The organism is Amycolatopsis sp. NPDC051045, from assembly GCF_040682955.1.
In the GTDB taxonomy this organism is placed as follows: domain Bacteria; phylum Actinomycetota; class Actinomycetes; order Mycobacteriales; family Pseudonocardiaceae; genus Amycolatopsis.
Window position 1 is genome coordinate 1 of the sequence record NZ_JBFBCC010000022.1, and the last position, 57,136, is coordinate 57,136.

Genomic DNA, 57,136 nt, shown 5'->3' on the forward strand with positions numbered 1-57,136 from the left:
CACTCGCCCGCACCGGGGGTCTACGACTTCACCGGCGTCCGCGACATGGACCGCGTGCTCGACCTCGCCGCCGAGGCGGGGCTGTACGTCATCGCGCGGCCCGGGCCGTACATCAACGCCGAGGTCACCGGCGGCGGCTTCCCGGCGTGGCTGAACACGCAGGCCGGGCGGGCCCGCAGCGACGCGCCGGACTACCTGGCCGCGGCCGACGAGTGGCTGACCGCGATCGACCGGATCATCGCCCGCCACCAGTACACCGACGGCCGCGGCTCCGTGGTCCTCTACCAGATCGAGAACGAACTGGCCGCCACCGGCGTGGCCCAGCAGAACTACATCGCCCACCTCTACGACAAGGTACGGGCCGACGGCATCGCCGTCCCGATCTTCCACAACGACAAGGGCCGCAACGGCATCTGGGTGCCACCGGGCTCCGGCGTGCCCGGCACCGTGCCGGGCAAGGTCGACCTCTACGCCTTCGACGGCTACCCGGGCGGCACCTGCCGGACCGACGCGACGCCGGGCAGCCCGAACGCCGCGCCGGACTGGGGCCTCTACGGGCCGGGCGGGGCGAAGGGCGGCGCGAGCGCGTCGCCGGACACACCCGGGTTCGTCGCCGAGTTCGGTGGCGGGTGGTTCGACTACTGGGGCAGCAACGGCACCTACCCGTGCACCGCGGTCCGGCAGGGACCGGGCTACGAGCGGGTGTTCTACGGCACCAACCTGGCGAACGGCCTGACCATCCAGAACTTCTACATGACCTTCGGCGGCACCTCCTGGGGCCGGCTCCCGGCACCGGTGGTCTACAGCTCCTACGACTACGGCGCGGCGATCGACGAAGGACGTCAGCTGCGGCCGAAGGCCCTGACGATGAAGGAGCTGGGCTCGTTCCTGGCCACCGTCCCGGACCTGGCCAAGATGGACCGCGGGGCGCCCGTGACGCCGTCGTCGGCCGCGGTGAAGGTCTACCACAACGTCAACCCGGACACCGGGGTGCACTTCTACCTGCCGGTGCATTCGCCGTCCAGCGCGACGACGGACGACGCCTTCACCTTCCCCCTGTCCACAGCGGACGGTGACTACACGGTGCCGGTCCGGCTGACCGGTCAGGACGCCAAGTACCTGGTGGCGAACTTCGACGTCGCCGGTCAGCACCTGGTGTACTCGACGTCGGAGCTGATGGCCCAGGCCGCCGGTACCGTGCTGCTGCACGGCCGGCCGGGGGAGGACGGCGAGACGGTGCTGCGGTACGCGACGCGGCCGCGCGTCGACGTCCTCTCCGGGGACGTCACGACGACCTGGACCGGGAACGACCTGCGCCTGGGTTACCGCCACGACGGGCTCGCGCGGGTCCGGATCAGCGGCGGCGGCCGCCCGGCCGTCACGCTGCTGCTCGCCGACGACGCCACCGCCGACACGTTCTGGCCGGTCTCCGGCCTGCTCGTGCGCGGGCCGGATCTGGTGCGCACGGCCGAAGGCGGCCGGTGGACCGCGCTCACCGGGGACACGAAGGCGCCGCGGGACCTCGAGGTGTGGGGCGCCCGCGGCCCGGTGGTCCTCTGGAACGGGATCCCGGTGCCGATGCGGCCCACCGCGTCGGGCAGCCTGCTCGCCTTCCGGCCGCTGCCCGGACCCGCCGACCCGCGGCTGCCCGAACTCACCGGCTGGCGCGCGGCCCCCGGCTCCCCGGAGGCGGAACCCGGGTACGACGACTCGGCCTGGCCGGCCGCGGACCGGACCACGACGCACAGCACCACCCCGCCGCCGGCGGGGCAGCCGGTGCTGACGGCCGACGACTACGGTTTCGGCACCGGCGACGTCTGGTACCGCGGGCGGTTCACCGGAACGCCGGGGGAGCAGCTCAGTCTCCGCTACGGCGGCGGGGGCGCCGGGCTGCTCCAGGCGTGGCTGGACGGGCAGTACCTCGGCCAGCACGTCCTGCCGTCCGCGCTGGCCGCGCCGCCGACGACCGGCACCGCGGCGTTCACGGTGCCCGAAGGGCTGCGCGGCGACGGCCCGCACGTGCTGTCGGTGATGGTGCGGAACAACGGCCACAACCAAGACGGCGGCGTCAACGACGCGCACAAGGAGGGGCGCGGGTTGATCTCCTCGTCGCTGACCGGCGTGGCGTGGAAGATCCAGGGCGGGACGGCGGACCCGGTGCGCGGTCCGCTGAACAGCGGCGGTCTCGCCGGCGAACGTGCGGGCTGGCACCTGCCGGGCTTCCCGGACCGCACCTGGGCTCCGGCGGAAGTCCCCGCGGCGACCGCTTCGCCGGGCACGACGTGGTACCGCACGACGTTCTCGCTGCGGGTCCCCCGGGGACAGGACACGTCGGTGGGCCTGACGATCGGGGACCCGGCCCGGCCCCGGTCCGGCGGCCACTACCGGGTGCTGGTCTTCCTCAACGGCTGGAACGTCGGCCAGTACATCGGGGATGTCGGCCCGCAGCACACGTTCGTCCTGCCGGACGGGCTTCTCGACCCGCACGGCCGCAACACCCTCGCACTGGCGGTGACCAGCGAAGGCGGGCCGGGCAACGGCCTGGAACGGGTCGCGCTCACCGACCTCGGGTCGGCCCGGGGCGGCGTCCCGGTCCGGCCGGTCTCCTCACCGGCCTGGCACCCCCGCCCGTAACTCCGGTGCCGTGCGCAAGGCCTTGGTGCGGGCGCGGGCTTTTCAGCCGTCCGTGGCGGACGGAAGAGGCCCGCGTTTGGTTCCGGCGGAGCGGGGGTAGGAAGTGATCACCTGCAGCCGACACCGCGTGGAAGGAGCCCTCCATGAGTGCCCACGACCTGTCCTCCCTGCTGCTGACCGCGACGACCGCGGAGCCCCGGCCGGGGACGCTGCGGGTCACGGTCACCGGTGAGATCGACATGGCCACGCGGCCGCGCTTCGACGAGGAACTCGACCGGGCCGTGGCCGCCTTGCCGCAGCGGCTGGTCGTCGACCTGCTGGGGGTCGGCTTCTGCGGCGTGACGGGCGTGGCCTCGCTGGGCCGGCTGCGGGCCCGCTGCGCCGACGCCGGCATCGACCTGGTGCTGAAGCCGTCCGGGGTCGTGCGGCGCGCACTGGAGCTCGCCGCGGTCGCCCCGCTGTTCCGGCTGGAGGGCCGGCAGGAGCAGCTCATCGCCCGGTGACCGGCGGTCCGGTGAACGTCCGGGCCTCCTCCTCGGCCGCGGCCAGCTCACGGTCCGCGGCCGCGGCGTCGCCCGGTCCACCGCGGCGGAGCAGGGCTTCGGCGTGGCGGCGGCGGGAGAAGACCACCGCCGGCCAGTGGGCCAGGGCGAGGTTGTGCCGGACGGCGGCTCGCAGGTGCGTCACGGCCCGGTCCGGGTCGCCGGCCGTCAGGGCCGTCGTGCCCAGCGGGTGGTGGACGGAGCCGAAGCAGGCGACGGCCAGGCTCGCCATCACGGGCAGGTGCGCGAACGGCTCCAGCAGCTCGTGGATCCGCGCCGCCGTGGCGCGGTCGTCCAGCAGGTACGCGGTTTCCGCGGCGCCGGACAGGGAAGTCAGCCACGTGCTCGACCGCGGCAGCGCCCCCGGGTCGTCGCCGCACAGCCGCGCCAATGCCCCCGCCGCCGTGCGCCGGTCCCCGGCCGACGCGGCGGCCACCGCCAGCGCCGCGTAGTACGAGTTGTCGATCGGGCTCAGCGTCGGCGAGTGCATCAGCCCGTCCAGCACCGGCACGAGTTCGCCGAGCCGGCCCTGGAACCAGCGGATCGCCACCAGCTGGGCGCCGTACCAGCCGAGCGCGTCGGCATCGCCCGCGGCCTGCCCGAGCTCGGCGCAGGCCTGCGCACCGGTTTCGGCCTCGCGGAACCGGCCGGCACGGATGGCCAGCATCACCCGGAGCGCGTCGGCCACGAACCCCGCCGCCAGGTGCTTCCGCGCGGCCAGCAGGTCTTCGAGCTCGCCGAGCCGCCGTTCGGCGTGCGGGTCCGCGGCCAGGAAGAGGTCGACGGTGTCCCACAGCACGCCCATCACCAGGTCGGTGCGCCGCCCCGAACGGCCGCTCACGCCGACGAGTTCCGTCGCGAGCTCGCGCCGCACCCGGGTGTGGTCCGGGCCGAGCAGGCAGTGGTGGGCCAGGCTCAGCGCTTCGGCGTGCGAGACCGGATCGCCGGCTGCCCGCGTCCGGTCGGCCGCGGCCAGGATCCGGTCGTGCGTGCCCTGTTCGTAGTCCAGTTCGGCCGCGAGCCGGGCCTGGAGCCGGTGGCCGAGCGTCGAGGCGGGATCCACCCGCTCCAGCGCGTACCGCAGCCGCGTCAGCAGCGACGCCGACGCGGCGGCCGTCCGGTGCTCGTGCACCCACAGCCCGCCCAGGCCGAGGGCCGCGCGGGCGAGCGCGTCGGCGTCCCCGGCCCGCTCCGCCCGGAGGTAGGCGGTTTCGAAGTGTTCCCGGCCGGTCCGCAGGTCGCCGTCCTCGAGCAGGGCGTGCTCGCCCGCGGCGAGCGCGTCGTCCGGGGCGGTCGCCACGGCCGCGGCCCGGGCCGCGAGCAACGCCGGGTCGTGGGCGAGCACCCGGCGGTGCACCTGCGCCAGCACCGGTGAGGGCTCCACCCCGGCTGCGGTGATCAGGCCGTGCCGGGCCCGGCGGAACGCTTCGAGCGCGTCGCCTTGGCGTCCGGCCCGGTAGAGCGCCGTCATCAGCTGCGCCCACAGCCGTTCGTGCCCGGGGTACGCGGCGGTCAGCGCCTCCAGCTCGGCGATCAGCCCGGTGTCTTCGCCGGTCGCGAGGTCGGCGTCGATCCGGTCCTGGACGGCGTTGTGGCGGAGCCGGTCGAGCCGCATCCCTTCCGCGGCCAGGCTTTCGACGGCGCCGAACTCCTCGTAGGCGTGGCCACGCCACAGGGCCAGCGCGGCAGCCAGGTGCTCCCGCGCGGCCGCCGGCCGGCCGGCGGCCAGTTCCCGCTGTCCCTCGGCGGCGAGCTGTTCGAACCGCGCGGCGTCGAGGGCCTGCGGTGCCAGGTGCAGGGCGTACCCCGGCGGCCGGGTCAGGATCAGCCCGGGATCCACCGCGCCGCGCAGCCGCGAGAGGTACGTCCGCACGGTGCGGTCGGCGTGCGCGGGCGCCCGCTCGCCCCACAGCGCCCGGCTCAGCGCGGGGACGCTGACCACGCGGCCCGCTTCCGCCGCCAGTACCGCCAGCAGGATCCGCAGCCGCGGGCCCCCGACGTCCCGCGGCTCGCCGTCCAGCCGCACTTCGAACGGTCCCAGCACCTCGAAGTACACCCCGTCCACCCCGCCCATGCCCGCCCCTCCGCGACGCGGTATCCCGCGCGCTCCGGCGTACAGGAGCGCGCCGGGCGCCCCGGGATACGTCCTACGCCCGGTTGAACGTCCGTCGACGAATTGTCGACGGATTGTCGCCGGGCGCTGCCAGGCTCGGCAGCCGCGGACCGGAGAGGTCCGCAGCCACCGGTTCTTCGGGAGGAAGTCCATGAAACGCACGATTCGAGGTCTCGCACCGGTTCTCGCCGCCGCGGCGACGGGGACGGCGGTGCTGATGGCGGCTCCGGCGGCCCAGGCCGCGCCGGCGCACGGCGCGGCGGTGCTCGAGGTGAAGAGCGCGACCTGGGGTCAGCTGCACGTCGGCGACTGCCAGCAGGACAACGGGACCATGGTGATCCGGTCGGACGGCACGGGCGACTGGAGCGCGACCACGCTGACCTACCAGACCCACTCCGGCGACGTCTGGCACTCCGGCTTCGACTTCAAGACCACGGCCGGGACGAAGCTGTTCTCGGCGGGCACGTTCGACAGCCCGCGGATGAACGACGGCAACCCGCCGCCGCGCTACTTCTGGAGCAAGCACTTCACCTACGACGCGGCGCTGTTCGGCGCGGTCGACATCTTCAAGACCATCCAGCACTCGAACTGCTGACCGGGGGGAGAGAACCGCCCTGGGCCCCGGTGCGCGGGGCCCAGGGCGGTGCCGGCTTTCAGCTGATCGGCACCGTCGCGGTGCAGGACGCCGCGCCGTTGTCGAACGTCGTCGATGCCGTGCCCATGGAGGTGACCGGCACGGTGGTGGCCGCCGGCATCGTGAAGGTGGTACTCCCGGTCGTCGCCGACGACTGGGAGTACACCGTGTGCGTCGTCGATCCGCTGCGGTAGGAAATCCGCAGGGACACCGTGCCCGCGACGTCGCCGATGTACGGCCCCGACGTGGTGTACCCGCCGAGCATGCGGTGGTCGCCGCCGACGGTCTCGTACCGGAGGGTGAACGTGCCGCTGAACCCGCCCGCGTGGCAGAGGGCCGTCCGCTGGACGATCGTGGCCGCTTGCGCCGGGCTCACCAGCACCGTCGCGCCGGCCAGCACGGCCACCAGCGCGGCCTTCACCGCAGTCTTCATCTTCTTCCTCCCACTCGCGTCGCCCGTCATCCTGCCCGGTCCCGCTTCCGTTCCGCTTCCCTTCACGCGGTGGTGCGCACCAGGTGGACCGGGCAGGCGGCGTGGTGCAGGAGGGCCTGCCCCGTGGAGCCGAGCAGCAGGCCCGGGAACCCGCCGCGGCCGCGGTCGCCGAGGACGACCAGCTGAGCGGTGCCGCTGCGCTCGAGGAGTTCCTTCCGCGGGTGGGCGTGGACCACGATCTGCTCGACCACGACGTCACCGGTGTCGTGGGCCTGGACCCGCTCGTCGAGCAGCCGGCGCCCGGCCTCGGTGACGCACCGCGGGTCCCGGTGCGGTGGCGGGCTGTCGGCCCAGGCGTGCAGGACGAGCAGCGGTGCGCGGCGGGCGCGGGCTTCGGCGAGGGCGGTCGCCAGCACCCGCGCGCCGGCTTCGCTGCCGTCGATGCCGGTGACGATCGGCCGCGCGGCCGCGCCGGGCTCGTCCCAGGTGTCTCCGCGGACGACGACGGTGTCGCAGCGGGCGTGGGTGCCCACGGCGGCGGCGACCGACCCCGCGAGCAGGCTGGTGAGCCTGCCGTGCCCGGCCGACCCGACGACGAGCAGCGCGGCCGAGCGCGAGGCCCCGATCAGCGCCTGGGCGGCGCGGTCGGGATCGAGCCGGGTGACCGCGTCCGGTACGCCCTGCGCGGCGGCGAGCTCCTGCGCGGTCCGCAGCGCGCGCCGCCCCCGGGCACGCAAGGCGTCCACCATCTCCTCCGGCGGTGGCACGACCCCGCCCGCGAGCAGGGCCGGGACGTCGAGGGCGTGCACGATCTCCAGCGGCGCCGCCCGCAGGCGGGCGGTCCGCGCGGCCCAGCGGACGGCGTCGAGCGACTCGGCCGACCCGTCCACCCCGGCAACGATCGGCGATCCGGCGGCGGCGGTCATCCTCAAGACTGTAGGCGCGCGCGGTCGCGGGCGGGGCCGTTGTGAATGTCCGAGGCGGCGTGCGCCGCTGAGCAGGCCGTTCGTCGCGTCGGGTAGACCGGGGCCGCTGGTGGTCGAGGACTCGGGCCCGGCCCCCGGCGGTCGCCGCCCCACCGCCGCCCCCGCGGTCAGCACGGCGCGACCACCACATCGTCTTCGGTGGCTCGCGTGCACGCGCCGGGGATCTTCCGAAGAGGTCCGCCAAGGCCGGCTCGACGCCGCGCTGGTCGGCCTGCCCGAGGCCGACCTCGCCGGGCTGGCCGTGCTGCGGGTCGAGACGCGGCCGTTCGTCGCCCTGCTGCCGTCGGCTCACCGGCTGGCGGCGCGGCGCGCGGTCCGGCTCGCCGACCTCGACGGCGAATCCTTCATCGACCTGCCACGAGGGTTCGGCAACCGCGTCGTCCTGGACCGGGCTTTCGACGCCCTCGGTGCGCCGCGGCGGGTCACGGTCGAGGTCGCCGACCGGCGTACGGTGGCCGGCTACGTCCGGGCCGGGCTCGGTGTCGCGGTCGTCCCCGACACGCCCGCGCCGGACGAGCCGGACGTCACCGTGCTGCCGCTGGCCGGTGCCGGGCTGGACTGGCCGCTCAACCTCATCACCGCGAGTGCCAAGCCGCCGAGCCGCGCGCTGCGGACGCTGCTCGACCTCATCGCGGGGACCGACGATATTTGAACGTGTTCAACTCTTCCGGTATGGTGGGTGCGGGGCGGAGCCGAAGGGGGATCCATGAAGGTCGTGATACCGGGTGGCACGGGCCACCTGGGGCGGGTGCTGAGCCGCGCGCTGGCCGGAGACGGGCACGAGGTCGTCGTGCTGACCCGGCGGGAGACCGGGCCCGAGCCGGGGGTGCGGTACATCCGGTGGGACGGGCGCAGCGCCGGGCCGTGGACCCGGGAGATCGACGGCAGCGACGTCGTGGTCAACCTGGCCGGCCGGTCGGTGAACTGCCGGTACACCCGGGCGAACCTGCGGGAGATGATGAACTCGCGCGTCGACTCAGCGCGCGTCGTCGGCGGCGCGATCGCCCGCGCCGCGCGGCCGCCGCGGGTCTGGCTGCAGATGAGCACGGCGACGATCTACGCCCACACCCACGACGTCCCGAACGACGAAACCACCGGCGTCCTCGGGGGTGACGAGCCGGACGTGCCCGCGTACTGGGCCTACAGCGTCGACATCGCCAAGGCGTGGGAGCGCGAGCAACAGCTGGCCGCCACCCCGCACACCCGCAAGGTCGCGCTGCGGACGGCGATGGTGATGAGCCCGGAACCCGGCGGCGCGTTCGAAATGCTGCTGCGCCTGGCCCGGCTGGGGCTGGGCGGCCCGGTCGCGGGCGGCGCGCAGTACCTGTCGTGGATCCACGAGGACGACCTGCTCCGGGCGATCGACTTCCTCGTCGCGCGCGACGACCTGAGCGGGCCGGTGAACCTGGCGGCTCCGGAACCGCTGCCCTACCGCGACTTCCTGCGCGCGTTGCGGGCGGCCGCGGGGGTGCCGTTCGGCCTGCCGGCGACGAGGTGGCTGGCGGAGATCGGAGCGTTCCTGCTCCGCAGTGACACGGAGTTGCTGCTGAAGAGCCGCCGCGTGGTGCCGGGACGGCTGCTCGCAGCGGGGTTCGCGTTCGACCACCCGGACTGGCCCGCGGCCGCCGAGGACCTGGTGCACCGGACGAAGGGTCCACTGAGGACGGTCCACTGAGGACGGTCAGCTGAGGACGGTCCACTGAGGACGGGCAGCTGAGGACGGTCAGCTGAGCCCGGTGTCGTTGTCCCGCAGCCGGCGCAGCATGAGGGCGAGGTGCAGCCGGAACCGGCCGGCGGGGGAGTCGACGTCGAAGCCGAGGACGGCTTCGGCGCGGGCGAGCCGGGCGGGCATCGTGCTGTGGTGGCGGTGCAGCACCGCCGCGGCCTTGCGTGCCGACCCCGTCGCGCACAGCGCGTCGAGCGCCGCCAGGGTGTCCTCGCCGTGGGGCTCGCCGGCCAGCCGGTCGAGCGCGCGGACGTCGGCCAGCTCGGCGAGGTCCGCCTGGCCGAGCTGGCCGTCGAGCGCGGCCAGGCCGCCGAGCCGCTCCCACCACACCACCGGCTCGGCGGCCGAGGTGAACCGCAGTGCGGTCCGGGCGGCCGCCCAGGAGCGGGCCACGTCGATGGCCGGCAGTTCCGGGCCGATCCCCGCCCGGCTGCCGTCCGGGAGCGGGCCGGGCCCCTCGCCGGTGGCCAGCACCGCCCGCACGCGGCCCAGCAGTGCCGACCGCCCGGCGAGCGCGTCGAGGCCGGTGCCCGCCAGCACGCGCAGCCGGGTCGCCGGGCCGACGCCGAGCAGATGCAGGGCCCGCGACCGCTCGGCCGTGCCGACGTCCTCGGACAGCACCAGCTCGACCAGGGCCGGGTCCCCGAGCTCGGGCCGCGGCACGCCGGAATGCTCCAGCAGGACCGCGGTGGCGATCGCGAACCGCTCCAGCAGCATGTCGTCGAGCGGGAGCGGCGGGCCGGCCCGGGCCACCCACACCACCACCCCGCCTTCGAGCTCGCGCGTGGCGGCTCCCGCGGGCGCCGGTCCGGGCGTCACGACGTCCGCTCCGGCGGCCGCGCGCAGGGACAGGCCCTGGCCGGGCGCGTGTACGCCGACCGGGCAGCCGGCGAGCTCGGCCGTGCTGCGCACCAGGGCGTCCAAGCCGGCGCGGCCGGTGATCAGGCGGTCGAAGAACCCGATCACGCGCACGGCGTTCTCGGCATCGGCGTCGAGCCCGGACAGCCGCAGCAGCAGGCCTTTCATGCCGTCACGATAGGCGCGCCCGCCGCCGGATGGCGAGCTCCGGCCCGGCAACGCCCGCCGCGTGGCGGTGGCCGGGGTCACGGCCGGCGGCCCATCATCGAACCATGACCTACGCGATCGATCCCGAGCTGGTGCCCTGGCTGGACATGCTGCCGGCGGTGACCCTGACCGACCACGAGTCCCTGCTGGCCGCGCGGTCCTCGCTGGCGGAACTGGGGAACATCCTCCCGGCCTACGAGCCGGTGAACCCCGTCGACGTCCGGGACACGGCCGTCCCCGGCCCGTCCGACGCGCCCGAGGTGCCGGTGCGCGTCTACTCGCCGGGCGACCGCACGGATGCCGTGCCCGGCCTGCTCTACATCCACGGCGGCGGGTTCGTCATGGGCGACCTGGACATGTTCGACGCGCAGCTGGTCCGGCTGGTCGACGAGCTGGGGATCGTCATCGTCTCGGTGGACTACCGCCTGGCGCCCGAGCACCCGTTCCCGGCGCCGGTCGAGGACTGCTACGCGGCCCTGATCTGGGTCGAGGCCAAGGCCGCCGAGCTCGGCATCGACCCGGCCCGCATCGGCGTGGCCGGCGAGAGCGCCGGCGGCGGCCTGTCGGCCGCGGTGGCGCTGCTGGCCCGCGACCGCGGTGGCCCCACGCTGTGCTTCCAGTACCTCGGCATCCCCGAGCTGGACGACCGGCTGGACACGCCGTCGATGCAGGCCTACACCGACACCCCGGTCTGGAACCGGCCCAACGCGGTCTTCAGCTGGACCAGCTACCTCGGCACGACGCCGGGTGGCGCCGACGTCTCGCCCTACGCCGCCCCGGCCCGCGCGACCGACCTGGCCGGGCTGCCGCCCGCGTTCGTGACGACCTGCCAGTTCGACCCGCTGCGCGACGAGGGAATCCAGTACGCGCAACGGCTCGCGCACGCCGGCGTGCAGACCGAGCTCCGCCACTACCCGGGTACGTTCCACGGATCGGGGATGGTGGAGACCGCGGCGATCTCCCGCCGGATGTTCGCCGACGAGGCCGACGCGCTGCGCCGCGGCCTCCGGGTGAGCACCGGCTGAGTCAGGGCTTCGGCAGTTTCCCGGCCACGGCCCGGCCGAACGCCACCGCCGCGTCGCAGGCGCCGCCGCCGGTCTTCGTCGCGAGGATCCGGACGTGCTCCGCCTGCGTCGCGTCGAACCGGCGGTGGTTCCACGTCAGCGTGCAGCTGTCGCCGGCTTCGCGGCGGGTGCCGGTGACCCCGCCGAGGTCGGCCGGGGTGCCGGTCTCCGGAGCCACCGTCAGCTTCTCGAAAGTCAGCTTCAGCGACGTCGCGGCCGTCCACTCGCACTCGCGGAGCCGGGTGAGCACGACTTGGCGGACCGGGCCGAGGAGCTGCGCCGCGGCGGTCTTGTCGAGCACCGCGCACGGGTCCACCGCGAGCAGCGTGCCGGGCGGCAGGTCGTACGCGGCGCCGCCGCGGACGCGTTCGAGCACCTTGCCGAGCGTGGCCTTCGCCAGGCCGCACGTCTTGGCCAGCGCCGTCACGCCGAGCTCGGGCTGGGCGGGGAGCTGGATGCTCGCGTCGCACGTGCTGCCGCTGATCTCGGTGAACAGCACCGGCCTGCCGTCGAGGTCCTCGGCCGGCCGGCCGCCTTCGACGTAGATGCGGTCGCCCAGCTTGACGGAGATCGTCGCGCCCGACCGCGTCCGGTAGTCGCAGCGGTCGAAGTAGAGGGAGCCCCGGTCCGCGCGGAGCTTTCCCGCGTCGGGCACCGTCACGTCGTCCAGCACCTTGCAGGGGTCCGTGCGCCGCAGCGTCTCCAGGCTCGTCGGGTCGAGGTTCGCGCCCGGGGAGGCGGCGTCCGCGTCGGCGCCGGACACCTTCAGCGCGATCAGGCTGCCCGCCGCGAGCGCGGCGACGGCCGACAGCACCGCCACGACCGGCACCCAGCGGCGCCGCCGCGGCGGCGCGGGCACGGGCTGGGCCACCGGCCACGCCAGCGCGGTGCGGACGGCGGTGTCCTGCGACTCGATCAGCCGGTGCACGGCGTCCGGCCAGGGCCGGATCCCGGGCGCCACCGGGCCGAGGAAGTCGAGGATCCGCTGCGGCGCCGGCCGCCGGGCCGGGTCCTTGGCCAGGCACGGCTCGACGAGCGCGCGGATCTCCGGCGGCACCCCGGTCAGCTCGGGGACCGCGTGCACGACGTTGTAGAGCATCTGCGCCGTCGTCGAGCCGGTGAACGGGCCGTGCCCGGTCGCCGCCATCACCAGCAGGCCACCGAGGGAGAAGACGTCGCTCGCCGGGGTCAGCGGTCGGCTTTCGGCCTGTTCGGGGGACATGAACGCGGGCGAGCCGACGATGCCGCCGGTGCCGGTGAGCTCGGCGCCGCCCTCGGTGGCGCGGGCGATGCCGAAGTCGATCACCCGGGGCCCGTCGCCGGTCAGAAGCACGTTGCCGGGCTTGAGGTCCCGGTGGATCAGGCCGGTCCGGTGGATCTCGATCAGCGCGGTCGCCAGCCCGACGGCGAGCCGGCGGACCGCCTCGACCGGCAGCGGCCCGGTCGCTTCGACGGCTTCCTTGAGTGACGGTCCCGTGACGAACACCGAAGCGAGCCAAGGGGTTTCGGCGTCGGGATCGGCGTCCATGACCGCGGCGGTGAACGCGCCGGAAACCCGTTGCGACGCCTGCACTTCCTGCCGGAACCGGGCGCGGAAGCGGGGGTCGCGCGCGAACTCCGCGTGCACCTGCTTGAGCGCGACCAGCCTGCCGTCGGGGGCCACGCCGAGCAGGACGCGGCCCATGCCGCCCTCGCCGAGTTCGGCGACCAGGCGGTATTTCCCGGCGTGCCGGGCCTCGCCCGGCTCCAGCGGCTTCACGGCTTCGGCAGCCCGGAGCGGACCGCCTTGGCGAAGTCCTGCACCTGGCGGCAGGTCTGCTCGATGGTGAGCGTGCTGGCGGAAGTGGTGTAGCGGACGATGACGTTCTCCGAGGCTTCTTCGTCGACCGGCCGGTGCGGCCAGGTCAGGGTGCAGTCGACCTTCGCGGGGTTGATCTGGTCCGCGGTGAAGTACGCGGCGACGCCGCCGAGGTCGACGGTGCCGGCCGCGTCGTAGGAGTTCTCCTTCGCCGGGACGGGCGGGCGTCCGCGTTCGAGCGCCACGGAGATGTCGCCGCCCGCCGTCCAGCGGCATTCGTGCAGGCCGCGGGGTTCCACCTTGGTGATCGGCCCGGCGATCCGCTGCGCGGTCGCGGTGGCGACCAGGCCGCAGGGGTCGACCGGCGCGAGGCTCCCCGCCGGGAAGCCGGCGCTGCCGGCGCGGAGCCGGCCGACCGCTTCGGTGAGCGCGGTCTGTGCCGCGTCGCACGGTTTGGCGAACGTGCCCACCCCGACGTTGCCGGCTTCGACACCGATGGTGGCGGCCGGGCGGTCCACGATCGGCACCGAGGCCGTGCAGCCGCCGCTCTTCTCGTCGAGGCTCAGCGGCAGGCCGCCGAGCTCCCCGGCGGGCGTGCCGCCGGCGGCCACCGGGCCCCCGATCGTCAGCTCCATCCACTGGCGCTGCGGGGTCTCGAAGGTGCAGGAGAAGAGCTGGACGTCGACCTTCGGGGTGAGCTTCCCGATCCCGGGCACCGACGGCAGCACCTGGCACGCGTCGACGCCGCGCAGCTTGTCCGGGCCGAGCGGGTCGGGGTTCGGCGCGGACGTCGCCGGCACCGGGGGCGCGGCCGGGCTGCTCGCCGGAGCCGCGGTCGCGCCGCCGTCGCCGTTCAGCAGGGTCACGGCGGTGATCGCGCCGCCGACGACGACCACGGCCGCCGTCGCGGCGAGCGCGGCTCGCAGGCCGCGCCGCCGCGGCTTCGGCGGCTTGGCCACGACGGCCGCCACCTCGGCCTCCCGGCGCGCGATCAGGGCGTGCACGGCGGGCGGCCACGGGCGCTGGACCGGCGGCAGGGGCCCGAGGAACTCGAGCAGCTGCGCGGGCGTCGGCCGCCGGGCCGGGTCCTTGGCGAGGCACGGTTCGGCGAGGGCGCGGATCTCGGGCGGGAGAGCACGCAGGTCCGGGTGCGTGTGGACGACGTTGTACAGCGACTGCGGTGCCGACGCCCCGGCGAAGGGACTGCGCCCGGTGGCCGCGAGGACCAGCAGCGCGCCGAGGGAGAACACGTCGCTCGCCGGGGTCAGCGGCCGGCCGTCCGCCTGCTCCGGCGACATGAACGCGGGCGAGCCGAGGATGACGCCGGTGTGGGTCAGGTCGGTGCTGCCCTCGGCGGCGCGGGCGATGCCGAAGTCGATGACGCGCGGACCGTCGCCGGCGAGCAGGACGTTGCCCGGCTTGAGGTCCCGGTGCACCAGCCCGGCCCGGTGGATGCCGGTCAGCGCCGACGCCAGCCCGGCGGCCAGGTGCCGCACCGCGGTCGGCGGCAGTGGCCCGGTCGCGTCGACGGCCTCCTGCAGGGACGGCCCGGCGACGAACACCGAGGCGAGCCACGGCGTCGGCGCGTGCGCGTCGGCGTCCATCACCGCCGCCGTGTAGGCGCCCGACACCAGCCGCGAGACCTCGACCTCGCGGCGGAACCGTTCGCGGAACCCGGGATCGTGCGCGAACCGGCGGTGGACCTGCTTGACGGCGGCCAGCCTGCCGTCGGGGGCGACCCCGAGCAGCACCCGGCCCATCCCGCCCTCGCCGACCGCGGCGAGCAGCCGGTACCGCCCGGCCTGCGCCGGCTCACCCGCACCCAACGGCTCCACACCCACCTCCGCGGGCGATCGTAGAGCGTGGTGCCGCGCCGGTGGGCGGGAACGTCCCGGTCCGCCGCGGTTCGGGCCGGCGCGACGGAACCGGCCGGCCCGGACCGTCAGCCGGCCGGGGTGACGTCGATCAGCACCTTGCCGGTGACGCCCTCTTCCGAGGCGATGTGGGCCTTCGCCGTGTCGGAAAGCGGGAACCGGTGGACCGGCACACCGCGGTCTTCACCGAGCCGCAGCGCGCCGTCGGCCAGCGCCGCGGTGACGTCTTCGGCGCCGGCTCGCAGCTTGTCCGCGCCCACCGTGTAGAGCACCAGGAACTGGTACCGCGCGTTGAGCATCAAGTTCGGCCCGAAGTCCAGGGCCACGGTCCCGGTGCCCCGGTCGTCGCCGTAGACGGCGACCGTGCCGCGGGGACGCAGCACCTGGGGGTGCAGTCCCGCGTTGACCCCGGCCGCGACCTCCACGACGAGGTCGACGCCGTCGGGCGCGATCTCGCGGATCCGGGCGGCGAGCTCCGGGTCGGGGTAGCGGACCACGTGGTGGGCGCCGGCCGCCCGGGCGAGTGCGGCTTTCCCGTCGCTGCTGACGGTCGCGATCACGGTCGCCCCGGCCCAGCGGCCGAGCTGGATCGTGGCGTTGCCGACCGCCCCGGCACCGCCGCTGACCAGCACCGTGCGGCCGTCCAGCGCGCCGGGGCCGAGCCGGGTGGGCCCGTCCTCGGCGACGGTGAGCGCCCGGTGGGCGGTCAGCCCCGGGACGCCGAACCCGGCGCCTTCGTCGAAGCCGGCCCCGTCGGGCAGCCGGACCAGCTTCTCGGCGGGGAGCACCGTGTACTCCTGCGCGGTGCCGGACGACGGCCCGTGCGCGGCCGCGAGCAGCAGCCACACGCGGTCGCCGGGGGCGAAGCCGGTCACGTCCGGGCCGACCGCGTCGACCACGCCGGCGCCGTCCTGGTTGGGCACCGTTTCGGGGATTTCGGCGCCGGGTTCGGCGCGCAGGCCGCTGCGTGCCTTCCAGTCGGTCGGGTTGACCGCGGACACCACGATCCGGACGCGGACCTCGCCGGGCCCTGGGTCCGCCGCGGCCCGGTCCGACAGCGACAGCACCTCGGGTCCGCCGTGACGGCGGTAGACGACTGCTTTCATGCCGGGTGCAATCCGCGGCGGGCCCGCGATATTCCCGGGACCCGCGGAAATGCGCGACGGGAAATCGTTTTTCGGCCGCGGAAAGGGAGAAATCCGCGCGGTGCGGGGTGATCCCCCGGCCGGGCGATTTTCGGAGTTGGCGGAGCGGAATCGGCGGCCGTCGCAGAAACTGGGCGCGTGGGAGAGGAAAAGCGCACCCCGGGGGAAGAGGAGCCGGGGCTCGACGACGGTGAGCCGACGCCGATCTTCGACGCCGTGTTCACCGCGACGCGCGCGCAGGCGAATGCGCCGGATCCGGCGCTCGAGCCGGGGAAAACCGGCCCGTGAGCGGACGCCGGAACGGCGGTCGGCGCGCCGACGTGCAGCAGGTTATTCGACATTCGCGACGAACATGTAGCATCTCGGGTGCTCGAACACCCGTGACCGAGGAGTGGTAGGTGGCTGGCGTCGTCAACAGCTTGATCGCTGCCGAACACGCGGCGGGAGCGTCGATCTCGGAGCTCGCCGAGCGCTGGGGGATCGACCCGCGCCAGGTGGTCGAGCGGATCTCGGCGGCCACCGGCTCCTGAACCGGCTCAGATCGCGCGTTCCCCCTTGCCCAGCACGACGATGCCGCCCTCGCTGACGTGGTAGTGCCCGCGGTCGCGGGCCAGGTCGACGCCGATGTGCGCCCCGGGCGGGACCACGACGTTCTTGTCCAGGATCGCCCGCCGCACCACCGCGCCGCGGCCGACGCGGGCGCCGTCGAGCAGGACCGAGCCCTGCACCACCGCGCCCTGTTCGACGATGACGTCGGGGGAGAGCACCGAGTCGACGACCTGTGCGCCGGAGATGATGCAGCCGTTGCTGACGATCGACTGGTTCGCCGTGCCGCCCTCGACGAACTTCGCCGCCGCGCGCTGGCCGGGGTGGGCGAGGATCGGCCACTTCCGGTTGTAGAGGTTGAAGATCGGGTGCGTCGAAATCAGGTCGGTGTGCGCGTCGTAGTAGCTGTCGATGGTCCCGACGTCACGCCAGTAGCCGTGGTCGCGTTCGGTTTCGCCGGGCACGACGTTGGTGTTGAAGTCGTAGACGGCGGCCTCGCCCGATTTGACCAGCGCCGGGATGATGTCGCGGCCCATGTCGTGGTGCGAGGCGGCGTTTTCGGCGTCGGCGTACAGGGCCTCCAGCATCACCTTCGTGGTGAAGATGTAGTTCCCCATGGACACGTACGCTTCTTCGGGGGAGTCCGGCAGGCCCGGCGGCTCCGCGGGCTTCTCCATGAACGCGTCGATCAGCAGCCCGTCGGTGGTCCGGATGACCCCGAACGAGCTCGCCTCCTTCCGCGGGACGCGGAGCCCGGCGACCGTGACGCCCGCGCCGGACGCGATGTGCGCGTCCAGCATCTGCTTCGGGTCCATGCGGTAGATGTTGTCCGCGCCGAACACCGCGATGTACTCGGGGTTTTCGTCGTGGACCAGGTTGAGGCTCTGGTGGATGGCGTCCGCGCTGCCCTGGTACCAGCGCGGACCCAGCCGCTGCTGCGCCGGCACCGGCGTGACGTACTCGCCGGTCAGCGCGGACAGCCGCCAGGTCGTCGAGATGTGCCGGTCGAGCGAGTGCGACTTGTACTGCGTCAGCACGCACAGCCGCCGGATCCCGCCGTTCACCAGGTTGGAGAGCACGAAGTCGATCAACCGGTGCGTGCCGCCGAACGGCACCGCCGGTTTCGCCCGGTCCGCCGTCAGCGGCATCAGCCGCTTGCCCTCCCCGCCCGCCAGCACGATGCCCAGAACATGGCATTCGCCGATCACAGCGACCTCCCGCACGCTTCGTAGAGGGCGACCGTCCGCTCGGCGATCGCCTTCCAGCCGAACTCGCCGACCGCGCGCTCGCGGCCGGCGGTGCCCATCGCGGCGGCCCGATCCGGGGAGCCCACCACTTCGTTCAGCGCGGCGGCCAGGCCCGCCTCGAACCCCTTCGGATCCTGTTCGTCGTAGTGCACCAGCAGTCCGGTGCGGCCGTCGTCGACGACCTCCGGGATGCCGCCGACGTCGCTGGCGACCACCGGCGTGCCGCACGCCATCGCCTCGAGGTTCACGATGCCGAGCGGCTCGTAGACCGACGGGCAGGCGAACACCGCGGCGTGGGTCAGCAGCTGCACGACCTCGGCGCGCGGCAGCATCTCCGGGATCCAGCGCACGCCGGTGCGGGTCTTCTCCAGCTCGGCGACCAAGCCGCGGAACTCCGCGTCGAGCTCGGGGGTGTCGGCGCCGCCCGCGCACAGCACCAGCTGGGTGCCCGGGTCGAGCTGCGCGCCCGCGCGGACGAGGTGGGGGACGCCCTTCTGCCGCGTGATCCGGCCGACGAACAGCACGTACGGCCGGTCCGGGTCGATGCCGTGCTTGGCCAGCGCTTCGGTGCCCGGGTCGGGGCGGTAGAGCGTGGTGTCGATGCCGTTGTGGATCACGTGCACGCGCTCGGGCGGCACTGCCGGGTAGGCGGCGAGCACGTCCCGGCGCATCCCGCCGCTGACCGCGACGATCGCGTCCGCGGCTTCGTAGGCCTCGCGCTCGATCCACGACGAGACGCGGTAGCCGCCGCCGAGCTGCTCGGCCTTCCACGGCCGCAGCGGCTCCAGCGAGTGCGCGGTGACCACGTGCGGGATCCCGTGCGTCATCTTCGCCAGGTGCCCGGCCAGGTTCGCGTACCAGGTGTGGCTGTGCGCGAGGTCGTGGCCTTCGAGGGCGTTCGCCATGGACACGGCGATGTCCATGGTCGTGAACGCGGGCTGGCGGTAACCGTGGGGATCGGTGTGCCCGGTGGCGTCCGCGCGGTCCGGGCCCCAGCAGTGCACGTCGAGATCGACCAGCGGTCGCAACTCCCGGGCGAGGAACTCCACGTGGACCCCGGCGCCGCCGTAGACCTCCGGCGGGTATTCGCGGGTGAGCAGGCCGACCTTCATGGTCCAAACCCTATGGCCTTTCCCGGCCGCGGTGCAGTCTGGCGTCCAGGCGAATCTTGCGAGTTTTCCGTCACTGCCTCCGCGGGCGGGGTGATCACGGCGCGCGGGTGAGGGTGAAGTGACCGTCGCCCTTCGCCGCGGACCGGACCGGCCAGCTGTCCGGTCCGGTCGCCGGGCCACCGGCGTAGCGCAGCCGGTAGTCCGGCCGGCGCGGCGCGATCGAGGTGTCCAGCCAGTGGTAGTTGACCCGCAGCGCCAGGCTCATCAGCGGGTTCGCCGTCGCGATCCGCTTCTCGATCAGCTGGACCGCCTGCCCGCGGTCGGAGAACTCGTCGAGGATCGGGCACTCGCAGTAGTAGGCGAGGGTGCCGATCTCCCCGGGACTGGCGACGCTCGCCCCCTGCAGCCGCGTGCCGAGTTCGGTCCCGACCCGCGCGTAGTCCCGGGCGCTCGCCCAGTTCCCGAAGACCACCGGCGACGGCCACGGCAGCCCCTGGGCGGCGTCGACCGCGGCGGCGCTCAGCACCAGCACGCCGGTGAGGCCGAGCGCCAGCACGGGCGGGCCGGTCCGCCAGGCCGTCCGCTCGCGCGCCTGGGCGTACCAGGCGCCGAACGCGACGACGGCGAACGAGCTCGTCGCGGTCACCGGAGCCACGTAGTACCAGTGGAACGGGCCGACGCCGAGGAACGAATAGGCGACGTAGTAGAGGATCCCGCCGCCGGCGAGCGCGGCCACCGGGCCGAGCGCGGGGAACTCCGGCCACCGCACGGCGAACCGCGCCGCGGCCCAGCCGGCCAGTGCGACCACGCCGGCCAGGGCGGGCAGGAACGACACCAGCACGGTGACCGGCCAGCCGAGGTAGTACATCATCGGTCCGGTGCTGTAGCTCCACGGCGCGAACAGCCCCGCCTGGAGCTGCTTGATGACGAGCGTGTCGGGCACGAACGACCCGAAGGCGAGCCAGCTCACGAGGAACCACGGCGCGGCCGTCAGCGCGGTGAAGCCGGCGGCGGGCCGCCACCGGCGCCGGATCGCGGGCGTGCTCACCGCGATCACCACCACGAACACGAGGAGGTCGAGGCGGGTGAGGACGGCGAGCCCGCCCACGACGCCGAACCAGGCCGGCCGGCCTTCGAGCGCGCAGACCGCGAGCGCCAGCAGCACGGCCGGGATCAGCAGCACCTCCAGCCCGATGGCCGACAGCACGAACGGGTTGAGCAGGACCAGGGCGATCCCGAGCGGGCCGGCGGCGGCCGGCAGCGCCAGCACCCGGCCGATGCGCTGCCAGGCCCAGCCGAGCGCGGCCCCGCACAGGACGGTCTGGACACCGAGCGCCACGACCGGGTGCGGGTCGCCGGCCACCCGCGTCACCAGGGTCAGCGCGGCGAGGACCAGGACGTTCAGCGGGGACGTCGCGGAGTTGGCGGGCGAGCCGGGGACGATGCCCCACTCGCCGTGCACGGCGAGGTTCCTCGCGTACGCCAGGGTGATGTAGCCGTCGTCGGTGAGACTGCCGCGCACCAGGAGGAAAACCGCGGCGGCCAGCACCGCCCCGAAGGCGGTGGGCAGCCACCGGTCCCGCGCGCTCGTCCGTTCCGGGTTCGTTACAGCCAGCAAACTGCCTACCTCGTGATGCGGAGTTCGCCCGATCGTGTCACGGCCGGTGCGGGTTCGCAGCACCGGTGCATTGTGATCCCGGACTCGGGCCCGCGACCGTCGCGTGCCGGCCGGCGGGCGGCCACAGTGGACGGACCCTCGGACGCGGCCGGTCAGTTCAGTACGGCGCTCGGCCCCGGGGCGTCACCGTTCGCGACCGGTTTCCGGGCGACGGCCGCCCGAGCGGCGGCCGGCCCGGGGTACAGCGGCAGCAGCCGGTCCAAGCCGAGAAACTGCAGCGGCCGGGCGACCGCGGCCTCGCCGGCGGCGATGGCGTAGGGGACGCCCCGCGCGCCGGCGTCGCGGTGGGCCTCGAGCAGCACGCTGAAGACGGCCGAGTCGCAGAAGGTCGTCCCGGTGAGGTCCACGACGACCCCGCGGGCGCCGGCGCGGATGGGGCCCAGCAGCGCGTTTCGCAGGCCGGGCGTGCTGTCGAGGTCGAGCTCGCCGGTGCAGCGGACGGTCACGACGCCGGCGTCGGTCGTGGTGGCGAGGTCGGGCGCGGTGCGGTGGTCGGTCATCGGGTTCCCCTCTTCCTCGAGCGCCTTGGCGGTGGTACCCACGGCGGCCCGAGATCACTCGGCCGGACGCGGCGGAACCACTGCGACATCCGAGGGAAGCCGATGCGCAAGCGTTGCGCGGCGGTATAGCTTGGACCTGGAGGATCGAATCCCCGGCACCTCACCGGCCGCGGCGGATGCCACACCGCCCGGCCGGCCGGATCCGGCCGACGCGGGCCGGATCACCGGCGCCGAGCGGCGCCGAGGGGGACGCGGCCGGCCATCGCCCGCCGCCGCGTCCCCCGCCGCCCGCTCCTGGTCCGGGTTTTGCGCCGGCCATCGCCCCGCCGCCGCGTCCCCTGCTGCCCGCCCTCGGGCCGGGTGTCGGGTTGGCACGGCCGCAGCCGCGGCGCGTCCGGTGTCGCGGAGCCGGTCACCGCGTTCTGTGCGGCCGGTCGCTCGCCTGGCCGGGCTGTCCGGCTGTCCGGCTGTCCGCTTGGCCGCGCCCTGCCGCCGGTCCGGTCGTCGCGTTGCCGCCGCGTCCTCCGCTGCCGCTGGGGTTGCCGCGTCGCCCTGCCGCGTCTTGTGCTGCCGTTTCCGGGCGCCGCATCGCCGCCGCCTGCGCCCGCTGTGCCCGCCGTGAGGCTGCCGTTGCGGCCCGTCTCTTCGTCGTGTCGCCGCCGGTCAGCTGCCCGCATCGCTAAACTTCGGCCGTTCGCCGTCCGCGAGGCGAAGGGACACGGTGGAATCCGAGAACGTCGACGCGCCGCCCGGCGCAGGAGCCTGGGCGCCCGGCAAGGTGGCCGAGCTGCTCGGCGTGTCGCCGGTGACCCTGCGCAGCTGGAGCGCGCGGTACGGGATCGGCCCGCCCGCCGGCACCGGACGGCACCGCCGCTACTCCGACGCCGACGTCCGCCGCCTGCAGCACATGCAGCGGCTCGTCGCGCGGGGGATGCCCGTGCGGGAAGCGGCCGCGGCGGCGTTCGGGAGCTCGCCTGCCGAACTCGAGGTGCCGCCCTCCCGCCGCGCGCGTGAACTCGCGGACGCCGCGGAACAGCTGCAGTACGCCTCGGTCGCCGGGCTGCTGGACGAAACGCTGGGCACCCTGGGCCCGGCCGCCGCCTGGACCGACGTCTTGGCGCCGGTGCTGCGCGGCCTCGGCGACCGATGGCAGCGCGGCGACGTGTGCTTCGCGACCGAATGGGCGCTGACGTCGGAGATCTCGCTGGCGTTCGAGCGGTTCAGCCGCCGGTTCCCGGCGGCGGTGCCGGGCCGCCCGGTGCTGCTGGCCTGCTGCCCCGCCGAGCGGCACTCCCTCCCGATGGAGGCGCTGCGGGCGACGCTGGCCGAGGCCGCGGTCCCGGTGGCGTACCTCGGTCAGCTCGTGCCGGCGGAGACGGTGGCGGACCTGGCCGCCCGCCTCGACCCGGTCCTGGTGGTGCTGTGGTCCATGGCGCCCCCGACGGCCGACGACCTCCTGGCCGCGCGCATCGGAGACCTCGGGTGCCCGGTGGCCACGGCCGGCCCGGGCTGGGCGCACCTGGGCGACCGCGGCTTCCGGTGGGTCGACGACCTGGCGTCGGCGGTGGAGCTGGCGCTCGGGCACGCGGAGGCGTAGCCGGCCGGGAACCGCTACCGGTGCGTTGCGATGCCAATCTGCGTCGTTCTGGCCGGCGGGACGCCCGACCGGCGACGGCAAGACGCTGTCAGGCTCCACTGTGGACACCCGCGGTCGGCTCCCGGGTGGTGGAAGCGGACGAAATCCGGGACCGATTTCGTCCGCGGCGACGAACTAGGCTGACAGCGTCGCGCCTAGCGTCGGGAGGTGCTCGTTTCGGTGAACCTGCGCCCGCAAGCCAGCCTCGGCCGCGTCCTCGACGACCTGGGCGGCACTCTCCTGGACCTGCTGCTCGGCGACGGCGACCGCCCGGGCGGCATCGGCGGCGTCGCCATCCACGATCCCCTCGACGAGCCCGCGCTGCCGCGGCACGCCCTGGTGCTGGGCGTCGGCCTCGCCGACCCGGCGGAGGTGGTGCGGCAGCTGCGGACCCTGGCCGGCCACGACGCGGCCGGGCTCGTGCTGCGCGCCCCGGTCACGGTGACCGCGGCGGTCACCGCCGCCGTCGAGGAGACCGGCGTCGCCCTGCTGAGCCTGGCCCGGGGCGCGTCCTGGGCCCAGCTCGCCGCCATGCTGCGGTCCCTCCTGGCGGAGGGCGACGTCGGCGACGCCCAGCCGGAGACCCTGGCCGGGCTGCCGTCGGGTGACCTGTTCGCCGTGGCCAACGCGATCGGCGCGCTCATCGACGCGCCGGTCACCATCGAGGACCGGCGGTCCCGCGTGCTGGCGTTCTCGGGACGGCAGGACGAAGCCGACCCGTCGCGGGTCGAGACCATCCTCGGCCGGCAGGTGCCCGAGCGCTTCTCCCGGATGCTGGCCGAACGGGGGGTGTTCCGGGAGCTCTACCGCAGCGATCAGCCGGTGTACGTCGACCAGGTGCCGGAAAGCCCCGACGGCTTCAAGGTCCCCCGGGTGGCCGTCGCGGTCCGCGCGGGCGACGAGATCCTCGGCTCGATCTGGGCGGCGGTGCGCGAGCCGCTGACCGCCGACCGGACGCAGGCGCTCTGCGACGCGGCCCGCCTGGTGGCGCTGCACCTGCTGCGCGTCCGGGCCGGCGCCGACGTCGAACGGCGGCTGCGCGCCGACCTGGTCAGCACGGCGCTGGAAGGCGGGGCCGCCGCGCGGGAAGCTCTGAGCCGGCTCGGTCTGGCCGACCAGCCGGTCGTCGTCCTCGCGCTGGCGGTGCTCGGGAACGGGGCCGCCGACGCCGAGGTCGCGACCGAGCGGCAGCGCCTGGCCGACGGGCTCGCGATGCACCTGAGCGCCGTCCACCCGCGCTGCGCCGCCGCGCTCGTCGGCGACGCCGCCTACGGCCTGGTCCCGGTGACCCGCGACGCCGACGGCGAACGCCGTGCGCTGCGGATCGCCAAGGACTTCCTGGACCGGGTCGGCGACCGGGTCCGGGCCGTGGTCGGCATCGGCCCGGTGGCGCTCAGCGCGGCCGAGCTGCCGGAAGCGCGCGCCAGCGCCGACCGGGCGTTGCGGGTGCTGCGGTCGGGCAGCGGCGCCGGCCGCCGGGTCGCGCTCCTGGCCGACGTGCACGTCGAGGCGCTCCTGCTGGAGCTGCAGGACCTGGTCGCCGCGCGCGGCGACCGCCCGACCGGGCCGGTCGCCCGGCTGCTCGACTACGACGAGCGGCACCACGCCCACCTCGTCTCGACCCTGCGGGCCTGGCTCGACGCCTTCGGCGACGTCATCGCCGCGTCCGCCGCGGTCCACGTGCACCCGAACACCTTCCGCTACCGGCTGCGCCGGCTCGCCGAAGTCGGCGGCTTCGACATGACCGACCCGGAAGCGAGGTTCGCGGCCATGCTCCAGCTCCGCGTCGTGGCCCCACCCGCCCCCTGACTCCCGTGCTCAGAGAGCCGATCACGGTGCGAGCGGGCGGAAACCGGTTGGTGAGCGGGGCCGGGCGTCGTTAGGCTGCGCCGGAACCTGTCCACCGCGTCGAACGAAGGGAGCCGGCCTTGCGTCACCGCATCGCTGTCGCTCCCCGGTCGCGGTCCGAGGTGATCCTGGTGTCTCCGCGTCTTCGGTGCCTGCCGCGCGGCTCGCACCGGAACTCGTGACGCCCTAGGGCGAACGCCCGGCGTCGCGGGGAATCGCGCCGTCCTGATCACCTTGAGTCCATAAAGGACAGTGCTGTGCGTACTCACCACCTCCGCAATCTGGGCATCCTCGCTCATGTCGACGCGGGCAAGACCACCGTCACCGAACGGGTCCTCCACCGCACCGGCGCCACCCACAAGCAGGGCGAGGTCCACGACGGCACCACCGTCACCGACTTCGACCCGCAGGAACGCGACCGCGGCATCACCATCTTCGCCGCGGCCGTCAGCTGCACGTGGGACGGCCACCGGCTCACCCTCATCGACACCCCCGGCCACGTCGACTTCACCGACGAGGTCGAGCGGTCGCTGCGGGTGCTCGACGGCGCCATCGCCGTGTTCGACGCCGTCGCGGGGGTCGAGCCGCAGAGCGAAACCGTGTGGCGGCAGGCCGACCGGCACGGCGTGCCGCGGATCGCGTTCGTCAACAAGCTCGACCGCCCGGGCGCCGACCTCGACGCCGCCGTCGCCTCGATCCGGGCGCGGCTGCACCCGGCACCGCTGGTCGTGCAGTTGCCGATCGGGCGCGAGGACGGCTTCACCGGCGTCGTCGACCTGCTGCACCTGCGGGAGCAGGACGTGCCGGACGGCCTCCGCACCGAGGCTCGCCGCCGTCGCCGGGTGCTGGAGGAAGCCGTAGCCGAGCTGCACCCGGTGGCCCTCGAGGAGTTCTGTGCCACCGGCACGGTTTCGGCGGCAACGCTGGAGAAGGCGCTGCGGGAGCTGACCCTCAGCGGCGACGGGCTCGTCGTGCTGTGCGGGGCGGCCTACCGCGACCGCGGGATCGAGCCGCTGCTCGACGCCGTCGTGGCGTACCTGCCGTCGCCGGCGGACGTCCCGCCGGTGCGGGCCGACCGGCCCGCCGACCCGGCCGCGCCGCTGGCCGCGCTGGTGTTCAAGGTCGTCTCGACGGCCACGGGACGGCTCACGTACCTGCGGGTGTACTCGGGAACGCTGCGGAAGGGAGACCAGGTGACGGACGCCGGACGCACCGAACGCATCGCGCGTGTGCTGCGCGTGCAGGCCGACCGGCATTCCGAAGTGGACAGTGCGGTGGCCGGCGACATCGTCGCGGTGGCCGGGCCCAAGGCGGCGCGCGTCGGCGCCACCCTCTGCGCGCCCGGCGATCCGGTGCTGCTGGAGCCGCCGGTGACGGCGGACCCGGTGGTTTCGGTGGCGGTCGAAGCGCGGCGGGCGGGCGACGGCGAGCGGCTGACGTCGGCCCTCGCGCGGCTGGCCGAGGAGGACCCGTCGCTGGTCGTGCGGGTCGATCCGGAGACCGGCCAGACGGTGCTGTCCGGCTTGGGCGAACTGCACCTGGAGGTGGCGGTGGAGAAGCTCCGGCGCGACCGCGGCCTGGCGGTCGCGGTGGGCCGTCCGGAGGTCGCGCACCGCGAGACCGTGGTCCGCGGCGTGACCGGGCTGGTCTACCGCCACGTCAAGCAGGACGGCGGGGCGGGCCAGTTCGCCCACGTGGTCCTGGACGTCTCGCCGGCTCCGGAGGGGTTCGAGTTCGCCTCGGCGGTCGTCGGCGGCCGGGTGCCGCGCGAGTACGTCCGCGCGGTCGAAGCCGGCTGCCGGGACGCACTGGCCGAGGGACCGCTGGGCGGCCATCCGGTGACGGGCCTGCGCGTGACGCTGACCGACGGGGCGACGCACCCGAAGGACTCGTCGGAGCTGGCGTTCCGGACGGCGGGCCGGCTCGGGCTGCGGGAGGCGTTGCGCTCGTCGGTCCTGCGGCTGCTCGAGCCGGTGGCGGAGGTCGTGGTGACGGTGCCGTCCGACGCGGTCGGCGGCGTGCTCGGCGACCTCGCCGCCCGCCGGGGCCGGGTGGCGGGCTCGGTGGTGCGGACGGGCACGGCGGTGGTGACGGCGACAGTGCCGGTGGCGGAGCTGTTCGGCTACGCGAACCGGCTGCGGAGCCGGACACAGGGCCGGGGGACGTTCACCGCGCGGCCGGCGGGGTTCGCGCCGGTGCCGTGAGGTCGAGGGTGGCGGGCCGGGGAAATCCCGGCTCGCCACCCGGATCACGGGCAGTTCACCCGCGGGGCAGCGACTCCACCCCGGCCAGCAGCCGGTCCACGTCTTCCTCCGTCGTGTACGGCGCGATCCCCGCCCGCACCGCGCCGGTGTCACCCAGACCCAGATGCCGCGAACACTCGATCGCGTAGAAACTCCCCGCCGGGGCATTGACCCCTTGCGCGCCAAGGTGTTCGTACACCGCCTGGGAGGCGACCCCGGCCACGGAAAACAACACCGTCGGGGTCCGGTGGCGCTCCGGCGAGCCGTACCGGGTGACTCCCGGCAGGGCAGCCAGACCAGCGTCGAGGCGAGCCAGCAGCGCGTTCTCGTGCGACTCCAACGCCGCCATCGACTCCAGCAGGCGCGAACGGCGCGAGCCGGTACCCGGCACCAGTCCGGCGAGGAAGTCGATCGCCGCCGTCGTGCCCGCGAGCAGTTCGTAGGGCAGCGTACCGAGCTCGAACCGCTCCGGGACGGCGTCGGTCGACGGCAGCAGCTTGTCCGGGTGCAGCGTCTCGAGCAGGGCCGGCGCCGCCGCCACCAGCCCGAGGTGCGGGCCGAGGAACTTGTACGGCGAACACGCGTAGAAATCGGCCCCGAGCGCCGTGACGTCGACCGCCGCGTGCGGGGTCAGGTGGACGCCGTCGACGTACAGCAGCGCCCCGGCGTCGTGCACCTCCGCCGCGATCGCCGGGATGTCCGGCCGGGTGCCCAGCAGGTTCGACGCCGCCGTCACCGCGACCAGCCGCGTCCGCTCCGACAGCAGCGGGCCGACCGCGGCGAGTTGTCCCGTCTCAGGGGAGAAATCCACCCAGCGCACGGTGGCGCCGGTCTGGACCCACGGCCGGATATTGGCGTCGTGGTCGAGCCGGGTGACGACGACTTCGTCGCCGGGACCCCAGTTCCGGGCCAGCGTGCGGGAGAAGTCGTAGGTCAGCTGGGTCATGCTGCGGCCGAAGACGACGCCGGCCGGGTCGGCGGCGAGCAGGTCGGCGACGGCCTGCCGGGTTTCGGCGACGACCGTGCTCGCCCGGCGCTCGGCGGCCGTGACGACGCCGCGGTTGGCGATCGCGGCGCAGAGCGTGCCGGCCACCGCCTCCCCGACGACGTCGGGCACCTGGGAGCCGCCGGGTCCGTCGAAGTGGGCGGCGCCGCCGTCGAGGGCGGGGAAGTGCTCGCGGATCGTCCGCACGTCGTAGGTCACGGCGCCAGCATGCCGAACGGTCAGGATCTCCGCAGCGGTGCGGCCGCGGTGGCGGGCAGCTGCGGCGGTGCGGCCACGGGCCGCCGGACCGGGGCCGGCTGCCGCAGGTACCGGCGCAGCCGCTGCGTCGGCTTTTCGACGTAGCTCCACGACAGCTGGCCGACCAGGTAGGACGCGGGCACCGCCAGCAGGATGAGCAGCCACACCTGCCGCACCCCGCCGAGGATGAGCAGCTGCTGGATCGGGAAGCCCCAGATGTAGGTGCCGTAGCTGCCGTAGGCGTACGGGCCGCCGGCCTCCAGCTTCCGCGGCCAGTGCGTCGCGAGCGTGATCGCGCCGTACGCCGCGCTGAGCGCCAGCGCGTACCGGCTCACCGGCGTCTGGCTCAGCCCCAGGTACGCGGCGAAGAGGACGAGCGCCACCCACGGCTTGAGCGGGATCCGGTCGCGGTAGGCGTGCAGCACCACCCCGATGACGAACGGCACCAGGAACGACACCGTCGACCCGATCGGGACGACCAGCAGCGAGCCGCCCGCCCCGTGGTACTCGAACGTCGCCCGCAGCACGCTGTCGGTGTAGACCATGCCGCCGAGGACGAGCAGCAGGAACCAGCGCGGCACGCCGATCAGCACGATCACGCCGGCCACGAGGACCAGCCCGTAGCCGAGCAGCTCCATCGGCAGCGTCCAGAGCGCGCCGTTCACCGAAAACGGGTACGGATTGCCGGCGAACACCCCGGGCAGGGTGTGCTGCATGTAGAACAGCACGGTCGTGCCGACGAGGTAGCGCCACGTCTGGATGTGCGTCCAGTAGTCGTGGGCCGGCCACGTCGTCACCAGCGGGCCGATGACGAACACCGTCACCAGCAGCACCACGACCAGCGGCGGCATGATCCGCAGCAGCCGCCGCGCGGCGAACCGCCACCACGACGGGTCGCGCGCCCAGCTGTCCTGGATCTGGTAGCCGCTCATCGCGAAGAAGCCCATCAGCGCGATGTACCCCGGCGACATGTGCCAGGAGGCGGGGAAGATCGTCAGCCGCTGCGGGTGCAGCAGCGGCATGCTGTGGTCGACGATCACCGTGATCGCGCCGATCATCCGCAGCCACGCGAAACCGGTGTTGGGATTGGCGTGAATTTTCGACGAACCCGGCACGAACCCAGATGCTAGCCCATCCGGGCGCGCCGCTTGCCCCGAACGCCCGGAAACTCAGCGGCCGCGGTTGCGCGGGTGCTCACGCGCCCGGCGTTCGTTGCCGTGCTTGTAATTCCCGGTCACGCGGGCCATCAGCAGCTGCTGGTCGTCCCCCCGCGCCACCGCGGCCAGGAACCGCGCGGCGGCGGCCCCGCGCAGGGTCCCGGCGGGACGGCCGTGGTGGGTGATCGCCACGGTGCCGTCCTCGTCGCGGTAGGCGAAGCCGTCCGGAGTCCCCATCTGCCCAGGGTGGCACGGACGGCAACCGGTTTTCCCCGGGTCGTTTCGGGGGTTTTCCGGATGGTGCCCGCGCCGGGACCCGACAGAATGCGACGGGTGACCGGAGGGGGAGCAGGGGTGCGGGACAAGCTGGGGAACAAGTACGTGCTGCTCGGGGCGCAGCTGCTCGTCCTGGTGGCGGTGCTCGTGTCGTACAACGGCGGGCGGTGGCGGTTTCCCGCGTACCGCGTCGACCTCGACGTCTACCGCCTCGGCTCGGCGGCGCTGCTGCACGGCCGAGCTCTGTACGGCACGCTACCGCCCACCGGCGACGGCCAGTTCCTGCTCTTCACCTACCCGCCGTTCGCGGCGATCGTGCTGGCCCCGCTCGCGCTGCTGCCGTACTGGGCCGCCTGCCTCCTGCTCACCCTGCTCACGCTCGGCGTACTGGCGCTGGTGCTGGTGACGGTGCTGCGCGCGCTCGGCGTGCGGTGCGACTGGCAGCGGGTCGCGGCGCTGCTGCCGGCCGCGGAGGTGCTGGAACCGGTGCTGCGCACGCTGTACGCCGGCCAGATCGACCTGCTGCTGCTGGCGCTCGTCGTGCTGGACGTCCTGGTGGACACCCCGCGGTGGCCACGCGGCCTGCTGATCGGTCTGGCCGCCGCGGTGAAGCTGACCCCGGCGGTGTTCCTGCTGTACTTCCTGCTCCGCCGGGACGGCCGGGCCGCGGTGACCGCCGTCGTGACGTTCCTGACCGTGACGGCGCTGGGCTTCCTGCTCGCCGGCGCGGATTCGGTGCGGTACTGGACAGCCGCGCTGTGGGACACCGGCCGCGTCGGCGAGCCGACCTACGCCGGTGACCAGTCGCTGCTCGGGCTGCTCGCCAGGGCCGGGGTGCCGTCGGACGCGCGGACCGCGTGGTGGCTGCCGCTGGTGGCTGTGGTGCTCGTGCTGACCGCGCTGGGCGTGCGGCGCGCGCTGGCGGCGGGGGAGACCACCGTCGCGCTCGGCCTGAACGCGGTCGGCGGGCTGCTGGTCTCGCCGATCTCCTGGACCCACCACTGGGTCTGGGCCGTGGTCGTCCTGCTCGGCTGGGCGGAGCTGGCCCGCCGCACCCGGCGGCGCGGATTCGCGGTTCTGGCCGGCGCCGGCGCGGTGCTGTTCGTCGCGGGTCCGCAGTGGTGGTGGCCGCGCGGCGGGGAGGTGGAACGGCAGTGGAACTTCGTCCAGCAGCTCACCGGCAACGGCTATGTCCTTTTCGGACTCGCGGTGCTCGTCACGGCGGTGCTGGTGCGGTTCCCCCGGCGGGACGACGTCCTCAGCGGCGCCGTTCCGGCCGGCGCCACAGCCAGCCCGCGCCGAGGATGAGCATCGCCGTGCCGAGCGCCAGGTCGAGGCAGACGCCCGCGGTGTTCAGCGGCAGCACGTCGGTGACCGCGTGCGGCAGGGGGAGCAGCCCGGCGAGCCCGGCCACGGCGTAACAGGCGCCGGCGACGATCAGGAACCGGGCCGCCAGCCGCGGGGAGCGCGTGCAGAACACCGCGGCGACGCCGGTCAGCAGGTGCACCAGCGTCCACACCCCGGACACGGCGACCAGGCCGAACAGCACACGGGGACCGCCCGCGGTCGGCACCCCCGCCATCAGCTCCAGCGCCGCGAGGACGAGGAACAGCAGGCCGATCAGCATGCCCATGCCCTGGACGGGGGCGGGGCCCCGCCGGGGCACCCGGGTCTCGGGTTCGGTGGCCGTCATGTCTTCCGGATTCCCCGTACGGACCCGTTTGATGCACGGTTGCGGCGGTTGGTCCGGTACCGGACGGGTAACCGGGCCGACCGGACCCCCAGAGGAGTCAGCCGATGACCGAGTACCGCCACACCGTGACCGCCGACGTCCCCGCCGACGAGCTGTTCGCGTTCCTGAGCCACCCCGAGAACCTGCCGCGCTACTTCCCGGAGATGAAGGTCGCCGAGCCCCAGGGCGGGGACAGCGTCCACGTCGAGGCCGAGGTGCACGGCCGGCGCGTCGCCGGGGAGGCGTGGCTGCACACCGACCCGGCGACCCGGTCGCTGAAGTGGGGTGCGGAGGGCCCCGACGACTACCACGGCGAACTGCGCATCCGCGACGACGGCCCGGCGTCCTCGGAGATCACCGTCACGCTGCACAGCGTCCGCGAGGCGGACGGGGACGAGGTCCAGCAGGGCCTCGAACGCACGGTGGCCGCGATGACGCACGCCGCGTCCGCCGACGCCGACGTCGAGGCGGCCGAAGGTCAGGGCGGCTGGACCTCCTACGACGACAAGAGGGACTCGTCGAGCTGAGGCGGGAACGGCCCGTAGGCGTTGCGGCGGCGCGAACAGCAGGTTGAGCAGCTTCGGGGGCGCGGGCCGCGGCCGCGGCCCGCGCCGAAGCCGTCGGCCGGGAGGCGGAGCGCGACCCCTTCTGATCGTATAACGGCCTATACGGCGGCTCTGCGGAACACAGCAGCCAGGGCGGCGAGCACGAACAGCCCGCCGGCGACGGCCGCGGACACCTGCACGCTCACCGTGCAGGCCGCCCGGGCGGCCGCGACGAGCTCGGCGGCCGACGCCAGACCGCGCGACGCCGCTTCCGCCTGCGCCGGACCGGCCGATGCCAGCTGCCGCACCGCGTCCGGCACGCCGGATGGCACCACCAGGTGCGCCGCGTAGACGGCCGCGGCCAGCGAGCCGAACACCGTCGTGCCCAGGCCCGCGCCCAGCTCGTAGCCCGTCTTCTCGACCGCGGCCGCGCCACCGGCCCGGTCGGCGGGTGCGGCGGACAGGAGCGTGTCCGTGCTCGACGTCAGTGCGATGGCCATCCCGAAACCCGACCCCACCAGCGCGCCGCCGAGCCACCACGGCGACGTCAGCCCGCCCGCCGCCGGGATGCCGAGAGAAGCCGCGGCCAGTGCGAACCCCGCCGTGCGGACCCGGGGGTTGCCGAACCGCTCCAGCAGCGCCGGAGCCACCACGCTGCCCACCGCCGAAGCGCCGAGCACGAGCAACAGCCGCGCGGCCGCGGCGGTCGGGGAGAGGCCGAGCACCACCTGCAGGTACTGGGCGAGCAGCAGGCCGAGCCCGACCAGCGTGCTCATCACCAGCAGCACCCCGCCGGCCGCCGCCGGCACCCCCGGCCGCCGGAACAGGGCCAGGTCGAGCAGGGGAGCGGGAGCCCGCCGCTGGCGGCGCACGAACAGCCCCAGCAGGACGCAGCCGGCCGCCCCCGCCGCGAAGCCGCCCCCCGACGGCCCGATGGCGGCAGCGATCCCGAGGACGCCGCCGGCGGCCAGCACCGCGCTGAGCGCGTCCCACGGCTCCCGCCCGGGTGGGCTCCGCGGCAGCCACCGCAGTGCCGCCGCCACCGCGGCCAGGATCACCGGCGGATTGACCAGGAACGTCGCCCGCCAGCCCCACGCTTCGACGAGCAGCCCGCCGAGCACCGGCCCGAACACCGAGCCGGTCCCGGCGATGCCGCTGCACACCGCGATCGCCGTGCGCCGCCGCCGCTGGTCCGGGTACAGCTCCCGCAGCAGCGACATCGTCACCGGCATGATCATGGCGCCGCCGCAGCCGAGCGCCGCGCGGGCGGCGAGCAGGGCCGGGACGCCGGGGGCGAGTGCGCAGGCGAGCGAGGCCACCCCGAACACCGCGTAGCCGGTGATCAGCACGCGCCGCCGGCCGAAGCGGTCGCCGAGCGTGCCGAACGGCAGGAGCAGCGGCGCCGCGGTGAGCGGGTAGATCGCCACGATCCAGACCTGGGCGGCCGCACCGGGCCGCAGCTGCCGGACGACGTCGGGCAGGGCGACGTGCAGCACGGTCGCGTCGACCGCGACCAGGAAGAGGCCGGCGCCGAGCACGGCCAGCAGCGGCCACGCCCGGACGCCCGCCTGCGTCACGGCCACAGCTGCTCCGCCAGGTGCCGCGCGACGATGTCGACGTGCGGCGGGTCGACCACCGAGAGGTGGTGCGCGGCCACCGGCACGATCTCCAGCCGCGGGCACAGGTCCGCCCACCCCGCCGCGAGGTCGGTGCGGGAGTAGCGGGGTTCCATCGCGAGCCCGGCGGCGTACGGCTCGGTCGCCCGGTACAGCACCACGCGGCCGCCGTAGGGCCGCGGCGTCCCGCGTTCCGCCGCCAGGGTGTCCAAAAAGGACTGGTGCTGGTGGCGCAGCACGCCGGGGCTCAGCAACCCGGCCTCGGCGACCCGTCGCATGGTGAGCTCGATCTGCTCCTCCTCGGGCAAGGGCGCGAGTTCGTCGTGACCGAGGCGGACGGTCCGGCCGTAGGTGCCTTCGACGTAGCCGGTGAAGCGCAGGAACCGCCGTGCCGACGACGCGCGCGGGTCGAGGTCCGGTTCGGGCAGCGGCAGCATGGTGTCGATCAGCGCGACCAGCTCGACGGGTTCGCCCTCGTCCGCGAGCCGCGTGGCGACGCCGTAGGCGAGCGCGCCGCCGAACGACCAGCCGGCGAGGCGATAGGGCCCGTGTGGCCGGCGCGCCCGGACCAGCGGCAGAAGCCGTTCGACACGCTCTTCGATGCCGGCGCCGGGCACGCGTTCGAAGCCGACGCACGGGACTCCGGCGGGCAGCCGGTCCAGCAGCGGGCGGTAGACGGTGCACGTGCTGCCGCCGGGGTGGAACAGCAGCAGCGGTGCGGTCCCCTCGTCGCCCGGCTTGAGGACGTGCACGGGCCCGCGTTCTTCACGCGTGTCGAGGAGGGCTCGCGCAACGTCGGCGACGGCGGCGAGGGAGTCGTGCCGCAGCAGCTCGGCCGGATCGACGGGGGTGTCGAGCTCGGCGGTGAGCCCGTCGGCGAGGAGCCGGGCCAGCTGCTCGGGTTCCCGGGTGCCGGTGAGGCGCGCGTGGGGGCCGGCGGCGTCGGTGCCGGTGTGTTGCCGCCACAGCCGCAGCACGAGCCGGTCGGCGGCGTCCCACGCCCGGCCGCGGGGAGCGAGCTCGCGGCTCAGGTCGGCGAGGGTGGCGCCTCGGAGGACGGCGGCGGTGTCGGGCTCGGTGCCCAGTTCCCGGCGGACGGCTTCGCGGATCCGGTTCGCCATGAGCGAGTCGAGCCCGAGGTCGACGAGGGGAGTGGCGGGGTCGAGGCGGTCGGGGGAGAGTCCCATGATCGCGGCGACGATCTCGGTGAGCCGGTCGCGCCCGGCGGCGTGGGCAAGTGTTGCTCCGGGTCCGGTGGCGCGGTTCGGCATCGCCTCGGGTGCGGCGGTGAGTGCCGCTGTTCCGCCGGGAGCGGCTGACGGACCCGTCTCCGTGTACCAGTGCCGCTCGTGGCGCCAGGGCATCGGCGGCACGTCGGTGAGGCGGGCGTCTTCGTCCGGGGCGGTGAGGGTGATGCGGGTGCCCGCGCAGTACAGCGTCGCCGCGGCCGCCCCGAAGGCGCGGACCTCGTCCTGGCCGCGGCGCAGGGTGCCGGTCACGACCGCGTCGGTGATCCCGGCGGCTGCCAGCGTCCGGGCCAGCGAGCCCCGCAGGATCGGGTGCGGGGACACCTCGACGAACACGCGGTGCCCGTCCGCGGCCGCCGCGGTGACGGCCTGCCGGAACCGCACCGGGCGGCGCACGTGCGCGGCCCAGTAGGCCGCGTCGAAGTCCGGGAGCTCGCGCGGGTCGGTCAGCACGGTGTCGTACCACGGCACCAGCGGCCGCCGCCCGCCCAGCTCGGCCAGTGCGTCGCGCAGGGCGCCGAGGACCGGCTCGACCCCGGACGAATGCCCGGCCACCTCGACGGGCAGCCGGCGCGCGCTCCGCCCGGCGGCCTCGAGTTCCGCGACGAGCCGGTCGAGCACGAGCGCGTCCCCGGCGACGGTGACCTGCCCCGGCGCGGAGTCGACGGCGAGCTCGACACCGGGGTGCGCGGCGAGCTCGTCCGGAGTCAGCTCCACCGCGGCCATCGCCCCGCCCGAGCCGATCGTGCCCAGCAGCCGGGCGCGGGTCGCGACCAGGTGGACGGCCTCGTCGGCGGTCAGCACCCCGCCCACGACGGCCGCGGCCGCGGACCCGAGCGAGTGGCCGACGACGGCGCCGGGCCGGACGCCGAGCGCTTCCCACCGGGCGGCCAGCGCGACCTGCGTGCCGAAGATGGCCAGCTGGGTTTCCGCCAGCGTGCCGGGCGCGGCGCCGGTGAGCAGGGAGCGCAGCGACCGCCCGGCGTGCTCGGTGAAGGGGTCCCCGAGCTTGTCGACCTGAGCGGCGAAGGCGGGTTCGGCGGCCAGGAGGTGCCGGCCCATCCCGGCCCATTGGGATCCGTGCCCGGAGAAGACGAAGACCGGGCCTTCGCCGATGACGGCGGTGCCGGTGACGGCTCCGGCGGGCAGCGGATCGGCGCCGTCCCCGACGGCCCGGAGCAGCGCGGCGAGTTCCCCGTGGTCCGCGGCGACCAGGGCGGCGCGGTGCGGGCCGGCGTTGTCGCGCCGGAAGAGGGTGTGGGTGACGTCGGCGAGGGAGCTCTGCCGCCCGGCGGGGGAGCCGAGCCAATCCGCCAGCTGCGCGGCTCGCTCGGCGAGACGGTCGCGGGTCCGGGCGGAGAGAAGGCCGATCCGGACACCGTCGGGGTGGCCGGCGCCCGGCTGCCTGCGACCCGGGGCGCCGGCGTTGGCCGGCCTGTTGCCGGACCGTGCCGGGCTCGGGGCCGGGGCGCCGAGGAACGGCTGTCCGCCTGTCGCCCGAGCCGGGGCCGGCGGTGCGGCCTCCTCCAGCACCACGTGCGCGTTGGTCCCGCCGAACCCGAAGGCCGACACCCCGGCCGTCGCGTGGCCGGTGTGGCGGGGCCACGGCGTCGGCTCCGTGACCACCCGCAGGCGCAGCTCGTCGAACCGGATGTGCGGGTTCGGCGCCGCGAAGTGCAGCTGAGGCGGCAGCGAGCCGTGCTGCATGGCCAGCACCACCTTGATCAGCCCCGCGATCCCGGCCGCCGCCTCCGCGTGGGCGATGTTCGTCTTCACCGAGCCGATCAGCAGGGGTGCGCTGTCCTCGCGACCCGCGCCCAGCACCGCGCCCAGAGCGCGGGCCTCGATCGGGTCGCCGAGCAGGGTCCCGGTGCCGTGCGCCTCCACATAATCCACAGTGGACGGATCGAGACCGTGGTAGGCCTCCCGCAGCATCGCCTGCTGCGCCGCCGGGTTCGGCGCCGCCAGGCCGTTCGACCGGCCGTCGGAATTGACCACCGTCGAGCGGATCACGGCGAGCACCCGGTCGCCGTCGCACTCGGCGTCCGCCAGCCGCTTGAGCACCACGACGCCGCAGCCCTCGGCGCGCGCGATGCCGTCCGCGCCCGCCGAAAACGTCTTGCAGCGGCCGTCGCCGGCGAGCAGGCCCGCCGCCGCGAACGCCGCCGTCGGGCCGGGCAGCAACATCAGGTTGACCCCGCCGGCCAGGGCCAGGTCGGCGTCGCCGTCGCGCAGCGCGCGCACCGCGTGGTGCACCGCGACCAGCGAAGACGAGCACGCGGTGTCGACCGCCATGCTCGGCCCGCGCAGGTCGTAGACGTAGGACAGCCGGTTGGCCGCGATGCTGCCGGCCGCGCCGGTGGCCGTCCAGAGGTCCGGCGCGCCGCCGGTCATCGTGAGGTGGCCGTAGTCGTGGGTGGCGATCCCGGTGAACACCCCGGTCCGGCTGCCGCGCAGCGACGACGGCGCGATCCCGGCGTGCTCCAGTGCCGCCCAGGTGACCTCCAAGAGCATCCGCTGCTGCGGGTCCATCGTCGCCGCTTCGCGCGGGGTGATGCCGAAGTGCTCGGCGTCGAACCCGGCGACGTCGTCGAGGAAACCACCGGTCACCGGGGCGGCGTCGGCGCTCCAGCGGCCCGGCGGGGCGGTCCGGACGGCGTCCCGCCCGGTGCGCAGCAGGTCCCAGAACTCCTCGGGGCCGTCCGCGCCGGGGAAGCGGCAGCCGAGCCCGACCACCGCGACCGGATCGGTCCGGCGGCGATTCGTGCTCGGGGAGACCTCGGGTTCGTCCGCGCCGGTGAGGCTGCGGGCGAGGTGGTCGATGGTCGGGCTTTCCCACAGCAGCGTCGCGGGCAGCCGCCTGCCGAGCCGCTCTTCGAGCTCGGCGGCGATGCCGACGGCCTGGCGGGAGGACAGGCCGTAGTCGCCGAGCGGGTGGTCGGGCTCGGCCCGGACGCCGGTGTGCTCGGCGACGGTGTCCAGGAGCCAGCGGCGCAGGGTGTCGGTCGTCGGGTCGCTCATCGCGCCAGTGCCTTTCCGTAGTCGCCGGTGAGGTAGCGGTCGCGGCAGGCGGCGCGCGCGATCTTGCCGCTGGAGGTGCGCGGGACCCGCCCGGGCGGGACGAGCAGCACGTCCCGCAGCGCGAGCCCGTGCGCGTCGGAGACCAGCCGCCGGATCGCGGCGGCGAGCGCGCGTTCGGCGGGTTCGGTCAGCTCGGCGCAGGTGCGGTGTTCGGCGACCACGACGACGGCCTCGGTGTCGGCGCCGTCGACCGCGAAGGCGGCGACGCTGCCGGGCCGGATCGCGGGATCGGCCGACGCGGCGGTCGCTTCGACGTCCTGCGGGTAGTGGTTGCGCCCGTCGACGATGATCAGGTCCTTGATCCGGCCGGCGATGTAGAGCTCGCCGTCGTGGCGGACACCCAGGTCGCCGGTCCGCAGCCACGGCCCCTCCGGCAGCGCGCCGGTCAGGCGGGCGCCGAAGGTTTCGGTGCTCTCCAGGGGTTTCTGCCAGTAGCCTTCGCCGACGTTGGGCCCGTGGACCCAGATTTCGCCGACCGAGCCGTCCGGGAGCACGGCGGCGGTTTCCGGATCGACGAGGGCGACGAGCTGCCCCGCCGGGACCCCGCAGGCGACGAGCCGGACGCCGTCTCCGGCCGGCCGCGCGGCGCCCGTGGCGAGGGCGTCGCGGTCGAACGTGGTGACGCGCGGGACCGCGGCGGGGCCGGTGGTGACGAAGACGGTGGCCTCGGCCAGGCCGTACGCCGGGCGGGTCATTTCCGGCCGGTACCCGGCGGCGGCGAAGGTGGTGTGGAAGCGGTCGAGGACGTCCGGGTTGATCGGCTCGGCGCCGTTGACGATCGCGGCGACGCGGCCGAGCCGCAGCCGGGCGCGGTCGGCCTCGCGGATCCGGCTCGCGCAGTAGTGGAAGGCGAAGTTCGGGGCCGCGCTCCAGCTGCCGGCGTGGTCGCCGAGCAGCTCCAGCCAGCGGACCGGCCGTTCGATGAAGGCCAGCGGGTCCATCAGCACCGACCGCAGGCCCAGGGCCAGCGGGGTGATCAGGCCGAGGACGAGGCCCATGTCGTGGAACAGCGGCAGCCACGAGACCGTGGTGGCCGCGGCGGGGTCGAGGCCGAGGCCCCGCACGGCCTGGGTGACGTTGGCGAGCACGTTCGCGTGGGTCAGCACCACTCCGGCCGGGCTGCGGGTCGAACCGGAGGTGTACTGCAGGTAGGCGACGTCGTCCGGGGCCGCGGCGGGCGCCGGCCACGACCGCGCCGGTTCCGGGCGGTCCACCGCGACGACGGCGGTGTCGTCGCCGAGGAATTCCCCGACCCCCGGCCGGGCGGCGGCGGTGGTCACGACGGCCGCGGGAGCGCAGTCGGCGAGGACCGCGGCGAGCCGGCCCGCGTGGCCGGGCAGGCCGGGGTCGAACAGCGGCACCGCGATCGCTCCCGCGGTGATCGCGGCCAGGAAGCCGACGACGTAGTCCGGGCCCTGCGGGCAGAGCACCGCGACCCGGTCGCCCGGCGACACCGGCAGCGCGCTCGCGGCCGCGTCTACGCGCTCGGCCAGCTGCCGCCAGGTGAGGGTGCGCCGCCGCCCGGCGCGGTCGGTGGCGAAGTCGGCGAAGGTCAGGGCGGGGGCGTCGGGGGTGACCGTCGCCCAGTGGCGCAGGCACGCGGTCAGGGTGTCGCCGCCCACCGCCGGGAAGTTGTTCTGGGACATGGGGTTCTCCTTGCGGGTGCTCAGCGGCCCAGCCGCGGGGCCGCGTGCTGCCACGCGGCGACGGCCAATGCGTCGAGGTCGAGGTCGGTCGCTCCGGCGTCGCGGAGCAGGACCAGCACACCGCCGGCGGCGATGGCGACGGTGCGCAAGCGCAGGCCGGCCTGCCCGGCGGGCCGGCCGGGCAGGGTCAGGACCTGCTGGTAGGACAGGGTTTCCGCGCCGGGAACGGCGGGCGGGGTCTCGAGAGTCGTGGTCGAGACGGTGGGGAGGTCCCCGTCGTCGACGGTGAACCGGGCGCAGCGGCGCGCCTGGCCGGCCCAGGCGGTGAGGTCGGGCGGGTGCGGGGTGCGGGCGACGAGCTCGGACAGCTGCCCGCCGGGTACCGCCGTCTGGAAGCCCTGGCCGGTCACCGCGCCGGGGCGCAGCAGCCTGCCGTGGACGATGCCGGCGCACCCGGCATCGTCTTGTCGCTCCGAAGTGGACAGTGCGGTGGCGACGTCGAACACGTCACGGGCCGCGGGCGGCCCGGGGAGCGCCTCGGCGGGCAGCAGGGCGGCCGGGGGCACCGCGGGTGGGCCGGCCACCGGTGCGGGTGGCGCGCCGCTGGCCGGTTTTGCGGGCGAAATGGTCGTCACGGCGGCTGCGGCGATCAGCAGGACGGCGAAACGGGCCGGGGGAAAGCGAATTCGGGCAGCCATGGACAACCCTTCCGGGAGCTTTTCGGGGGAAGTGTGGCCCCTGCACTGGAACCCTTCGCCGGGGGAGGCGTCAACGGACGTCCGGCCCCGGCGGCCCAGCGAAGACTACGCTCGGCAAACGGTTACCGGAAGCACCTCAAGACGGCGTAAACATTCTCGTGCACACCGCGTGAGCTGCAGAATTGCAGGTTACTGGCGAGTTCGGCCCGGCGTTGTGGCACGCCCGTCCGAGATTGGTCACTCTGCGCGACGGGCGCCTCACCCGCGCGGGGGAGTTTGTTTTCCTTTCATTCACATTGTCCCGCTCACATCGTGGACGGGACAATTGCACTCGCCGACGCCATTCCGCTAGCTTGGCCGCACTTCGAATGACCGGGAAAGGAATCGCATGCGCCCTTTTGTGAGGTGGTTCACGGCTCTGGCGGCCGCGGCGTGCGCGCTGCCCGGCACACCCGCCGTGGCCGCGGCCGGCGTCCCGGACGCCCGGGCCGACGACGGGTCGCACGTCGTCGCCCAGACCACAGTGGACGGTGATGCCCGGGTGCTCGACCTGACCGTGCGCTCGGCCGGCGTCGGGGCGTACGCGATGGTCCGGCTGATCCTGCCGCGGAACTGGGCGGCCGAGCCGGACCGGCGGTGGGCGGCGGTCTACCTGCTCGCCGGCGAGACCCGGCTGCAGGACTACCGGGGCTGGAGCGCGAACACCGACGTCCGGCGGCTCGCCGACGACGCCGGCGTCCTGGTCGTCATGCCCGGCTCGGGGACCGCGGGCTTCTTCAGCGACTGGTGGAACTACGGCAAGGACCTCGCGCTCAACCAGTGGGAGACCTTCGCCGCCGTCGAACTGCCGCAGCTGATCGACCGCGGCTACCGCGGGAACGGACGGCGCGTGGCCGCCGGCCTGTCCCTCGGCGGGTACGGCGCGCTCGAGCTCGCCGCGCGGCGCCCGGGCGTGTTCCGCTACGCCGCGTCCTTCAGCGGAAACCTGAACCCGGCCGGCCCGGCCGGGGAACTGCTGACCGGCGCCATCGTCACGTCGGCCCACCTCGACCCCGAGGCGCTGTGGGGCGACCGGCGCCGGGAGGCCGCGCGCTGGGAAGCGCACGACCCGCTGGTGAACGCCGGTCGCCTGCGCGGCACCGAGCTGTACCTCTCGGCGGGCAACGGGCTGCCCGGCCCGCTCGACGCCAAGCTGCCGATCGACGTGCTGCCCGGCGCGATGCTGCTGGAATTCCTCTGCGGCGCCCAGACCACCGCGATGGCCGGCCGGCTGCGCGAGCTCGGCGTCCCGGCGACGGTGGACCTCTACGGTCCGGGCACCCACCAGTGGGCGTACTGGCAGGAGCAGCTGCACAAGACGTGGCCGCGGATGGTGCAGGTGCTGGCGTCGTGAAACCGTCCTATGTGGTCACCGGCGCGGCGGGCGGGATCGGCCGCGCCTGCGTGGCGGAGCTCGTCCGGCGGGGCGCCCACGTGTGGGCGAGCGTGCGCACCGACGGCGACGAAGCGGAACTCGAACGCGCGTACGGCGCCGCGGTCACCGTGCTGCGGATGGACCTGCGCGACGCGGAGTCGATCGCCCGGTGCGGCGAGCGCGTCGCGGCGGCGGGAGCCCTGCGGGGCTTGGTGAACAACGCCGGCCTGGCGCGGCCGGGACCCCTGGAACACGTGCCGCTGGCGGCGTTCCGGGAGCAGCTGGAGGTGAACGTCACGGGCCAGCTGGCGGTGACGCGCGCGATGCTGCCGGCCCTGCGGCGCGCGGAATCGGCGCGGGTGGTGACGATCGGCTCGATCGGCGGCCGGATCGCGGGACCGATGGTCGGGCCGTACCACACGTCGAAGTTCGCGCTGGTGGGCTTGACCGACAGCCTGCGCGCGGAGCTGGCGCCGGAGGGAATCCGCGTGGTGCTGGTCGAGCCGGGCGCGGTGGCAACCCCGATCTGGCCCCGAGCCCGCGCGGCGGCCGAGGAAGTCCGCGAGGCACTGTCGCCGGCGGCGCTCGAAAGGTACGGGTCGCAACTGGCGGCGGCAGAGCACAGCGCGGCCCGTTCGGCGCGGACGGGAGTACCGCCCAGGAGGGCAGCGGAGGTGGTGGTCCGGGCACTGACGGCCCGCCGCCCGGCGCCGAGGTACCTGGTCGGCACGGACGCCCGGCTGGCGGCAGTGCTGGCGAACCTCCCGTTCCGGCTGCGGTATCGGTTGACGGCGGCCAAGCGATGATCCGCCAGGTGGTGATCATCGCGCCGGGCTCGCGGGGTGATGTCCAACCTTGCGTCGCCCTCGGCCGGGGCTTGGCCGCCGATGGTGACCGCGTGCGGGTGCTGGCCGCGCCCGGCTTTCGGGCGCTCGTCGAAATGCACGGGCTCGGCTTCGCGCCGCTCTCGGCGGATCCCGGTGCCCTTCTCGGCTCCGCGGCCGGGCAGGCGTGGACCACCGGACGCCGCCGCCTCGCCTTCCTCTCCGGGCTGCGCGCGGTCCTGCGGCCCGTGCTCGACGGCCTCCTCGCCGACGTCCACGCGGGCGCCGAAGGGGCGGACCTGGTGCTCGCCCCCTCGCTCGGCTTCCTCGGCGCGCACCTGGGCGCCCACCTCGGCGTCCCCGACGCCGAACTGCACTACCAGCCCAGCGTGCCGACGCGCGCCTTCGCCCACCCCCTTCTCCCGCAAGCCACGCGGCTGGGCCCCTGGGGCCGCCGGCTCAGCTTCGGGGCCGTCGACACCCTCGCCTGGCAGGTCCTGCGACCCGAGATCGACCGCTGGCGCGTCGAGACGCTCGGCCTGCCCCGCGCCGGGCCACGCGGGCCGCGGCGCCGATCGCCGGTGCTGTGCGGCTTCTCCGGCGCCGTCGTGCCGCGGCCGGCCGACTGGCCGGCCCGCGTGCACGTCACCGGGTACTGGTTCCTCGACCCCGGCCCCTGGCGGCCGGACCCGCGGCTGCGCGACTTCCTCGCCGCGGGACCACCTCCGGTGTACGTCGGTTTCGGCAGCATGCGGCCCGCCGAAGCGGACGCCGTCTTCACCGTCGTCCGGGCCGCGCTGCGCCGCGCCGGACTGCGCGGGCTGCTCGCGGCCGGTGGCGGGCCCGACACCGATGACCTGCTGACCGTCGCGGACGTCCCGCACGCGTGGCTGTTCCCGCGGACCGCCGCGGTGGTCCACCACGGCGGCGCCGGAACCACCGCGGCGGCGCTGCGGGCCGGCGTTCCGTCGCTGGTGTGCCCGGTGTTTTCCGACCAGCCCTACTGGGGCGAACGGGTATTCCGGCTCAGCGCCGGTCCGAAGCCCTTACCCCTCGAAGAACTCGACGTCGACGTGCTCACCGCGCGGCTCCGGGAACTGACCGGGAATCCGCTGTTCCGGCGCGGGGCGCAGTACGTCGGGGCGAGACTCCGGGCCGAGGACGGGGTGGCCCGGGCGTGCTCGGTGTTGCGCTCGGAGTGACGAGTCCCCGCGGAATCAGGCGAAGATCGCCAGCGCCAGGCCCCCGCCGGCGATCAGCGCACACGCCGCGATCGTCGTCCGGCGGTAGTGCAGGATCAGCGCCGCGAACTCGCGCAGCAGCGCGCTCGGCAGGAAGTACCGGGCCGTCGGCGAACCCGTCGCCTGGAACGGCAGGCCCAGCCGGCGGCACTCCACCGCCGTCCGGAACACGTGGTAGTTGCTGGTCACCGCCACCACCCGGCGCGCGTCGCCGGGGAGCAGCGCGGCCGAGAACCGGAGGTTCTCCTCGGTCGTCCGGGCCCGGTCCTCGCGCAGGATCCGATCCTCCGGCACCCCGCGGTCCCGCAGGTAGGCGTGCATCGCGTCGGCTTCGGCGACCGTCTCGCCGGGACCCCGCCCGCCGGAAACGACCAGCAGCGGCGGGGTCGCTTCCCGGGCGTGGAGCCGGATCGCGCGGTCGAGCCGCCCGGCGAGCAGCGGAGGCACCCGCTCGCCGTTCAGACCGCAGCCGAGCACGATGATCGCGTCGAACCCGCCGCGGCGGTCGATCCGGCTGTACACCACGGAGTAGACCAGCAGCGACAGGAACAGGAACCCGAAGTAGCCGGCCAGCACGGCCGCGACGGCCACCAGCGCCGACCCCCACCGGCCGAGCGGCGCGAAGGCCAGTGCCTCCAGCGTGACCAGCCCGGCGCCGAGGCCGAGCGACAGCAGGTTCCCGGCGCTGCGCCCTTCCCGCCGCCACATCCCCACTCCGTTGACGATGAGCGCGCCCGGCAGCACCAGCGCGACGAGCACCACCACGACGCCGAGCAGGCCCAGCAGCACCGGCGTCAGCCAGCCGAGGTGCAGCCCCGCGCGCAGCAGCCACAGCGCGGTCAGCAGGAGCGCCACGCCGAGCCAGACGGCGTTGCCGAGCCGCCGCGGTTCCCGCGCCAGCCGCACGGCGAACACGGCGAGGGCGACCCCGGCGGCGACCGGCAGCGCCGCACCGGCGATGTCCACCCCAGCCTCCCTGAATTCACCCGTACGGGGTCCAACCTAGCCGGGCGGCCGCGGGGCGGGGATCTGGCATGGTGAAGGACGTGAGCGATCGGCGACCGGCGTTCGTGCTGCACGAGCACTGGCGCCCGCGGCACCACTTCGACCTGCGGCTCGAGGAGAACGGCGTGCTGCGGTCGTGGGCCGTGCCGCGCGGCCTGCCCCCGGACTCCGCCGCCGACCGGCTCGCGGTCGCCGTGCCCGACCACGCCCTCGACCACCTCGCCTACGAGGACGAGACGAAGAAGATCGCCGACACGGGCTGGTGGGAGGAGCACGACCGGACGGCCAAGCGGATCCTGTTCACGCTGCACGGCCGTGCCGGCGCCGTGCGGTACGCGCTGATCCGCACCACGCGTGACTGGCTGGTCCACCGCACCCGCGACCAGCCGGAGGACACCCCCTAGTTCGCCCGGAACCGCACCCCGGCCGGCATCGCCCGGTGCGCCCAGTGGCCCAGGACGCCGAGCAGCGCGATCTCCAGCACCATCATCAGGCGTTCCACCAGCCCGGTCGCCACGGTCGGCAGGTGGCCGCCGAGGACGACGTTCACCGCGAACGGAACGATGAACGGCAGGTAGAACGGGATCGCGGCCAGGGCCAGCCGGCGTGACCAGGTGGCGAACCGCCGCCAGCGGGGGTCGTCGCGGTGACGGCGGCCCAGTGCCCAGCCGACGACCGGCAGGCTCAGGCACGTCACCGCCGAGGCGTAGAGGTGGATCTTGCCCGTCGCGGTGATCGCACCGCCCTGCGGATCCTTCGCGAAGATCGCGACGGCCAGGAGGCTGACGCACCACAGCGCCTTCGCCGCCACCAGCACCGGGTTGGCCAGCAGGCCCCGGCGGTAGAGCGCGACCAGCAGCAGCGCCGAACCGGTGCTGGTGAGCAGCAGCGCGCCGTCCCACAGCCGGCGGCCGGGGCTCAGCGCGTAGTCGCTGAGCATCGTGCTGACCGGGTCGAGCGCGAGTCGCCGGTCGACGTGCAGCACGGCGAGCAGGGCCACGGCGCCGGCGAAGGCGGCGAGGGCGCCGGGCACGAGCAGGCGGGCGCGCAGGCGGGGACGGACGGGTGCAGGACACAGCATGTGGGGAAACACTCCGGGACGGTTCGGCTGGTTCAGGCGCAGGCGCGGACGCTACCCGTGACCTTTCCGTGACCATTGCCGACGCGCCCGCGCTGTGACGCAGGCCACGGTCAGCGGTCGCCGTCCTGGGGGATCTCGGCCGAGTCGGTGAGCCGCAGCTTGCGCCGCGCCCGCTGGTAGAACGTCGTCATGCCGAGCCGGACCACCCGCGCCGCGCTCGGCCGGCCGCGCAGGTCGAGCCGTTCGCCGGGAGAGACGTACCCCTGGACCTGGCCGTCGACCTCCACCGCCAGCCGTCCGCTGGTGGGCAGGAGCTCCAGGCTGACCTCGTCGTGCACCGAAAGCACCACGCCCCGGCTGTACGCGGAGTGCGGCGCCGCCGGCGTCACCAGCAGCGCCTCCACCGCGGGGCTGGTGATCGGGCCGCCCGCCGAGAAGCTGTACGCCGTCGAGCCGGTCGGGGTCGCCACGATCACCGCGTCGGCGGAGTAACTCACGAACGGCTGGCCGCCGACGCGGACGGCGACGACCGCGCTGCCCTCGCCGGGCACGCGCACCACCGCGATGTCGTTGAACGCCGTGATCCGGCGGCCCTGCAGGGTGGCGTCCACGGCCAGGCGCGGCTCCACCGTGAACCGGTGTTCGTCGATGGCCGAGAGCGCGCCGGGCAGGTCGGGGACGTCGACCTCGGCCAGGAAGCCGAGCTTGCCGAGGTTCACCCCGAGCACCGGCGCGCGCTGCCCGTCGGCCAGCCGCATGGCCCGCAGCATCGTGCCGTCGCCGCCCAAGCTGACCACCAGGTCGGAGCGGCGCCCGAGTTCCTCGGCCGTCACCCCCACCGCGGCGCAGTTGAGCCGGACGATCTCGTCGGCGATGCCGAGGATCTCGATGCCCCGGTTCCCGGCCCAGCCGAGCACGGCCTCGACGGCGGCCGCGGAGTCGCGGCGGGGGTGCAGCACGAGTCCCGCGGAGTGCATGTCAGCGGCCCTGGGCGGGCGAAGTACCGAGCGTCATGCGCTCAGTCTGCCCGCTCCCGCCGATCGCCGCGAGAAGCGCAGCGCGCCGTCGTCGAGCCGGCCGTGCCGGAGCTTGACGACGTCGTGCGCGTAGCTCATGCCCAGCTGCCACGGCGCCCGCGAACCGGCCTTCGGGAACTCGTCGATCGACCGCGTGACGTACCCGGCGTCGAAGTCGAGCAGTGGCCGCTCGGTGACCGTCGGGTCGTCGTTGACCGGCACGCACTGGTCGTAGGAGTGCCGGTCGAGGTGGCGCAGCAGCCGGACGACGTACTCGCCGACGAGGTCGGCCTTGAGCGTCCACGACGCGTTCGTGTAGCCGATCGTGAAGGCGAAGTTCGGCACGCCGCTGAGCATCATCCCCTTGTACGCCATGGTTTCCGGCAGCTTCACGGGGTTGCCGTCGACGACGAGCTCGATGCCGCCGAAGGCCAGCAACCGCAGGCCGGTGGCGGTGACGACGACGTCCGCCTCGAGAGCGCCGCCGGACTCCAGCCGGATCCCCCGCTCGGTGAACTCCGCGATCCGGTCGGTGACGATCGAAGCGTCGCCCCGGCGGATCGCCCGGAACAGGTCGCCGTCCGGGACCAGGCACAGCCGCTGGTCCCACGGCTGGTACCGCGGCTTGAAGTGGGTGTCGACGGCGTACCCGGGCGGCAGCTGCTTCATCGTCGCCTTGCGGATCAGCGCCTTGACCACGCCCGGGCGGCGCCGGCTGAGCTGGTAGATCAGCGTGCTGACCGCGACGTTCTTCCACCGCGCGACCGGGTACGCCAGCCGCGGGCCGAGCAGCCCGCGCAGCCGGTTGGCCAGTGCGTCCTCCGACGGCAGCGAAAGGATGTAGGAGGGGGAGCGCTGCAGCATCGTCACGTGCGCGGCGCGGTCGGTCATCGCCGGGACGAGGGTCACCGCGGTCGCGCCGCTGCCGATCACGACGACCTTCTTGCCGGTGTAGTCGAGGTCGTCGGGCCAGTGCTGCGGGTGGACGACGGTGCCGCCGAACCGCTCGATGCCGGGGAACTCCGGCCTGTGCCCGGCTGCGTAGTCGTAGTAGCCGCTGCACAGGTACAGGAACTTCGCGGTGAACTCCACCGGCTTCCCGTCGTGCACGGCCTCGACCGTCCACAGTGCGTCCTGGGTGGACCACGCGGCGCGGACCACCCGGTGCCCGAACCGGATGTGGCGGTCGATCCCGGCTTCGGCCGCGGTGTCCCGGACGTACCGCAGGATCGACGGGCCGTCCGCGATGGCTTTCGCGTCGGTCCACGGCCGGAACCGGTAGCCGAGGGTCTGCATGTCTGAATCGGACCGCACGCCCGGGTAGCGGAACAGGTCCCACGTGCCCCCGATCGCGGCACGGGCTTCGAGGATCGCGTACGCCTTGTGCGGGAACGCCGTCCGCAGGTGGTGGGCCGCGCCGACACCGGACAACCCGGCGCCGACGATCAGCACGTCGAGGTGTTCGGTCATGTCCGAGGAACCTCCGTCCGCCGCCGACGCTGCATCACGCGCGTCAGCACGGCGTTGTAGTGGGTGGGGGTGATCCGGGCGAGCGCGTCGAACAGGTACGCGTCCGGGCCGACCAGGATACGGGCCTTCCCGCGGTCGACCCCGGCGTGGATGATCGCCGCCGCCTTCTCCGGCGACGTCATCGTCATGGCCTCGAACTGCGCGGCCATCTGCTCGTGGGTGCGCCCGCGCCCCTCGGGGTCCCGGCGCACCCGGGCGTTGCGCGCGATGTTCGTGGTGATGCCGCCCGGGTGCACGGTCACCGCGCGGACGTCGGTGCCGCGCAGCTCCTGCCGCAGTGACTCGGTGAAGCCGCGGACGGCGAACTTCGCCGCGCAGTAGGCGCTCTGGTACGGCATCCCGAGCAGGCCGAACACGCTGGAGGTGTTCACGATCGCGCCTTCGCCCTGCTCGACGAGGATCGGCAGGAACGCGCGCGTCCCGTGCACCACCCCGCGGAAGTTGATGTCGTGCAGCCAGTCGTCGTCCTCGGGCACCGCGTCGAGCACGGTCGAGGTCACCGCGACGCCGGCGTTGTTGAACACCGCGGCCAGGGGAGCCGGGAGCCACGCGCGCACCTCGCCGGCGAACCGCAGCTGGTCTTCCGCGTCGCGGACGTCGAGGACGCGGGTCAGCACCCGGCCGGTGAGCGCGGCCGCGGTGGCCTTGAGCCCGTCTTCGTCGACGTCGGCGAGGGCGACCGGCGAGCCGAGCCGGGACAGCCGGGTGGCCAGGGCCCGCCCGATGCCGGACGCCGCGCCGGTGATCACCACCGGGCGGCCGGTGAGGCTGTGCCGTTTACGTGGCCGGGACATCGCTGCTCCTCACGTGCTCGTCGATGAGGTCGAGGATCGTGGGCCACGCGCCTTCGGGCAGGTCGTGGCCCATGCCGCGCACGGTCTCCAGGCGGGCGCCCCGGATGGCCCGCGCGGTGGCGGCTCCGCCGGTCGGGTGCACCATACGGTCGCGGTCGCCGTGGATCACCAGGGTCGGTGCGGTGATCTTCCGCAGCCACGCCGTCCGGTTGCCGGACTTGAGGATCGCGCCGAGCTGGCGGCCGACGCCGCCGGCCGTCGGGTCCCGGTCCCAGCCCGTCCCGGCCAGCTCGCGCACGAAGGCCTCGTCGAACGGGAAGCCGTGCGAGCCGATGTGCCGGAAAATCCGGACGGCGCTTTCGATCGCCTCTTCGCGGGACTTCGGCGGTTTCGCGCCCATCAGCCGCAGCGTCGAGAGCGCGGGACGGCCGATGAAGCGGGACCCGGTCGTCGACATGATCGACGTCAGGGTCCGGACGCGCGCCGGGTGCAGCGCCGCCACCGTCTGGGAGATCATGCCGCCCATCGACACGCCCGCGATGTGCACCCGGTCCAGGCCCAGCGCGTCGAGCAGCCCCACGGTGTCGGCGGCCATGTCCTTCAGGTCGTACTGCGCCGGCGGGAACCGGCCGGCGAACATCACGGGCAGGCTCGGCGGCCGGAAACGCGGGTGCGTCGAGCGCCCGGTGTCGCGGTTGTCGAACCGGATGACTTCGTAGCCGCGTCCGGCGAGCTCGGCGCAGAAGGCGTCCGGCCAGCTGTGCAGCTGCTGACCCAGCCCGGCGACGAGGACCAGCGGCTCGGCGCCGGTGTCCCCGATCCGTTCGTAGGCCAGGGAAATCCCCCGGCCGACATCGGCGATCTGTTCGGTCACGAATCTCCTCCGGTGCTCCGGCGGCGCACGACCGCGCGGCCGCCCTTGGCGGGGGCGTAGGCGACACCCCGCGAGTGCCAGCGTTCGCCGGCCTGGGTCGTGGGTACCAGCGTGAAGTCCCGCAGCAGGGTCCGCAGCACGACGGTCATCTCCATGGTCGCGAACGCGGCGCCGAGGCAGCGGCGGGTGCCGCCGCCGAACGGGATCCACTGGTAGAGGTCCGGGCGCGCGCCTTCGAAGCGGTGCGGGTCGAAGGTGGCCGCGTGCGGGAAGACGGCGTCGTCGTCGTGGATCAGCGCGATGCTGACGAGGACCGCGTAGCCCTTCGGCAGGGTCCACCGGCCCAGCCGGAAGCCGTCCTGCTTGACCTGCCGCGCGGTGAGGTCGATGACCGGGCGGGTGCGCTGGACCTCGAGGATGGTGGCGTCGAGGAGCTTGGTGTCGCCCTCTTCCAGTTCCGCCAGCAGCGCGGGGTGACGGCGGAGGCGCTCGACCGCCCAGGCCAGCGTGGTCGCCGTGGTTTCGTGCCCGGCGGTGAGCAGGGTCAGGAGCTGGTCGGAGATCTCTTCGCGGCTCAGCCCGGACCCGTCGTCGTAGCGGGTCTGGAGCAGCATCGAGAGGACGTCGTCACCGTCCGGACGGGCCTGGGCGATCAGCCGGTCGACGATCGCGTCGTACTGACGTCGCATCCGTTCGAAGCGGCGCCAGGGGTTGAAGCGGCCGCGTTTCGGGATCGGCAGCACGGCCAGCCGGGAGCCCAGGGTGACGAACGGCGGGAGCAGTTCGCGCAGCTCGGCGAACTCGGCCCCTTCGGCGCCGAAGACCGCGCGGAGGATGGCGTTGAGCGTGATCCGCATCATCGACGGCAGCGTGGCGAACGCTTGGCCTTCGGGCCAGCTCGCCAGCTCGCGGACGGTTTCCTCTTCGACGATCTTCTCGTACGCCGCCAGCCGCCGTCCGTGGAACGGCGGCACCAGGAGCTTGCGCTGCCTTTTGTGCTCCTCGCCGGACAACGCGAACATCGAGCGGGACCCGAGCACCCGCCCGAGGTTGACCTCGAGGTTGTCCACGAACTCGGGTCCGGAGGTGAACAGCTGCTTGATCTCCGCGGGGCCGCTGATCACGACGGCGTTGCCGAAGATCGGCACGTTGACCGTGAAGGCGTCCCCGTAGCGCTCCCGCAGGCGGCGCAGGCCGCGCAGGGGCTGCGTCAGCGCGTAGGCGCCCTGGACGGCGCGGGGCACGGTGGGCCCCGGTGGCAGCGTCGTGGGGCTTGTCATGGTCGGCATCGACCCTCCCGGAAAGGTGGTACGCGAGCGTACCGACGGTACGGTACGCCGGTGTACCATCCGGTTTCAAGAGCCCGGTTCCGGAGGAGGGGTATAGCGTGACTTCCGTGGACGTCGACACCCGCCGGTTCCGGCAGCGGCTGCTGGACGGGCTGGCCGCGTCGATCACCGAGGACGGCTTCCGCGACACGACGGTGGCCGACGTCGTCCGCCGCGCGCGCACGTCCCGCCGGACGTTCTACGAGCACTTCTCCAGTCGCGAAGAGTGCTTGATCGCCCTCCTGGCCGACGCGAACCGGTCGATGATCCAGCAGATCTCCGAGGCGGTGGATCCGCGCGCGCCGTGGAAAGACCAGGTGCGCCAGGCGATCGAGACGTGGATCGCCTGCGCGGAGTCCGAGCCGGCGATCACGCTGAGCTGGATCCGTGACGTCCCCGCGCTCGGCGCGCCGGCCCGCGACCTGCAGCGTGACGCGATGGAGGGCTTCATCGCGATGACGCAGCGGCTGACGGACACACCGGAGATGCGCGCGGCCGGCATCAGCCCGCCGTCCCGCCAGCTGTCGATCATGCTCCTGGGCGGGTTGCGCGAGCTGATCGCGACGACCGTCGAGGACGGCGGCCGGGCCGGCGACGTCACGGAGCTCGCGGTGCGCGCCTCGATCGCGTTGCTCGGGCCGGCCTGAGACAGCGGCTCGCGGCGGCGCGTCAGGTCATGGTCGGATCGCCCAGCGCGAGCTCGGGCGGCCGCCCACCCCGCCGGCTGACGACCACGGCCGCCGAACCGAACGGCGACGCCGGCGCACCCGGCCGGGACAGCTCCAGGCGCAGCAGGCGTGCGCCCGTCACGTCGAGGTCGATGACGGCCGGCTTCCCGGCGGCGACGTCGTGTTCGGAACGCGGGGTCCCGTCGAGCACCACGCGGACCCGCCCGACCTGGAACGGGTCCGTGGCGTTGTCGAGGACCCCGGCGAGGGTGGTGAACCGCCGGTAGTTGCCGCCGAGGTCCAGTTCGACGAACCCCGGTCCGGTGGCCGAGGGCGAAGCCGGCTGCAGCACGATGCTCCGGGCGTAGTCCCGGCCGTCGATCGACGCCGCACCGCGTCGCACGCCGTTGCCGGCGCAGAGCCACGGCAGTTCCCCCGCGGGCACCCGCCGGGCCTCCGGGGTGCCGCCGCGCCACGCCCCCCGCCGCGGCATCGGGTACTGGCCCTGCCCGGTGATCGCGGCGACGAGGTCGGCCACGCCGGCCTCGGTGAACTCGTCGACGTGGTACCGCGTGGTCGAGTGGGCGTTGAGGAAGGCCGGGATCTCGTCGACCGAGCGGCCGGGCAGGACGACGGGCAGCACCCGTTCGGTCTCCCGGCGCAGGTCGCGGGTCAGGTTGTCGCGGATGATCGCCGCCTCGAACTGCGAGCCCCGTCCCTCGTGGGGCAGCGCGGTCCCGTCGGCGCGGCGTTTGTAGTCGGGTGAGGCGATGACGAGGATGAAGTCCGCCTTCGCGAGGTTCTCGGTGGCCCACAACGACCAGTCCCGCCGCACGTTGTCGTACCAGGCGTCGAGGTGCACGTCCAAGCCGATCCCGGCGCGCAGGAACGCCGCGAAGCTGTGCACCAGCTTCTTGTGCTCCGGGGTGTCGTGCGCGTAGGTGACGAACACCCGGGGCGCTTCACGGTCGGGCATGGGCGCCCCTCCAGGCAAGTCGGTGATTCACCGATCCGGCCGATCTGTTGTCGGACGAAAATGACGCGTAGGCCTGTCATCTATAGGTGGGATTCGCGTTTGTCAAGCTTTTCGGGTGGTGCGACGGAATTGGTCATCGATGGCCAGGTATTGGCATCATTCTGTCCAGTTTCCCGCCTTTTCCCGTTGTGCGTACCCGGCCTAGGATGGCCGATGCCTGGTGGGGAGCGGCGAAGGAGCGAAGGCACGCGTGTACGAGTACGACGTGTTCATCAGCTACCGGCGCACGGCCAGCGACATATCGGCGTGGATTCGACACCATTTTCACCCGCGCCTGTCGGAAGTGCTCGACAACAACCGGTACGAGGACGTCAAGATTTTCTTCGACGATCAGGTCCGCGTCGGGTCGAGCTGGCCGGCGGAACTGCGGTCCGCGTTGCAAAGCTCCCGCGTGCTGGTGCCGGTCTGCTCCCCGAAGTACTTCCGGGACGAGTGGTGCCTGGCCGAGTGGGCGTCGATGGCCGAGCGCGAGGCGCTGACCGCCGTTCCGTCGGCGGAGCACCGGCGGCAGCTGATCTACCCGGTGGTCTTCTGCGACTCCCGGAACTTCCCCGAGTGGGCTCACCAGCGGCGCCTGCGTGACCTGCAGCAGTGGAACCACCCCTTCGAGCACTTCCAGACCGCGCCGGCGTACCTCGACTTCAACCAGGAGATCAAGCGGATCGCCGACGAACTGGAGGAACTCATCGAAGGGGCGCCGGACTGGCGCGACGACTGGCCGGTGCGCACGCCGGCCCCGGAGCCGCCGAAGCGGGCGCGGATGCCGAGGTTCTGACGGATGCCGGGATCGGTCTTCACCTTCTACTCCTACAAAGGCGGAGTCGGCCGGAGCTTCACCCTGGCCAACATCGCCGTGCTGCTCGCCCGCTGGGGCCACCGCGTGCTGTGCCTGGACTGGGACCTCGAAGCCCCGGGACTCGGTGACTACTTCCGGCCGCGGCTGCCCCGGCGTCCCGGCGGGGGCGTGGTGGACCTCGTCGACGACTTCAAGGGCGGCCGGTTCACGCCGCAAGCGCACGTCCTGCGGCTGAAGGACGCCGGCGAACTCGACTTCATCGCGGCGGGCCGCGAAGACCCCGGTTACGTCGGGCAGGTGCAGGACATCGACTGGGAACGCCTGTACGACGAGGGGTTCGGCGAGTACCTCGAGAAGTGCCGCGACCAGTGGACCGCCGACTACGACTTCGTGCTCATCGACAGCCGCACCGGGATTTCCGACATCGGCGGGATCTGCACGGCCCACCTGCCGGACCACCTCGTCGTGCTGTTCACGGCGAACCGGCAGAGTATCCGCGGCGCGATGGAGGCGGCCCGGCGAGCGGACGCCGCGCGCAACCTGCTGCCGTTCGACCGGTCGCGGCTGACCGTCCTGCCCGTGCTGTCGCGGTTCGACAACCGGGAGGAGTACGACCGGTCGGAGGCCTGGCGGGGCATCGTCCTGGACGAGACGACCGAGCTGTACCGGACGTGGCTCGACCAGGCGGTCGACCCGGCCACCATGTCGCGCCACCTCACCCTGCCGTACGTGTCCTACTGGAGTTTCGGCGAGCAGTTGCCGGTGCTGTCGGAACAGACGCCGAGCGCCGACCAGATCGGCTTCGCGCTGGAGACGGTCGCGGCCGTGATCGCTTGCCGGCTCGACCGGACCGATCTGCTCGCGGAGAACCGCGACGCCTACGTCGCCGCGGTGCGCGCGAGCCGCCAGCAGTTCCGGCACGACCTGCGGGTCAGCATTCCCCGTTCGTTCGTCGCCACGGCGAACGAGCTGGTGGACGAGCTGAAGAAGCGGGACGTCCGCGTGGCCAAGTCCCTCTCGGGCGACCGATCCCTGCTGGCGCGGGCAGCGGACGACGCAAAGCACCTGTGCCTGGTCGTCGACGGCAAGGTGAGCCGCTGGCAGTCGGCCGAGGTGGAGCTGTTCCTGCACCGCACCCTCGGCCAGGACCGCCGCGTGATCCCGGTCCTGACACCGGGCACCGAATCGGCGGCGTTGCCCGGTTACGTCGGCAACCTCCGGTACCTGCGCCTGACCGCCACGCGCGGTCCGGCCGAGGTGGCCCGCGATCTGGTCGGCCAGCTGAAGGGCCTGACGACGCTGCTCGAGGCGGACGACGACCTCGACCTCACCGTGGTGCTCGGCCGAGCCCGCGAGTCCCGGCTGCGCGCCTCGCGCTGGGACCTCGTGGACGAGGTGGTCGAAGCCTTGCAGGCGGCCGTCGGTGCGGGCGACGGCGTGCGGGCGAAAGACCTCGCGGCGGATCTGGCGGTGGCGATCAAGCCCCGCACCGCGAACGGCGATGACCACCACCCGGCACCTCCGAGGACCCGCCGGTCGATCGACTGGCTCCTGCGGGCCCTCGACGCCCGCGCGCAGACCACGACGCAACCGAACCACCGGAAGGATCTCGGATGACCGACCGCTTGGGACACAAGCAGACCGCGGCGATGTTCGCGCTGATGGTACTGGGCCGCGAAGTGCCCAACCCGGAGCTGAAGGAGCTGGTGGGCTTCACCCTCACGGGCAAGGAACGCACGCAGCTGAAGGACGCCGGGTACATCACCAGCGAGAAGGTCGGCCGCCCGTTCGTCCACGAGCTGACCGACGAGGGCTGGGGCTGGTGCGAGAAGGAGCTCGGGGAGAAGACGCCGCCGCCGCCCCGGCCGCAGAGCACCCTCTGCTCGGTGCTGTACCTCGTTCTCAGCGGTTTCGACGAGTTCCGGCGCGGCCGGAAGCTGCGGCTGGCCGACGTCTTCGGTGCCCCGCCGCAACCGACCGAAGACCTGGAAACCCGCATTCGGGTCGCCTACCGCGAGCTCGTGAGGGAACCCCGCGGCTGGGTCGGACTGGTGGACCTGCGGCCGAAACTGGGCGGCGCGCCCGCGGCGGAGGTGGACGCCGTCCTCAAGGAACTGAGCCGAACCGGCCAGGTCCACCTCGTTCCCGAAGACAACCGCAAGGCCCTCACCGCGGCCGACCACGAGGCGGCGATCCGCATCGGCGGTGAGGACAACCACCTGCTCTCGATCGAGGTGTAGCGATGGACGAGCTGAAGGCACTGGCGACGCTCAGTTTCGACTGGGCGGATACCCCCGATCACGTCTGGCGGGATTCCCCTTACCACGTCGATGGCTTGCACGCCGACGCGCTCACCGCGCTCGACACGGGCATCCGCGACGCGGTGACCAGCGACGGGCCGAGCCCGATCGGGCTCGTCCTGCGCGGGCTGAAGGGCGTCGGGAAGACCCATCTGCTGGGCCTCGTCCGACGTCAGGTGCACCGGGCGCGGGGGTACTTCTTCCTCGACGACGTCACCGCGGCCGAGGCGTTCTGGGAGAACACGGCCGAGGCGCTGCGTCGCGGGCTGACCCGCCCCGATGATTCGGGCGAGTCGCAGCTGAAGCGGTTCCTGCTGCGTGTGTGCCTGCGAGCCCCCATCGACGCCGCGGTCGAAGCGAGGATCAGGCATGGACGTGGGTTGACGGCCGAGGACGTGGAGGCGTTCGTCGACGGGGTGGCGTCCCTCGACGAGATGGTTGCCGACGAGTGCGGTGACACCGCGCGCGCCCTCGTGCTCATCGCGAGCCGGGACCGCGCCGCGAAGTACGTCGGTGAGGACTACCTGGACGGCGATACCGAGCTGACGTCCGAGGCCCGCCGGTGGAACATCTACTCGCGGCCGAAGCCCTCGCGGGTCCTCGTGCAGGAGATCACGCGGCTGCTCGCCCTCACCGGACCGGTCGTGATCGCCGTGGACCAGCTCGACACGCTCATCGCGCGGTCGGTCAAGCGCACCCAGGAGATCGGCGACAGCACCGAGGAAGACCTGCTCGTGGCGCAGATCGCCGACGGGCTCATGGGACTGCGGGAAGTCACCCGCAAGACCCTCACCGTGCTGGCGTGCCTGCCCGGCACGTGGGAGCAGATCAGCACGAAGGCAGCAAGTACGGTACCCGACCGTTTCCGTGCGACGGTCGCGCTCGGCCGGACCGATGCGAGGATCGGGCGGGCGCTGGTGGAGAAGCGGCTCGGGGTGGCCTACGAGGCCATGGAGTTCACTCCGCCGCACCCGACCTGGCCGGTGGCGCCCGCGGCGTTCGACGAGCCCTGGGAGCAGTGGACCCCGCGGCAACTGCTGAAGCGGATCGGCGCGCACATCGACGGGTGCCTGCGTGCCGGACAGGTCAGGGAGCTGACCTCCTTCGACGAAAAGACCGAGATGCCGGTCGCCCCCGCGCGCACCGCGGTGGACAACGACCGAT

At 74.1% G+C, this 57,136-nt stretch carries 49 protein-coding genes (1 of these 49 cut by a window edge); 22 read left to right on the forward strand and 27 right to left on the reverse strand.

Annotated elements, in window-relative coordinates; all coding sequences use genetic code 11:
- Positions 1-2,634 (forward strand): beta-galactosidase (locus AB0M80_RS35730; RefSeq protein WP_364573781.1); only part of this gene is annotated, 2,634 nt, incomplete at its 5' end.
- Between the two features lie 143 nt (positions 2,635-2,777).
- A complete protein-coding gene (locus tag AB0M80_RS35735; protein WP_364573783.1) occupies positions 2,778-3,137 on the forward strand; it encodes an STAS domain-containing protein in 360 nt (119 codons plus the stop codon).
- Here AB0M80_RS35735 and AB0M80_RS35740 read toward each other — a convergent pair.
- Positions 3,124-5,250 carry an AfsR/SARP family transcriptional regulator gene (locus AB0M80_RS35740; protein WP_364573785.1) on the reverse strand — a complete coding sequence of 709 codons (2,127 nt, stop codon included), beginning with the start codon at positions 5,248-5,250 and terminating at the stop codon, positions 3,124-3,126. The two genes, AB0M80_RS35735 and AB0M80_RS35740, sit on opposite strands and share 14 nt — an antisense overlap.
- 190 nt (positions 5,251-5,440) lie before the next feature.
- Between AB0M80_RS35740 and AB0M80_RS35745 the strand changes: the two genes are divergently transcribed.
- Positions 5,441-5,884: a DUF6294 family protein gene (locus tag AB0M80_RS35745; protein WP_364573787.1), complete on the forward strand. Its 444-nt coding sequence runs from the start codon at positions 5,441-5,443 to the stop codon at positions 5,882-5,884.
- Between the two features lie 58 nt (positions 5,885-5,942).
- Here AB0M80_RS35745 and AB0M80_RS35750 read toward each other — a convergent pair whose 3' ends face one another.
- The gene (locus AB0M80_RS35750; protein ID WP_364573789.1) at positions 5,943-6,356 is read right to left on the reverse strand and encodes a hypothetical protein; all 414 of its coding nucleotides are present in this window, start codon (positions 6,354-6,356) and stop codon (positions 5,943-5,945) included.
- A gap of 62 nt (positions 6,357-6,418) precedes the next feature.
- Entirely contained in the window at positions 6,419-7,282 is an 864-nt protein-coding gene (locus AB0M80_RS35755) for a universal stress protein (protein ID WP_364573791.1), read from the reverse strand.
- 109 nt (positions 7,283-7,391) lie between these two features.
- Between AB0M80_RS35755 and AB0M80_RS35760 the strand changes: the two genes are divergently transcribed.
- Both AB0M80_RS35760 and AB0M80_RS35765 read left to right on the forward strand, forming a co-directional pair.
- Entirely contained in the window at positions 7,392-7,994 is a 603-nt protein-coding gene (locus tag AB0M80_RS35760; RefSeq protein ID WP_364573793.1) for a LysR substrate-binding domain-containing protein, read from the forward strand.
- 54 nt (positions 7,995-8,048) lie between these two features.
- Positions 8,049-9,017, forward strand: coding sequence for a TIGR01777 family oxidoreductase (locus tag AB0M80_RS35765; RefSeq protein ID WP_364573795.1), 969 nt, complete (start codon positions 8,049-8,051; stop codon positions 9,015-9,017).
- Between the two features lie 48 nt (positions 9,018-9,065).
- Here the strand turns inward: AB0M80_RS35765 and AB0M80_RS35770 are convergent, their stop codons facing one another.
- Positions 9,066-10,094, reverse strand: a complete 1,029-nt coding sequence (locus AB0M80_RS35770; protein ID WP_364573797.1) for a helix-turn-helix domain-containing protein — start codon at positions 10,092-10,094, stop codon at positions 9,066-9,068.
- A gap of 104 nt (positions 10,095-10,198) precedes the next feature.
- On the opposite strand from AB0M80_RS35770, the gene AB0M80_RS35775 reads away from it, so the two are divergent.
- A complete protein-coding gene (locus tag AB0M80_RS35775) occupies positions 10,199-11,158 on the forward strand; it encodes an alpha/beta hydrolase (protein ID WP_364573799.1) in 960 nt (319 codons plus the stop codon).
- Between the two features lies 1 nt (position 11,159).
- Here the strand turns inward: AB0M80_RS35775 and AB0M80_RS35780 are convergent, their stop codons facing one another.
- The 3 genes from AB0M80_RS35780 to AB0M80_RS35790 form a co-directional block, all read right to left on the reverse strand.
- Positions 11,160-12,956: a serine/threonine-protein kinase gene (locus AB0M80_RS35780; RefSeq protein WP_364573801.1), complete on the reverse strand. Its 1,797-nt coding sequence runs from the start codon at positions 12,954-12,956 to the stop codon at positions 11,160-11,162.
- Positions 12,953-14,830, reverse strand: a complete 1,878-nt coding sequence (locus tag AB0M80_RS35785) for a serine/threonine-protein kinase (RefSeq protein WP_364573803.1) — start codon at positions 14,828-14,830, stop codon at positions 12,953-12,955. Before AB0M80_RS35785 ends, AB0M80_RS35780 begins: the two co-directional genes overlap by 4 nt.
- A gap of 107 nt (positions 14,831-14,937) precedes the next feature.
- The gene (locus AB0M80_RS35790; RefSeq protein WP_364573805.1) at positions 14,938-15,975 is read right to left on the reverse strand and encodes an NADPH:quinone reductase; all 1,038 of its coding nucleotides are present in this window, start codon (positions 15,973-15,975) and stop codon (positions 14,938-14,940) included.
- Between the two features lie 177 nt (positions 15,976-16,152).
- Between AB0M80_RS35790 and AB0M80_RS35795 the strand changes: the two genes are divergently transcribed.
- Entirely contained in the window at positions 16,153-16,302 is a 150-nt protein-coding gene (locus AB0M80_RS35795) for a hypothetical protein (protein WP_364573806.1), read from the forward strand.
- A gap of 110 nt (positions 16,303-16,412) precedes the next feature.
- Positions 16,413-16,544 (forward strand): hypothetical protein, encoded by a 132-nt coding sequence (locus tag AB0M80_RS35800; RefSeq protein ID WP_364573808.1) that lies wholly within the window; start codon positions 16,413-16,415, stop codon positions 16,542-16,544.
- Between the two features lie 6 nt (positions 16,545-16,550).
- On the opposite strand, the gene glgC is transcribed toward AB0M80_RS35800, so the two are convergent.
- The 4 genes from glgC to AB0M80_RS35820 all read right to left on the reverse strand — a co-directional run bounded on the left by glgC (position 16,551) and on the right by AB0M80_RS35820 (position 21,097).
- Positions 16,551-17,768, reverse strand: a complete 1,218-nt coding sequence (glgC, locus tag AB0M80_RS35805) for a glucose-1-phosphate adenylyltransferase (protein WP_364573960.1) — start codon at positions 17,766-17,768, stop codon at positions 16,551-16,553.
- Positions 17,765-18,919, reverse strand: a complete 1,155-nt coding sequence (glgA, locus tag AB0M80_RS35810; protein WP_364573810.1) for a glycogen synthase — start codon at positions 18,917-18,919, stop codon at positions 17,765-17,767. Before glgA ends, glgC begins: the two co-directional genes overlap by 4 nt.
- A 94-nt stretch (positions 18,920-19,013) precedes the next feature.
- Positions 19,014-20,537, reverse strand: coding sequence for a hypothetical protein (locus AB0M80_RS35815; protein WP_364573812.1), 1,524 nt, complete (start codon positions 20,535-20,537; stop codon positions 19,014-19,016).
- Positions 20,538-20,689: 152 nt separating this feature from the next.
- The gene (locus AB0M80_RS35820; protein ID WP_364573814.1) at positions 20,690-21,097 is read right to left on the reverse strand and encodes an STAS domain-containing protein; all 408 of its coding nucleotides are present in this window, start codon (positions 21,095-21,097) and stop codon (positions 20,690-20,692) included.
- 721 nt (positions 21,098-21,818) lie between these two features.
- On the opposite strand from AB0M80_RS35820, the gene AB0M80_RS35825 reads away from it, so the two are divergent.
- The 3 genes from AB0M80_RS35825 (at position 21,819) to fusA (ending at position 26,785) form a co-directional block, all read left to right on the forward strand.
- Positions 21,819-22,694, forward strand: coding sequence for a MerR family transcriptional regulator (locus tag AB0M80_RS35825; RefSeq protein ID WP_364573816.1), 876 nt, complete (start codon positions 21,819-21,821; stop codon positions 22,692-22,694).
- Between the two features lie 207 nt (positions 22,695-22,901).
- Entirely contained in the window at positions 22,902-24,542 is a 1,641-nt protein-coding gene (locus AB0M80_RS35830; protein WP_364573818.1) for a helix-turn-helix domain-containing protein, read from the forward strand.
- A 281-nt stretch (positions 24,543-24,823) separates the two neighbouring features.
- Positions 24,824-26,785, forward strand: coding sequence for an elongation factor G (gene fusA / locus AB0M80_RS35835; RefSeq protein ID WP_364573962.1), 1,962 nt, complete (start codon positions 24,824-24,826; stop codon positions 26,783-26,785).
- 55 nt (positions 26,786-26,840) lie between these two features.
- Here fusA and AB0M80_RS35840 read toward each other — a convergent pair whose 3' ends face one another.
- From AB0M80_RS35840 to AB0M80_RS35850, 3 genes are read right to left on the reverse strand one after another with little or no spacing between them, the layout of a single operon-like run.
- On the reverse strand, positions 26,841-28,028 hold the full coding sequence (locus tag AB0M80_RS35840; protein WP_364573820.1) for a cysteine desulfurase-like protein: 1,188 nt from the start codon (positions 28,026-28,028) through the stop codon (positions 26,841-26,843).
- A gap of 20 nt (positions 28,029-28,048) precedes the next feature.
- A complete protein-coding gene (locus AB0M80_RS35845; protein WP_364573822.1) occupies positions 28,049-29,182 on the reverse strand; it encodes an acyltransferase in 1,134 nt (377 codons plus the stop codon).
- Positions 29,183-29,236: 54 nt separating this feature from the next.
- Positions 29,237-29,461 (reverse strand): hypothetical protein, encoded by a 225-nt coding sequence (locus tag AB0M80_RS35850; RefSeq protein WP_364573824.1) that lies wholly within the window; start codon positions 29,459-29,461, stop codon positions 29,237-29,239.
- Positions 29,462-29,557: 96 nt separating this feature from the next.
- Here AB0M80_RS35850 and AB0M80_RS35855 point away from each other — a divergent pair, with 96 nt between their 5' ends.
- Positions 29,558-30,808, forward strand: a complete 1,251-nt coding sequence (locus tag AB0M80_RS35855) for a glycosyltransferase 87 family protein (protein ID WP_364573826.1) — start codon at positions 29,558-29,560, stop codon at positions 30,806-30,808.
- On the opposite strand, the gene AB0M80_RS35860 is transcribed toward AB0M80_RS35855, so the two are convergent.
- Positions 30,759-31,193, reverse strand: a complete 435-nt coding sequence (locus AB0M80_RS35860; protein WP_364573828.1) for a DUF4383 domain-containing protein — start codon at positions 31,191-31,193, stop codon at positions 30,759-30,761. The two genes, AB0M80_RS35855 and AB0M80_RS35860, sit on opposite strands and share 50 nt — an antisense overlap.
- Positions 31,194-31,297: 104 nt before the next feature.
- Between AB0M80_RS35860 and AB0M80_RS35865 the strand changes: the two genes are divergently transcribed.
- Positions 31,298-31,759 carry an SRPBCC family protein gene (locus AB0M80_RS35865; RefSeq protein WP_364573830.1) on the forward strand — a complete coding sequence of 154 codons (462 nt, stop codon included), beginning with the start codon at positions 31,298-31,300 and terminating at the stop codon, positions 31,757-31,759.
- 137 nt (positions 31,760-31,896) lie between these two features.
- On the opposite strand, the gene AB0M80_RS35870 is transcribed toward AB0M80_RS35865, so the two are convergent.
- Genes AB0M80_RS35870 through AB0M80_RS35885 form a run of 4 tightly spaced genes read right to left on the reverse strand, consistent with a single transcriptional unit; the run spans position 31,897 to position 40,065 of the window.
- Positions 31,897-33,360, reverse strand: coding sequence for an MFS transporter (locus AB0M80_RS35870; protein ID WP_364573832.1), 1,464 nt, complete (start codon positions 33,358-33,360; stop codon positions 31,897-31,899).
- Positions 33,351-37,661: a type I polyketide synthase gene (locus tag AB0M80_RS35875; RefSeq protein ID WP_364573834.1), complete on the reverse strand. Its 4,311-nt coding sequence runs from the start codon at positions 37,659-37,661 to the stop codon at positions 33,351-33,353. Before AB0M80_RS35875 ends, AB0M80_RS35870 begins: the two co-directional genes overlap by 10 nt.
- Positions 37,658-39,367 (reverse strand): fatty acyl-AMP ligase, encoded by a 1,710-nt coding sequence (locus tag AB0M80_RS35880; RefSeq protein WP_364573836.1) that lies wholly within the window; start codon positions 39,365-39,367, stop codon positions 37,658-37,660. Before AB0M80_RS35880 ends, AB0M80_RS35875 begins: the two co-directional genes overlap by 4 nt.
- Before the next feature lie 20 nt (positions 39,368-39,387).
- The gene (locus tag AB0M80_RS35885; protein ID WP_364573838.1) at positions 39,388-40,065 is read right to left on the reverse strand and encodes a hypothetical protein; all 678 of its coding nucleotides are present in this window, start codon (positions 40,063-40,065) and stop codon (positions 39,388-39,390) included.
- 388 nt (positions 40,066-40,453) lie between these two features.
- Between AB0M80_RS35885 and AB0M80_RS35890 the strand changes: the two genes are divergently transcribed.
- From AB0M80_RS35890 to AB0M80_RS35900, 3 genes are read left to right on the forward strand one after another with little or no spacing between them, the layout of a single operon-like run.
- Entirely contained in the window at positions 40,454-41,458 is a 1,005-nt protein-coding gene (locus tag AB0M80_RS35890; RefSeq protein ID WP_364573840.1) for an alpha/beta hydrolase family protein, read from the forward strand.
- Positions 41,455-42,285 (forward strand): SDR family NAD(P)-dependent oxidoreductase, encoded by an 831-nt coding sequence (locus tag AB0M80_RS35895; RefSeq protein WP_364573842.1) that lies wholly within the window; start codon positions 41,455-41,457, stop codon positions 42,283-42,285. Before AB0M80_RS35890 ends, AB0M80_RS35895 begins: the two co-directional genes overlap by 4 nt.
- Entirely contained in the window at positions 42,282-43,505 is a 1,224-nt protein-coding gene (locus AB0M80_RS35900) for a glycosyltransferase (RefSeq protein WP_364573844.1), read from the forward strand. Before AB0M80_RS35895 ends, AB0M80_RS35900 begins: the two co-directional genes overlap by 4 nt.
- A 15-nt stretch (positions 43,506-43,520) precedes the next feature.
- On the opposite strand, the gene AB0M80_RS35905 is transcribed toward AB0M80_RS35900, so the two are convergent.
- On the reverse strand, positions 43,521-44,510 hold the full coding sequence (locus AB0M80_RS35905; protein WP_364573846.1) for a YdcF family protein: 990 nt from the start codon (positions 44,508-44,510) through the stop codon (positions 43,521-43,523).
- An 80-nt stretch (positions 44,511-44,590) separates the two neighbouring features.
- Between AB0M80_RS35905 and AB0M80_RS35910 the strand changes: the two genes are divergently transcribed.
- The gene (locus AB0M80_RS35910) at positions 44,591-44,953 is read left to right on the forward strand and encodes a DNA polymerase ligase N-terminal domain-containing protein (protein WP_364573848.1); all 363 of its coding nucleotides are present in this window, start codon (positions 44,591-44,593) and stop codon (positions 44,951-44,953) included.
- Here AB0M80_RS35910 and AB0M80_RS35915 read toward each other — a convergent pair.
- The 6 genes from AB0M80_RS35915 to AB0M80_RS35940 form a co-directional block, all read right to left on the reverse strand.
- Positions 44,950-45,630 carry a DUF998 domain-containing protein gene (locus tag AB0M80_RS35915; RefSeq protein ID WP_364573850.1) on the reverse strand — a complete coding sequence of 227 codons (681 nt, stop codon included), beginning with the start codon at positions 45,628-45,630 and terminating at the stop codon, positions 44,950-44,952. The genes AB0M80_RS35910 and AB0M80_RS35915 overlap by 4 nt on opposite strands.
- Positions 45,631-45,740: 110 nt before the next feature.
- Positions 45,741-46,607, reverse strand: a complete 867-nt coding sequence (locus tag AB0M80_RS35920) for an NAD(+)/NADH kinase (protein ID WP_364573852.1) — start codon at positions 46,605-46,607, stop codon at positions 45,741-45,743.
- A 33-nt stretch (positions 46,608-46,640) separates the two neighbouring features.
- Complete coding sequence (locus tag AB0M80_RS35925) at positions 46,641-48,116, reverse strand: NAD(P)/FAD-dependent oxidoreductase (RefSeq protein ID WP_364573854.1); 1,476 nt, start codon at positions 48,114-48,116, stop codon at positions 46,641-46,643.
- Positions 48,113-48,970 (reverse strand): SDR family NAD(P)-dependent oxidoreductase, encoded by an 858-nt coding sequence (locus tag AB0M80_RS35930; protein ID WP_364573855.1) that lies wholly within the window; start codon positions 48,968-48,970, stop codon positions 48,113-48,115. The genes AB0M80_RS35925 and AB0M80_RS35930 overlap by 4 nt, the downstream gene beginning before the upstream one ends.
- Positions 48,954-49,844: an alpha/beta hydrolase gene (locus AB0M80_RS35935; protein ID WP_364573857.1), complete on the reverse strand. Its 891-nt coding sequence runs from the start codon at positions 49,842-49,844 to the stop codon at positions 48,954-48,956. The genes AB0M80_RS35930 and AB0M80_RS35935 overlap by 17 nt, the downstream gene beginning before the upstream one ends.
- Complete coding sequence (locus AB0M80_RS35940) at positions 49,841-51,133, reverse strand: cytochrome P450 (protein ID WP_364573859.1); 1,293 nt, start codon at positions 51,131-51,133, stop codon at positions 49,841-49,843. Before AB0M80_RS35940 ends, AB0M80_RS35935 begins: the two co-directional genes overlap by 4 nt.
- 98 nt (positions 51,134-51,231) lie before the next feature.
- Between AB0M80_RS35940 and AB0M80_RS35945 the strand changes: the two genes are divergently transcribed.
- A complete protein-coding gene (locus AB0M80_RS35945; protein ID WP_364573861.1) occupies positions 51,232-51,819 on the forward strand; it encodes a TetR/AcrR family transcriptional regulator in 588 nt (195 codons plus the stop codon).
- A gap of 22 nt (positions 51,820-51,841) precedes the next feature.
- Here AB0M80_RS35945 and AB0M80_RS35950 read toward each other — a convergent pair whose 3' ends face one another.
- Complete coding sequence (locus AB0M80_RS35950) at positions 51,842-52,816, reverse strand: SEFIR domain-containing protein (RefSeq protein WP_364573863.1); 975 nt, start codon at positions 52,814-52,816, stop codon at positions 51,842-51,844.
- 250 nt (positions 52,817-53,066) lie between these two features.
- Here AB0M80_RS35950 and AB0M80_RS35955 point away from each other — a divergent pair, with 250 nt between their 5' ends.
- The 4 genes in view from AB0M80_RS35955 to AB0M80_RS35970 are tightly spaced (at most 3 nt apart) and all read left to right on the forward strand, a layout consistent with a single transcriptional unit that may run on beyond the window.
- Complete coding sequence (locus AB0M80_RS35955) at positions 53,067-53,651, forward strand: toll/interleukin-1 receptor domain-containing protein (protein WP_364573865.1); 585 nt, start codon at positions 53,067-53,069, stop codon at positions 53,649-53,651.
- A gap of 3 nt (positions 53,652-53,654) precedes the next feature.
- Positions 53,655-55,289, forward strand: a complete 1,635-nt coding sequence (locus tag AB0M80_RS35960; RefSeq protein ID WP_364573867.1) for a CATRA system-associated protein — start codon at positions 53,655-53,657, stop codon at positions 55,287-55,289.
- Positions 55,286-55,912, forward strand: coding sequence for a hypothetical protein (locus tag AB0M80_RS35965; RefSeq protein WP_364573869.1), 627 nt, complete (start codon positions 55,286-55,288; stop codon positions 55,910-55,912). The genes AB0M80_RS35960 and AB0M80_RS35965 overlap by 4 nt, the downstream gene beginning before the upstream one ends.
- A gap of 2 nt (positions 55,913-55,914) precedes the next feature.
- Positions 55,915-57,136, forward strand: partial view of a DUF87 domain-containing protein gene (locus AB0M80_RS35970; protein ID WP_364573871.1) — the 5' end (the start) only. The gene runs 1,883 nt beyond the window's last position; only the first 1,222 of its 3,105 coding nucleotides appear in the window; the start codon lies at positions 55,915-55,917; its stop codon lies off the right edge, out of view.

Coding starts and splice junctions, on each gene's coding strand:
- AB0M80_RS35965 (WP_364573869.1), top strand. CDS start 55,286: ATGACCGACCGCTTGGGACACAAGCAGACCGCGGCGATGTTCGCGCTG.
- AB0M80_RS35820 (WP_364573814.1), bottom strand. CDS start 21,097: ATGACCGACCACCGCACCGCGCCCGACCTCGCCACCACGACCGACGCC.
- AB0M80_RS35875 (WP_364573834.1), bottom strand. CDS start 37,661: ATGAGCGACCCGACGACCGACACCCTGCGCCGCTGGCTCCTGGACACC.
- AB0M80_RS35915 (WP_364573850.1), bottom strand. CDS start 45,630: ATGCTGTGTCCTGCACCCGTCCGTCCCCGCCTGCGCGCCCGCCTGCTC.
- AB0M80_RS35885 (WP_364573838.1), bottom strand. CDS start 40,065: ATGGCTGCCCGAATTCGCTTTCCCCCGGCCCGTTTCGCCGTCCTGCTG.
- AB0M80_RS35925 (WP_364573854.1), bottom strand. CDS start 48,116: ATGACCGAACACCTCGACGTGCTGATCGTCGGCGCCGGGTTGTCCGGT.
- AB0M80_RS35930 (WP_364573855.1), bottom strand. CDS start 48,970: ATGTCCCGGCCACGTAAACGGCACAGCCTCACCGGCCGCCCGGTGGTG.
- AB0M80_RS35750 (WP_364573789.1), bottom strand. CDS start 6,356: ATGAAGACTGCGGTGAAGGCCGCGCTGGTGGCCGTGCTGGCCGGCGCG.
- AB0M80_RS35960 (WP_364573867.1), top strand. CDS start 53,655: ATGCCGGGATCGGTCTTCACCTTCTACTCCTACAAAGGCGGAGTCGGC.
- AB0M80_RS35900 (WP_364573844.1), top strand. CDS start 42,282: ATGATCCGCCAGGTGGTGATCATCGCGCCGGGCTCGCGGGGTGATGTC.
- AB0M80_RS35790 (WP_364573805.1), bottom strand. CDS start 15,975: ATGAAAGCAGTCGTCTACCGCCGTCACGGCGGACCCGAGGTGCTGTCG.
- AB0M80_RS35880 (WP_364573836.1), bottom strand. CDS start 39,367: ATGTCCCAGAACAACTTCCCGGCGGTGGGCGGCGACACCCTGACCGCG.
- glgA (WP_364573810.1), bottom strand. CDS start 18,919: ATGAAGGTCGGCCTGCTCACCCGCGAATACCCGCCGGAGGTCTACGGC.
- AB0M80_RS35775 (WP_364573799.1), top strand. CDS start 10,199: ATGACCTACGCGATCGATCCCGAGCTGGTGCCCTGGCTGGACATGCTG.
- AB0M80_RS35890 (WP_364573840.1), top strand. CDS start 40,454: ATGCGCCCTTTTGTGAGGTGGTTCACGGCTCTGGCGGCCGCGGCGTGC.
- AB0M80_RS35950 (WP_364573863.1), bottom strand. CDS start 52,816: ATGCCCGACCGTGAAGCGCCCCGGGTGTTCGTCACCTACGCGCACGAC.
- AB0M80_RS35745 (WP_364573787.1), top strand. CDS start 5,441: ATGAAACGCACGATTCGAGGTCTCGCACCGGTTCTCGCCGCCGCGGCG.
- AB0M80_RS35865 (WP_364573830.1), top strand. CDS start 31,298: ATGACCGAGTACCGCCACACCGTGACCGCCGACGTCCCCGCCGACGAG.
- AB0M80_RS35920 (WP_364573852.1), bottom strand. CDS start 46,607: ATGCACTCCGCGGGACTCGTGCTGCACCCCCGCCGCGACTCCGCGGCC.
- AB0M80_RS35765 (WP_364573795.1), top strand. CDS start 8,049: ATGAAGGTCGTGATACCGGGTGGCACGGGCCACCTGGGGCGGGTGCTG.
- AB0M80_RS35850 (WP_364573824.1), bottom strand. CDS start 29,461: ATGGGGACTCCGGACGGCTTCGCCTACCGCGACGAGGACGGCACCGTG.
- AB0M80_RS35755 (WP_364573791.1), bottom strand. CDS start 7,282: ATGACCGCCGCCGCCGGATCGCCGATCGTTGCCGGGGTGGACGGGTCG.
- AB0M80_RS35735 (WP_364573783.1), top strand. CDS start 2,778: ATGAGTGCCCACGACCTGTCCTCCCTGCTGCTGACCGCGACGACCGCG.
- AB0M80_RS35860 (WP_364573828.1), bottom strand. CDS start 31,193: ATGACGGCCACCGAACCCGAGACCCGGGTGCCCCGGCGGGGCCCCGCC.
- AB0M80_RS35740 (WP_364573785.1), bottom strand. CDS start 5,250: ATGGGCGGGGTGGACGGGGTGTACTTCGAGGTGCTGGGACCGTTCGAA.
- AB0M80_RS35770 (WP_364573797.1), bottom strand. CDS start 10,094: ATGAAAGGCCTGCTGCTGCGGCTGTCCGGGCTCGACGCCGATGCCGAG.
- AB0M80_RS35940 (WP_364573859.1), bottom strand. CDS start 51,133: ATGCCGACCATGACAAGCCCCACGACGCTGCCACCGGGGCCCACCGTG.